A 55,432-nucleotide genomic window follows, 5' to 3' on the forward strand; every position below is an offset into this window, starting at 1 on the left:
ATTGCGCGCCCACGCGCCCCGCGGGCCCCCCCGCCCCCCCCTCCCCCCCCCCCCCGGCGGGGGGGGGGGCCCGCCCGCCCCCGCGCCCCCCCCCTCCTGCCGTTCGACCCCGCGGCGCGCCTCCGTGGAAACCAGGTGACGAGGTGTGATGATGACAACACCATCCGGCCCCGCGTGGGACGACCCGCAGCTCAACGCCCTGGCCCGGAGGCTGCGCGAGGCGCACACGAGGGTGGCCGGCCTTCCGGGCGCGCACAAACCCCGTCTGACCAGGCAACTCCTGCTCATAACCGATCTTGCCAAGCGGGATCCGACGCTTGCCGTCAAGCGGCTCGAATCCTTCATGATCGAGCTCGATGACGATGAAAACGCATCCTGAATGGCGCTTCTGCCTGCGACACAGGCGCAAACACCGGCCATGGGTGATTGTATAGATGCCCTGAGGTCCCCTAGTTTCGAGCGAGCAAGGGGGAAGAGGAGCAAACCCATGAACAAGCGCGAACTCGTCGACGCGATCGCCGATCGAGTCGGCAGCAAGAAAGCGGCGACCGAGGCGGTCGACGCCATCCTGGACACCATTCAGGAGACGGTGGCCAAGGGTGAGAAGGTGGCCATCACCGGTTTTGGATCCTTCGAGAAGGCCGATCGGCCGGCTCGCGAGGCCCGGAACCCGGCGACGGGCGCCACGATCAATGTCCCCGCGACCTCGGTCCCGAGGTTCAAGGCAGGATCGGATTTCAAGAACCTGGTGGCCGGCGCCAAGAAGAAATAACGGCGTGCCGACGGCGCCCGGCGAGACGAGAGTCCGCCGGGCGCCGTCGTCGTCTCCGAGCCGTTCGGTCGGCGGGACGGCGGGTCCGGTCACGGGGCGGGCGTCCCGCGAGCGGCGATCCCGGAGGCCGGAACGCGGCCGGGGGCGGCTCAGATCCTGGGGGCCGAGGCCGGGACGGCTCAGGGCAGCGGGAACGTCGAGAGCGTGATCACCGTGATGCGGTCGTCCTCGACCGCGAGGTTGACCCGCTGCCCGAACCTCAGCAGCCGCAGGCCGCCGGCGTCGAACGCCGCCGTGTCGAAGGCCATCTCGCTCCCGTCGTCCAGCAGCACGCTGCCGGTCCGCGTCTCGGCGTCGTACGCCTTCACCGTGCCCTGCATGCCGCACAGACTAGAGCGTCCGGGAAGAACGCCCGACGGCGAGCCGACCGCCCGTGCGCCCGGTCAGTCCGGCGGGGCGGAGGAGCAGGGCACCGGCAGCAGCGGAGCCACGGACGCCGTCCGCGGCCCCACCCCGAGGACGAGCGCGGCCCGCAGGTCGTCGATCGTGTCGACGTCCTGGCGCACGCTGCGGACCTCGTCCAGCGCGATCTCCCGCACGCCCAGGCCGCGGTGCCGGGCACGGGAGTCCGTCCCGAACGCCGGCGCGAACACCGCCCCGGGCCGTGCCGTGTACAGCGTGGTGCCGAACCCCGCGAGGTCGGGCAGGAAGGCGTTCGGCGCCTCCTCCGCGGCTTCCAGGACGAGGCCCAGCTCGGCGGGCCGCAGGGCCGGCAGGTCGGCGGACATCGCGCCGACCCCGGCGTCCGGCGCGAGCGACCGCGCCCACTCGACGCCGTGGACCAGTGCCGGGTTCAGCCCGGCGTCCGGCTCGTCGGGGACGATGTGGGCGCCCAGCGCCGCGAGTTCGGGCGCCGCGACCGGGTCGTCGGTGACCACCACGACCCCCCGGACCCGTGGACACCGCAGCGCGGCGGATACGGTGTCGGTCGCGATGGCCAGCGCCAACCGCTCGCGATGGGGGCCGGCGGCGCCGGACAGCCGTGACTTCGCGCGGGCCAGCGGTTTGACCGGCACGACGAGCATCCATGTGAGGCGATGGGTACCAGACATCGTGGGTCGACACTACGCGGAAACACCCGCGACACTTGACGACACCCCCGGCTCGACCGGGACGAAGTGAGGAGGAGGGCATGGGTCATTCGCCCGTCTGGCGCGCGATCGTCGTGGGGATTCTGCGCCCGCTGCTGCACACGCTGTTGAAGCGGGACTGGAAGGGGCAGGACAACATCCCCCGCAAGGGCGGAGTGATCATCGCCGTCAACCACCTGTCGTGGTCCGACCCCCTCGCCATGGCCCACTTCATCTACAAGGCGGGCCGCTTCCCCGTCTACCTCGCCAAGGCCGGTGTGTTCAAGACGCCGGTGATCGGCCGCATCATCCGCCGGACCGGGCAGATCCCGGTGTACCGCGAGCGGGCGGACGCGGCGCTGGCCCTCCGCGACGCGGAGAAGGGCCTGCGCGGAGGCGAGTGCGTGATCTTCTACCCGGAGGGCACCTGCACCCGGGACCCGGACCTGTGGCCGATGACCGGCAAGACGGGCGCGGCCCGGATGGCGCTGACCACCGGCGTCCCGGTGATCCCCGTGGCGCACTGGGGGGCGCACATCCTCTGGCCGTACGGCACGAAGAAATTCCGCCCGTTCCCGCGCAAGACGATGCACGTCGTCGCCGGGCCGCCGGTCGACCTGTCCAAGTACGAGGGCCGTCCCCTGGACGCGGAGACGCTGAACGCCGCGACCGCCGACATCATGCGGGCCATCGCCGACCTGCTCGCCGAGCTGCGCGGCGAGCCCGCCCCGGAGAAGCTGTACGACCCGCGCGAGGCCGCCCGGGCCCGCCGCGCCGACAAGGCGAGCGACACGGCCGCCGAGACGCCGAGCACGGCCGCCGCCGAGACGCCGGGCACGGCCGGCGCCACGAGCGATGCGGCCGACGCCGAGGAGACCGACGCCGAGGAGACCGACGCCGAGGCGACCGGTGCGGCGGACGCCGAGGAGACCGACACGGGCAAGGAGGCCAAGGCCTCTTGAAGATCGCGGTGCTCGGGGCAGGGTCATGGGGGACCGTCTTCGCCAAGGTGCTGGCCGACGCGGGCGGCGACGTCACGGTGTGGGGGCGTCGCGCCGAGCTGGTCGAGGCGATCAACGACCGGCATGAGAATCCCGACTATCTGCCGGACGTACGGCTGCCCGACCGGCTGACGGCCACCACCGACGTCGCCGCGGCGCTCGCCGACGCGTCGTACGTCATGCTGGCCGTGCCCGCCCAGACGCTCCGGTCGGGGCTGGCGGAGTGGCGGCCGCTGCTGCCCCCCGACGCGGTGCTGGTGAGCCTCATGAAGGGCATCGAGCTGGGCACCTGCAAGCGGATGAGCGAGGTGATCCGTGAGGTGGCCGACGTGCCCGAGGAGCGCGTCGCGGTGATCACCGGCCCGAACCTCGCCCGCGAGATCGCCGCGGAGCAGCCGTCGGCCGCGGCCGTCGCGTGCGTCGACGAGGCGACCGCGCAGAAGCTGCAGCTCGCCTGCATGACGCCGTACTTCCGCGCCTACACGAACGCCGACGTCATCGGCTGCGAGCTCGGCGGCGCGGTGAAGAACGTCATCGCCCTGGCCGTCGGCATCGGGGTCGGCATGGGCATGGGCGACAACGTACGGGCGCTGGTGATGACGCGCGGGCTGGCCGAGATCGCCCGCCTGGGGGCGGCGCTCGGCGCCGACCAGCACACGTTCGCGGGCCTGGCGGGTATGGGCGACCTCGTCGCCACCTGCAGCTCACCGCTCTCCCGGAACCGCACCTTCGGCGAGAACCTCGGGCGGGGGATGAGTCTGGAGGAGGTCGTCAAGGCCACCCGGCAGACGGCGGAGGGCGTCAAGTCCTGCGACGCGATCCTCGAGCTGGCCCGGCAGCACCACGTCGAGATGCCGATCACCGAGGCCATCGTCGCGGTCATGCACGGCGGGCTCAGCCCGGCCGACGCGGGGCGGCTCCTCATGTCGCGGACTCCGAAGCCCGAACGCTACGGCGTCTGATCCCAGGACACCTCTTTCCCTCCGAACGGGGAAGAACGTCACGAGGCGAAATGACGTGTAATGTCGGTGCCCGCGACTGTCGGTGCAGGTGGGAAGAGGTGGATCGATGAGCAGGATCCGGGTCGCCGTCGTCTTCGGCGGACGCAGTTCGGAGCACGCGATCTCCTGTCTCACCGCGGGCAGCGTGATGGCCGCGATCGACCAGGACCGGTACGAGGTCATCCCCGTCGGCATCGCGCGCGACGGACGCTGGGTCCTCGCCTCCGGGCAGCGGCTCTCGATCGAGGACGGCCGGCTGCCGGAGGTCGCCGAGGACGGGCTGCCGCTGGCGCTGCCGTTCGACCCGGACAGCCGTGGCCTGGTCGTCGTGGAGCCGGGCCAGGTGCCACGGGCCCTCGGCGACGTGGACGTCGTGCTCCCGCTGCTGCACGGCCCGTACGGCGAGGACGGAACGATCCAGGGCCTCCTCGAACTGGCGGGTGTGCGCTACGTCGGCGCGGGAGTGCTCGCCAGCGCCGCGAGCATGGACAAGGCGTACATGAAGCTGGTCTGGCAGGGCTGCGGGCTGCCAATCGGCCCTTACGTCGTCGTCAAGGACCGGCAGTGGCGGCGGGAGCGCAAGCAGGTCGTCGACGAGATCAAGGAGCTGGGCTGGCCGGTGTTCGTCAAGCCGGCGCGGGCGGGCTCGAGCATGGGCATCTCCAAGGTCGAGTCGGAGGACGCGCTGGAGGCCGCGGTCGAGGCCGCGCGCGAGCACGACCCGAAGGTGATCGTCGAGGCGGCCATCGAGGGCCGGGAGATCGAGTGCGGCGTGCTCGAGGGGCTCGGCGACGAACCGGCCGAGGCCAGCCTGCCCGCCGAGGTGCGCGTGGGCTCCGGTCACGACTACTACGACTTCGAGGCCAAGTACCTCGACGACGGCCTCGCGCTGGACATCCCGCCGCAACTCCCGGCGACCGTGATCGAAGAGGTCCGCCGGCTGTCGGTGCAGGCCTTCGACGCGCTGGGCTGCGAAGGGCTCGCCCGGGTGGACTTCTTCCACACCCCGGACGGCCGGCTGATCCTCAATGAGATCAACACGATGCCCGGCTGCACCCCCGCCTCGGCGTTCCCCAAGATGTGGGCGGCCACGGGCCTGGACTACCCGGCCCTGGTCGACCGCTGGATCCGCACCGCCCTGGCCCGCCCGCTCGGCCTGCGTTAGCGGGTCAGCGCGTAGTACCGGGCTCGACCGTCGACGGGAGGGCCACGGCGATGCAGTCGAGGACGCGCTCCAGCCCGTACCGGAACTGCTCGTCGCGGCCCAGGTGCGGCTGGCGCGCCTCCATGACGATCTTGGTGAAGATCGGGTACTCCCCGCTCTCCACGAGCTGCTGGACGTGCGGGGAGCTCCGCTCCATCCACTCCGACTCGCTGAGCCCGCTGCGGCGGACCTCCTCGGCCCCGCTGATCTCCCCGCGGACGGTGCTCTCGACGTAGCCGTTCAGGATGGCCATGAGGCCGAAATTCTCGTCGATGGAGACGTAGGCGTCGAGCACCCCCATCACCCGTTCGATGAGCAGCAGCTGGTTGGGGCCGAAGCCGGGAAGTGACCGGTTCACGGTGGCGATCCACGGGTGCCGCAGCCACATGGCCCGCAGCTCCTGGGCGTAGCGCGTCAGGTCCGCGCGCCAGTCGCCGGAGGGCATTCCCTCGACGTCGATCTCACCCATCAGCCGGTCGGCCACGAGCACGATGAGGTCGTCGCGGCTCGGGACGTACCGGTAGAGCGACATCGCGCCGGCCCCGATCTCGGCCGCGATCCGACGCATGGTGGCGGCCTCCAGCCCCTCGGCGTCGGCGATCCGGACCGCCGCTTCGGTGATCTGCGCGCGGCTGTAGGCCGGCTTCGGTCCGCGGGCCGGGCGCTCGGGCCGCATCCAGATGCTCACGTACTCGGCGTCGGGCACCGTTCCCCCCCTTCTACTTGCGTACATCGTACCCAGTAACTTAGCCTGACCGCACAACCGCGTACAACGTACCCAGTGGAGGGGTTCATGACGGATCCGATCGTGGTCGCCGAAGGGCTGCACAAGTCCTTCGGCGACACCCATGCGCTGCGGGGGCTGGACCTGAGCGTCCCGAGGGGAACGGTCTGTGGTGTGCTGGGGCCGAACGGCGCGGGGAAGACGACCGCGGTGCGGATCCTCGCGACCTTGTCCGACCCTGATGCCGGGCATGCCCGCATCGCCGGATACGACGTCGTCCGTGAGGCCGGCAGGGTGCGCGAGCGGATCGGGCTCGCGGGCCAGCACGCCGCCGTGGACGAGAAGCTCACCGGCCGCGGCAACCTGCGCATGTTCGGGCGCCTGTCCCACCTGTCCCGGCGCGAGGCGCATCGGCGGGCCGACGAGCTGCTCGAACGCTTCGGGCTGATGGACGCCGCCGACCGTCAGGTCGCCGGCTACTCCGGCGGCATGCGGCGCCGCCTCGACCTGATCACCAGCCTCATCCTGCGCCCCGAGGTGCTCTTCCTGGACGAGCCGACCACCGGCCTGGACCCGCGCAGCCGCGGCGAGATCTGGGAGAGCGTCCGCGAGCTGGTGGCGGACGGCACCACGGTGCTGCTCACCACGCAGTACCTGGACGAGGCCGACCGGCTGGCCGACGACATCGCGGTCATCGACCACGGGCGGGTGATCGCGACCGGCACTCCCGACGAGCTGAAGGCCACGATCGGGGACCGCCTCGACGTCGTCCTCGAGGACCCCGACGCACTGGGCCCGGCGGCGACCGTGCTGAACGCCCTGGCCGGGACCGATCCCACCATCACGGACGCCGACCGGCTCAGCGTCGCCCTGCCCGGCGGCGACTTCCGGCTCGCCGACATCGTGCGCGAACTCGATCGCGTCGGGGTCGCCGCGGCCGACGTGAGCCTGCGCCGTCCCACCCTCGACGAGGTGTTCCTGCGCCTCACCGACCGGAAGGAGTCCGTCCGATGACCGCCCTCACCTCGCCGATGAGCCGCCGCCTGCGCTGGACGTTCACCGACGGGCTGACCCTGGTCGGCCGTGAGCTGGGAGGGCTGCGCCAAAACCCCGGGGAACTCGTCGGCGCACTGGTCTTCCCGGCCATCATGGTCGTGCTGTTCGGGTACGTCTTCGGCAGCGCGATCCAGGTGCCGGGCGGCGGGAACTACCGCGAGTACCTCATGCCCGGGCTGTTCTCGATGGTGACCTTCTCGTCGGTGATGGGAGTCATGGTGCGGGTCGCCACCGACGCCTCCCGCGGCGTGATGGACCGGTTCCGCTCCATGCCGATGGCGCGGTCGGCGGTGCCGTTCGGGCAGACCGGCGCCGACTCCCTGACCGGTCTGCTGTCGCTGGCCATCATGGTGGGGGCGGGCCTGCTGGTGGGATGGCAGCCGCACCGCGGCCTGATTCCCACGGCCGAGGCGTTCCTGCTGCTGATGGTGCTGCGGTACGCGCTGAGCTGGGCGGGCGTCTACGTGGGCCTGGTGGTGAAGAACGACCAGGTCGCCGACCAGCTGGTGCCGCTGTTCTTTCCGGTCACGATGCTGTCCAACTCCTACGTCCCGACGGGCGGGATGCCCGGGTGGCTGCGGTTCATCGCCGACTGGAACCCGGTCAGCGCGCTCACCGCCGCCTGCCGGGAGCTGTTCGGCAACCCGGGTGCCCCGTCCGGGCACGTGGCCTGGCCGCTCGCACATCCGGTGGCCGCCGTACTGCTCTGGTCGGCCGCGCTGCTGGTGGTGTTCGTCCCGTTGTCGGCTCGCACCTACACCCGCTGGGGGCGGTGAAGGCTCGGGCCGGTGGGCCGGACCACCCGCCGTACGGCTCCGGGCACGGGTCCGGAGCCGTACGGCGCCGGCTCAGCAGGTGTTCAGCATGCTGGTCAGCGCGGACTTCTCCGCGCTCTGCAGGGTCAGCTTGTAGTACCACTTGACCTGGATCCAGGCGCGCGCGTAGGTACACCAGAACGACGTCAGCGACGGCTTCCAGGTGGTCGGGTCCTGGTCGCCCTTGGCCTGGTTGACGTTGTCGGTGACGGCCCAGAGCTGGGGCTCGTTCAGGTCGTTGGCGAACGCCTGGCGCTGGGCGGTTGTCCACGCCCACGCGCCGGACCGCCATGCCTCGGCGAGCGGGACCAGGTGGTCGATGTCCACGTCCGACGCCGCGGTCCAGGTCGCCCCGTCGTACGGGCTGTACCAGCGCCCGGAGGTGGCGGCGCAGCTCGCGTCGGTGACGACGTTCGTGCCGTCCCGCTTGAGCACCTCCTCGCGGGTGTTGCACGTCCCGCTGATGGTGATCCAGTGCGGGAACAGCGAGCGGTCGTAGGTGGACTGGTGGCTCTCGGCGGCGACGGTGAGCGTGGCCAGCCGGGACGCCGCGGTGCTCGCGGAGGGGATGTTCGGCGGGGTGGCGTTCCCGGTTCCGGCCGTGACGGCCGTCAGGGCGACGACGAGCGACAGCGTTCCGGTGACGGCGGCGAAGGCTCGCTTCACGAGCGTTCTCCTCCTGTCCGCTGCTCCGGCCAGGCGGGGGACTGGACGGGTACGGAGCAGTCGACACACGGAGAGTCGCCGAACGTGACAGGTGACGAAATGTCACCTGTTGATCCTCAATACTCCTTAATTCGTCGTAAATCGCCCATGACGCCCCATGAGCTGGGTGAAGAGCCGCGGACCGCCTTCCGTGCCGCGACAAGGTTCAGCGCCGGCCCTCGCCGCGTACGGCGCCCTGCCGCTCACCGGCCACGGAGCGTTCATCTCCGGTGGGAGGGTGGGGGCGATCAAAGAATGCCCTGGTCATCCGAGCTTTGCCCGTAGCTTTGCCGTGACCTGACGCGACACCTGAGCCTGCTCTGTAAGCATGACGAAAGAGGCACCGACGATAGAGATTGATCATTCCGGGACCATGGAATGGCCAGGCCTTGCGGTGGCGGATCGGATCTGACACCGCTGACACGTACAGGCCGGCCTCGACCGTCTTGGCGGCGGTCGCGGCAGAAGGTCCGGCTTGCCGCCGTTCTCGCGGTCGTGGTCGCCGTTGTCATCGCGATGACGGGTGTTCATGGGCAGGCAGCTGCCGCCGGATACCGGCCGCCCGTCCAGGGCGGGAATCCGTCCGCCGACCAAAAGGTGCTGATGGCCGCGTACGGGCCACCTCCCTTCTTCACGACGATCTTCTCTGCTGCTCCGGGCGGCGGCCTGGAGCGTAAGGAGCTCTGGTCTTACCCGGCCAATGGCGTGTCCTACACGTTCACCGATGGCGTGTTCTCCTACAGCAACGTCACCAAACCGCGATCGGCTTCGGGTGCGGGATCATCGCCGTTCACGCCATGGCAGATCCACCAGGGAATGTCCGTCCGAGACGTTGCCGCCCTGGCAAATTCGCAGCCGCAATACGTGAGGACGGCGGTCCCGGGCCTGGACGGTCTTCGCGTTTACTACCTCGGTGGGGGCGTCATCGTGCTGGCGAAGGGAGACCAGGCCGCCGCCGTCGAGGTGCTGCCTACGGTGTCACGCCTCACGCCGCAGGGAATGGCCCCGCCTGAGCGGACGGCCGGCATGTTCGACTCGCGGCTCGCCGCAGGTGCGTTCTTGCAGGACGAGGTCGGACGCGGTGCCGTCGGTGGCCGATCGGGTAGCGATCCTGGCCGACTGGGCGGGCCTGCGGCGGCGAACCATGCCGCCGTGCTCCTGCCCGCCGCCGGAGTCGTAGTGGCAGTCGTCGCGGCGGCAGCCACGCTCTATACGATCTGGGGTCTCCTTCAGGTGGCGAAGACGGCTAAAGATCGAATCACATTGGCGTACCAGCTGAAGCGGATCGTTCCCGAGTACGAAAGTAAGATGGAGGAGCTCAAAACTCGTGCCCAACAGAAGATCGATGAGTCCAGAGGATTTTCTATCGGTCTCGCCCAAGCGGTTCGCCTGCGTTCCGATGCGGCCATACTGCAGCAGATGTACCAGAATCTGAAGCAGAATCTTGAGCAAGTCAAGCAGGCGCAACAGCAGTTCGCCAAGAACGGTGGTTACCTTACGGCAATGGACTGGCTCCAGGCATTCCTGCCCTCAAAGATCTCGCAGGCGCTTTCCCTTGCCCCCGTGGACGAGCAGTTCCCGCTTCCGCCCACCCCTGGCAACGAGCCGATCGCCAAGGCCGACGAGGTGCTACAGCGAGAAGATGTTTCCTTGGACAGCATCTCTGCTGACGAGAAGAAGTCGATTGCCGCGACCATCGTCGCGGACCTGCTCAAGAAGTGTGAGGGAGAGGCCGACTATTGGGTCTGCAGAAACAGGGAGATGAGCAACCTCAGGCAGAGGATGGAGACGGGGAGCGTCGAATCGGAGATCATCGGCAAGGCGATCGATGAGCTGGAGGGCCGGGCGCCGCCGGGACAGCAGCCGAACGAGCCCCCGCCTGGCCAGAATCAGCCCCCTCCGGGCCAGAATCCTCCAGAACCGAACAAGCCAGGCCCAGGGCAGAAACCTCCACCGGCAAAGAAGCCCTGTCAGGGGTGTCCGAACCAGCCTCCGCCGAACCAGCCGCCGAACCCGCCCGGCCCGCCGCAGCCGCCACCCGCGCCGCCGCAGCCGCCACCCCCTCCTGCCCCGCCACCGCCCGCGCCGCCGCCGGCTCCACCGCCGCCGCCCGCCCCACCCCCCGCGCCACCGCCTGCGCCGCCGAACCCGCCTGCCCCGCCGCACCCGGTGATCTGAACGCGTGAGGACCCGTTGACGAGGGTTTAAGCGCCGTGAAACCACCCTGAAACAGCACCAAGTGCAGGATTGAGGTGTTCGAGAGCCAGCGCGAGAAGGGACCGAAACGTTGCTGTTCACGCCCGCCGCCCCGGTCCCGACCGTGCATCACCTGCCCGGTCACGACCGCTGGCATCCGGAGATCCCGCCCGTCGCCGAACTGATCGCGGGTGGCTCCGTTCGGATGCGGTGTCAGGGCGGCGAGCTGCTGTGCGGCCCGGTCGGAGTGGTCGGCGCGGAGCCCGGCGACCTTCTCATGGTCGAGGTGCTCGGCATCGGCCGTACGGACGGCCGCCCCGCGACCGGCGCGCATCCGGGCGTCCTCGGTCTCGCCCCGTCGCACGCGATGCTCCGGGACCCCGCCGGTGATCCGACCGGAGCGGTCCTCGGCCGCGTCGCGCCGACCACGGCCGGACACGCCCACGTCGCCGCGTACCGGGACCGGGCCTCCTGCCGGGCCCTCACGTCACGGTCGCAGATCCTGCTGCCCGTGCACGTGGCCGGCGCCCGCATCTCCGTGGGAGACCTGCACTTTCTCGAGCGGGGTCGCTGCCGGACCGCCGACGGCTGGATCGACCTGCGACTGCATCTGACCAAGCGGGGAGTCGAACGGTTCCGGATCACCGAACCGGTGCTCATGCCGCTCACGACCAGCTCTCTCGACGCGACCGTCGCCGGTTTGACCGCCGACGTCGCCTGAAGGCTCGCGCGGGTGCGCGAAGGAGGAGGTGAGTGCCTAGCGGATAGCGTTCGGATACCGTCAGGAGGCACCGACGCCGGGGGGAGCGAATCGTCTCCCGCGCCCCCCGGCGTTTCCTGTGCGCGTAGACGTCAGGGCTTGTAGAAGCAGGCGTAGGCGACGTTTCCCTTGATCCCGCTCTTGGGGCTGAAGGCGCCGTGCACGTGTCGTTGCGGGATGGTGCGGATGCGCTTCCAGTTCGAGTTGAGGAGCTGCACCTTGTACGTGGTCCGGTTCTGGTAGGACACGGCCGGGGCGTTAACGATCCACGGCTTGACCCCATTGCACTTGTAGGGGTGTTTCGTCGTCGGCTTGTTGTACACCATCCCCCACCGGTAATACGTGTGATCGTAAAGGCAGAGGTAGCCGCGCGGGCAGTCGATCTCTCCGGTCCTGGCCGGAGAAACACGCGACTTGGCGGCGGAGGCGCCGGACGCCGTCGTGGTCTGTGCCCACGTGGCCCCGCCGCCCGTCGCGATGGTCGCTCCCGCCAGCGCGGCCGCCGTGAGGATCCTGATGCCGTGCCTGGTCCTGTTGATCAAGGGTGTCCCTCCCTCGCGGGGAATCGCACTGTGCCATGACCCAGCCGTCCCCGGGGTTCCTGAGCATGCTCACTCTGCCTGCGCCGGCCATGCCGGTAACAGGGCCCCAGGTCCTCATCCTGGGCGCCCGATTGAGGCACCGGACCCATGGATCGTCGACGCCGGGGGAGCGGCTCGTCTCCCGCGCCCCCGGCGTTTTACTCGTGTGACACTTTGGCCGGCGGACCGTCAGCCGGACGCCTGGTCGCTATCCCGGAAGCTGCCCCAGCCGTGCCAGCGGTCGATCTCGATCCAGGCGCTGACCCGGCCGCGGTCCCGCTGCGGGTACGGCCTGCCCCCGTAGTGCTTGGACAGCCGGTCGATGTCGGCGAGGTCCTCGTCGTCGCGGATCTCGGTCACGTGGCCGATGAGGGACACGTGGGTGTACCAGTTGTCGGCGTCGAGGACCGTCAGCGTGACCCGGGCGTCGTTGCGGAGATGGTCGAGCCGCTTGCGGCCCTCATCCATGTTGATCAGCACCCGGCCGTCGTCCCAGAGGTACCAGGTGGCCGTGGACACCGGCTGCCCGTCGGCTCGTACGGTGGCGATGACGGCGGGGTTGGGCTTCTTCAGCATGGCGATCGCGTCCTCCGGGAGCGGCGGCTTCGACATGACGCGTCCTCCTTCATGTGATGCGCGGCCCCATCGGGGCGGCCACGCCGGGTGATCAACGGGATGCATTCCCACGCTGCCACACCCGTCCGCGCCATCGCGCAGCGCCCCTCTCAGGGCGCCGGCGGCAGGTCGTCGTCGAGGGCGGCGAGGTGCGCGGTGAGGTCGTCGGCGAAGCGCCCGAGGAGACGGCCGAAGGACTGCCGATCCTGGGGGGACCAGGCGGCGAGGGCGTCGGTGAACCAGCCGAGGATGGTCCGCAGGTAGCGATCGGCCACCGCCGCCCCTTCGGAGGTCAACTCGATCAGGCGTGCCCGCTGATCCTGCGGATCGACGACCCGGCGCGCCAGGTCCCGCCGCTCCAGCTCGTTCATCTGCCGTGTGACGTGCGGCCCCACGACCTGCATGCGTTCGGCGATCTCGCCGATGCGGAGCGGCCGGTCGGACATGCGGAGGGTGACCAGGATCGACATCCCCGGTCGATCGATCGCGATACCGACACGCTCCATGGCCCGCTCCATCAGGCCGCTGCGGTGCAGTACCTGGCCGAGCTGTGTCAGCCGCGGAAGCAACGTCAGTAGATCGAGCTCGACGCCACGGTCGTCGTCGGCGGGTCGTCTGTCGTCCATGAATCCTTCTTTGGATACCTAAGTTAGGTATATAGTCTGGTTCGGCGGCGCAGCGGTCGGAGGTCCGCTGCGCCGTCGAAAAGGATACCTAAGGTAGCTAAACAGTCGCTCGTTCCGGCGGTGCGACTGGAGGGAGCAGCGATGAGCGGTTCGACGAGAGGCACCGTCCTGATCTCCGGCGCCAGCATCGCCGGTCCGGCCCTGGCCTTCTGGCTCGGCCGGTACGGCTTCGACGTCACGGTCGTGGAGAAGGCGCCGGCGCTGCGCGGCGGCGGTTACCCCATCGACATCCGGGGCACCGCGCTCGAGGTCGTCCGGCGCATGGGAGTGCACTCCCAACTGCGGGAGGTCCATGTCGACACCCGCCGACTCACCTTCCTGAACCCCGACGGCAGTCCGGTCACCTCGCTCCGGCCCGCCGCCCTGGTCGGCGGGGCCGAGGACAGCGATCTGGAGGTGCGCCGCGGCGATCTCGCCGAGGTCCTCTACGGTGCGGTCCGCGACGACACCGAGTTCCTCTTCGACGACTCCATCGCGGCCCTCGACGACCACGAAGGGGCAGTGGACGTGACGTTCCGCAGCGGGGCGCGGCGCACGTTCGACCTCGTCGTCGGCGCCGACGGCCTGCACTCCAACACCAGGCGTCTCGTCCTCGGCCCGGAGGAGCCGTTCCACCGTTACCTCGGGTACTGCTTCGCCGGGTTCACCATGCGCAACGACTTCGGGCTCTCCCACGAAGGCGTCGTGTGGAACACCCCCGGCAGGGCGGCCGCCCTCTACGCCGTCGGCGACGGCGACGAGCTGTTCGGCTTCCTGAACTTCACCCGTCCCGAGCCGCCCGTCGCGGCCTTCCGGAATCCGGACGCGCAGCGCGACCTCGTCGCGTCCGTCTTCGCCGGCGACCAGTGGGAGATCCCGCGCCTGACCGCGGCCATGCGGGCCGCCGACGACCTCTTCTTCGACGTCGTCAGCCAGATCCACCTGCCCCGGTGGTCCGCCGGGCGGGTCGCCCTCGTCGGAGACGCCGCGTACGCGCCGTCGTTCCTCACCGGGCAGGGGACGAGCCTCGCGCTGGTCGGCGCGTACATGCTCGCCGGTGAACTGGCCACCGCGCCGGACCACACGGCGGCGTTCACCGCGTACGAACGGTCCACGCGCGCGTTCGTCGAGCTGAACCAGGCGCTCGTCACCGAGGGGAACGCCGCCCTCTTCCCCAGCACCCCGGAGGCCCTGGCCCAGCGCAACGACGCACTGCGCCGGCTCACCACCCTGCCCGGCGAGACCGAACGCCCCGAGCACTCGGCGCTCGCCCTTCCCGCCTTCGCCCCCGCGAACTGACGGAGGGGCACGTTCTCGCCGGAAGTGAGAGCTCGCCCGGCACGGGCCTGGCCGCACCTGGCCACCGGGCGTAAGAGAACGGTCCGGCCGCTGATCGCGGACCGGACCGTTCGTCGACTCGTCGGGTCGACCGCGTCACGCGGCCAGGGGCACGTCCATGCGCTGGGCCATCTCCCGCATGCGGCGCAGGGCGGCCAGCTCCATCTGCCGAACCCGCTCGGCGGACACGCCGAGGCGGCTGGCGATCTCCCGGCGGCTGTGCTCGGTGCCGTCCTCCAGGCCGAACCGGGCCCGCAGCACGGTCGCCTCGCGCGGCTCCAGGCGCTCCAGCATGTCGTCGATGATCTCGAGCTGGACGCCGGCCATGGCCTCGTCCTCGGGGGAGGGGGTGCTCTCGTCCGCCAGCAGGTCGCCGAGCGAGGTCTCCTCGTCCTCGCCGACCACCGCGTCCAGGCTCGCCGGGGTGCGGTCCCAGCGGTCCAGCTCGCCGATGCGCTCGACCGGCAGGTCCAGTTCGGCGGCCAGCTCCTCGTTGGTCGGCTCTGAACCGGTCAGCAGCACGAGCTCACGGCGGGCCTTGCGCAGCCGGTTCACGTCGGTGTGCACCGCGCCCGGCAGCCGTACGGACCGCGACGAGTTGGCCAGCGCCCGGCCGATCGCCTGCCGGATCCACCAGGTCGCATAGGTGGAGAACTTGAAACCACGCCGCGGGTCGAAGCCCTCGACCGCCCGGATCAGGCCGATCGTGCCCTCCTGGATCAGGTCGAGCAGGCTCAGGCCGTCCGTGGGGTACCGCCGGGCGACGCTGACGACGAGACGGAGATTGGCCAGGATGAAGCGGTCCTTCGCGGCGTCGCCGCGGGCCGCGAGCTCATCCAGCTCCTCGCGGGTCGCGCCGTCCGGCAGCGTGTCCTCGTCGAGGTGGTTGTGGGCCAGCAGCCCCGCCTCCATCGCCAGCGCGAGCTCGATCTCCTCTTCGGCGCTCAACAGCGGCGTGGCGGCGATCTCGTCGAGATAGGCCCCCAGCAGATCGCCGTCGGCCGCCCGTCCCGGCCGCCTGACGCGCCTGCCGTCATTCGTGGTCGCCGCCATGGCCACCTCGCTCTCACATCGAATCCCAACCGGATCAACGCGGATGTGTCCTCTGCTGTTCCGCGATACCCGATTGCGGGCGCCCTCAACACGACAGAGAGCACCCGAGGCGTTGCCGCGGGTGCTCTCTGCCATGGTGCGTCATGGCGACCGTGATGCGAGAGGTGTCAGGCGCGAACGGCCTGGATCTCCAGGGAGATGTCGACCTTGTCGCCGAGGAGGGCCTTGTCGCCGGACAGCGGCACGTTGAACTCGATGCCGTACTCCTTGCGGGAGAGCGAGCCGGTGGCGGTGAAGCCGGCGCGGGTGCCGCCCCACGGGTCCTCGCCGACGCCGTTGAACTCGACCTCGAGGGTGATCGGGCGGGAGACGCCGCGGATCGTGAGCTCGCCGTCGAGGAGGTTCTTGTCGCCCTCGGTCCGGACGCCCTTCGTCACGAACTTCATCGTCGGGTGGTTCTCGACGTCGAGGATGTCGGCGGACCGGATGTGCGCGTCCCGGTCGGCGTTGCGGGTGTCGATCGAGGTGATCTCGATCTCGGCGGTGGCGGTGGAGGCCAGCACGTCGTCGGCGATCTCAACGGAGCCGCTGAACGCGGTGAACGAGCCGCGCACCTTGGACATGAGGTGGCGGATGGTGAAGGTGACCTCGGAGTGAGCCGGGTCGATGTTCCAGGTGCCGGCGGTCAGGCCCAGCTCGGCGGCGGTTACGCTCATGGTCGCTCCTGTGCTTGAATCTTCAACGATCGGAACGACGCCGAGTTTAGTTGAAACTTCAACCGAACACAACTCCGTACCGCACTTTTCGAACGGGCGCCGCCCGCCCCTCATTCCGCCCCGGGCTGAGGTGTCCCTAACGCTCGGTGATCGCGACGGTGGAGCGGGATGACCGTGGCATAGCGCCACGGTCATCCCGCTCCACCCGAGCGTTCCGCTCGGCGCCGCCCTCGCGGGCGGAGCGCCATGGTCACTCCGGCGGTCGTTCTCAGGTGCTCAGAGCCCGGTTCGTATGCTCTCGGCTGTGACGGTGACGCGGGCGAGCGCGCCGATCTCGAGTGCGGTCCACAGCGAGCCGTCCGGGCCGAGGGTGATGCCGTGGGGTTCTGAATTCGGGGTGGGCAGATCGTGCATCTGGATCGTGCCGTCCGGGGTGATCGAGCCGACGCGGTTGCGGCCCCACTCGGTGAACCACTGCCGGCCGTCGTCGCCGGGGGTGATGGCGTGCGGGCGGCCGGACCGGTCGGGAAGCGGAAACTCGGTGATGTGGCCGTCGGTGGTGATCCGGCCGATCTGGCCGGCGGCGATCTCCACGAACCACAGCGCGCCGTCCGTGCCCGTGGCGATGCCCACCGGCGCGGCGGCCTCGGTCGGCAGCGGGTGGATGGTGGTCTGCCCGTCCATGCCGATGCGGCCGACCGCGTTGGCCTGGTTGAGGGTGAACCACATGCCGCCGTCGGCGCCGGCGGTGACCGCGGAGGGGAAGGCGCCGGTGGCCGGGAGCGGGAACTCCGTGACCTGGCCGTCGGTGGTGATCCTGCCGATCCGGTCGGCGGTGGTCTCGGTGAACCACAGCGCCCCGTCCGGCCCGACGGCGATGCCGAACGGTCCGCAGTCCGGGGTCGGCAGCGGGAACTCGGTGATCATGCCGTCGGTCGTGATCCGTCCGATCCGGTGTGCCTGGTATTCGGTGAACCAGAGCGCGCCGTCCGGCCCGGCAGCGATGATCATCGGCTGGCACTCCGGATCGAGTCGGTGGCTCGTGGGCTTACCGCCGGGGACCAGACGGCCGATCTCGCCGCTGTGGACCAGGGTGAACCACAGCGCGCCGTCCGGCCCGGTCGTGATCGCGTACGGTCCCGCGCCCGGGTCGGCGACGACCTGTTCGACGATGGACACGGATGTCATCGGCTCTCCTTTCGGTGGTGTTCGGCGGCGACGCGTTCGATGCTCAGGCCGAACAGTTCTTCGCTCGCGGCCTGGGCCTGGAGGGCGTCGAAGGCGTCCACGAGTCTTCTCTCCTCCCACCGGAAGTGGGATTCGAGGATTGCGGTCAGGCCGTCGAGCTCCCGCCCTACCTGTTCGGCGTTGTCCGGGGTCAGCGTCGTGAGGAGCCCGTGCAGCCTGCGCAGGATGTCGGCGACCAGTTCGTGATCGCGCCGTAGTTCTTCCAGCACCGGAACAAACTCGGGGAACCGCTCACCGAGAACCCGGAACGCGGTGGTGTCCTCGCTGGAATGATGCCGGGTCAGCGCCTCGCAGAAGGCCGTACAGTGCGCCCGCAGCGGTGCCGGAGCCTGTGGGGCCGCGCCGCCGACGTAGCCGGCGACCTCATCGCGGAGCCTCGCCAATTCGGTGCGGAGCCATCGATGAACCTCGACCAGTTGGCCGCCGAGCGCCCGTGCCCGGTCACCCGGACCGCTCGATGGAGCCGGAACCCGCTCATGGCCGGTCATCGGCGTCCTCGTCTTCGGCCGGTACGAGCGCGACGACGGGGATCCGCCGCTCCACCCGGGACTGGTAGTCGGCATATCCGGGGGCCAGGGCCGTGATCATCGAGAACAGCGCGTCACGTTCGGCGCCCTCGGTGATGACGGAACGGACGGCGAGCGTCCGGTCCGCGATCTCCACATCGGCCACCGGGTGCGCGCGCAGGTTGTGGCACCAGGCGGGGTGACGGGGCGATCCGCTGGCCGAGCCGACGACCAGCAACCGGTCCCGGTCGCGGAAGTAGGCCAGCGGACTGGTCGCCGGGTGCCCGGAGCGCGCTCCGATCGTGGTCAGCAGGAGCAGGTCGGCGCCGGCGAACGGGCCGCCGACCCGCCCGTGGTTCGCGTGGAACTCCGCGACGATCGGCCGGTTGACCGGGTGTACGTACGGCTCGGGAGAAGGCGGGGTGGACTCGGAGCGCGAGAAGGGCATGAGACAGCTTTCGACCAAGGAGAACAGACGGAAAGGATCGCCGGAACCGGCTGCGCGGCCGGCGGCGGCGATGATGGGTCTGGCTGGGACCGCGGACGGGGCCTACGCGAGCCCCGGCGTCGTTCAGTGGGAGAGAAGACGTGGACGCATGGCGGTCTCCTTGATCACGATGCCTCCATGCCGACGCCGTCCACCTGGCGCCGACACGCGGCACGTGGAACTGCCTATCACGGCACCGCGACGAAGATCAACTCTCCACCTCGGTGTCGACGGTCTCGCCGGGTGGCCCAGGCCGCCCGGCGCCGGACCTCCCAGAACGTCGGGATGCTTCAACCGGTGGCCTGCCGCGCCGAATGCTCGGAGAACGGGGTCGCGAAGCGGGACGAAGGCCACGGAAACCAGGCCGCGATCCGGCTTTACCGAGCCTTCAGATCAAAGGGGCCCGGCGCAATGGCCGGGCCCCTGCGTGCAGCATGGCGGTGGATCACCGCCGGCCGACCCTTAGGGCCAGAGGTCGTCGGCGACCTCCAGGAATGTCGTCGTCGGTTCGTAGGCCGATGTCGGACGGCGCACGACAGCGGTCGGACAGTCCGTGATCGAGCTCAATCGACGGCCGGGCCGCCTGCCGGAATGGACGATCCCCCGCCCTTGGCTCCGGTGGGCAAGGACGGGGGACGCTCCGGGGTGCGCGCTACGCGCTTCGGTCGATCGTGGTGATCTCGACGCACTCGCCCGACCAGGTGGGCGCCGCACGTACGTTCGTGAGTGAGTTGTTCGCCGACGCTCCGTTCGCCGCGAACGCGGCCTGGATCACCGGCGAACTGGCCACCAACGCCATCCGCCACTCCGCGTCCGGGCGTCCCGGTGGGACGTTCACCGTCGCGCTGTGCCGCTGGCCCACCTTCGGCGAGATTCACGTCATCGACGCGGGCGGGCCGAAGGAGCCCCGGCTTCCGGGACGGGACCCGGTCGGCGCCGCCATCGAGGAAGGCGACGACCTGCCGGAGAGCGGCCTGGGCCTGTACGGCATCGGTGCCCTGGCCGACCACTACGGCACCTACCGGCATCGAGACGGCAGCCGTGTGGTCTGGGCGCGACTGCGGTTCGACCGATCCGGCTAAAACGCGGCGGGCGGAATTCGCGGCAAGGTCGCTGCGGCGGGCCGATCCCAAGGCCGGATCGGCTTCCGGCCGCTTTCGGGCACGCGGCCTGTCGGGCGAGCCATGGTCGGCCACGTTGACGTCGTCGTTGCCATGCCGGACCCGGCAAAACGGACGGCGGACCGTCGGCAACGGCGGCAAGGTGGCAACAACGGCGGCAGAGTGACGGCCGGGTGGCGGCAACGGCGGCCAGGCTGCGGTGTTCGCCTCGTTGGCTCGGCCCCGCGGTGTACCGAATGCTCGGTTACTGCGGTCGCGATTCGGGCGAAAAGGTGCAGGCTTATTGAGCCGGCGTCGCTTCTACCGAGTCTTCCGCTCGGCGAGCACCTGGGATACGACCGTTCCGGACGCCCAGGGGCGCCGCTCGCGAACCTCGGTGGTCGATGCGGTCCGCGGCATGTGAGTCCGCGCCATGTGGGCCCACCCGAACGATCGCGTCCGTGGCTCGGCGGTCCGGGCCGGCGGCCGGCTGGGACTCTAGGGTGAGTGGTCATGACGACTGAGCGGTGGGCGCTGGGCGGCGATCTGAGCGTCGCGAGGATCGGGTACGGCACGATGAAGCTGACCGGTTGGCCGCGCGGCGACCGGCCAAGCCGGGATGACGCACTGGCCGTCCTGCGCCGGGCGGTCGAGCTTGGCGTGAACCACCTCGACACCTCGAACTACTACGCCCGCGACGGCGTGGCGGCCAACGAGCTGATCCGGGAGGCGCTGTACCCCTACCCGGACGACCTGGTGATCGTGACCAAGGTCGGGGCGCTGGTCGAGGGGTCGGACATCGCGCTGCCCGCCGAGGAGAAGACCGGGCTCACGCCCGACAACCTGCGCCGCGGCGTGGAGGCGAACCTGCGCTCGCTCGGCGTGGACCGCCTGGACGTGGTGAACCTGCGGATGGGTGACCTCGACCGCTCCCAGACCTCTCTGGCCGAGCCGCTGGAAGCGCTGCTCGCGCTGCGCGAAGAGGGCCTGATCCGGCACCTCGGCGTCTCCAACGTGACGGCCGCCGAGTTCGAGCAGGCCCGCGCGATCGCGCCGATCGCCTGCGTCCAGAACCTCTACAACCTCGCGCAGCGCGACGACGACCCGCTCGTCGACGTCTGCGCGGAGGCGGGCATCGCCTACGTGCCCTTCTTCCCGGTCGGCGGTTTCCGGCCCATCACGGCCGAGCGCCTGGAGGCCGTCGCCGCACGCCATGAGGCGACCGTGCCGCAGGTGGCCCTGGCCTGGCTGCTGGCCCGGTCCCCGAACATCCTGCCGATCCCCGGCACCGGCTCCCTGCGGCACCTGGAGGAGAACGTCGCCGCCGGCTCGCTGACCCTGAGCGCCGAGGACATGGCGGAGCTCGGGTAGGGGCGCTCGCACGTCGTCCGCGCCGGCACCGGTGGGCCGTCGTCCACGGTGCCGACGGTGGTCAGCGGACGAAAGGCGTGGCCGGGTCGGGGACCTCGGACAGCAGGCGGCGGGTGGTGGCCAGGCCCCAGTCGTCGAGGTCGGCGATCCGGTCCGAGGACGCCCGCAGGCCGCCGTACCGCTCGACCGTGCGGGCCCACTCCTCACGGCGTTCGACCGCCGGCCGGGCGATGAGGCAGTCCGGGTCGTTGACCCAGAACCGGCCGTGCTGCCAGGCGCGGCCGACCGTCGTGGTCGTGGCGGCCCGCTGCGACGGGCGGGACATGTCGCCGCCCGCCGGCTCGTACGCGGGATCGACGTCGGGGGAGACCCGCATCGCGTCGACCAGGCCGACGCTCGGCAGGATCGGCGCGCCGCAGCCCAGCACGTACGCGTCCGGGCCGACCGTCTCCCGGATGACCGTCAGCCCGTGCCGGTAGGCGTCCAGACCGCCGAGCGCCCCGGCGTAAAGGAAGTCGAGCTTGAAATAGTCGAAGCCGCACGACCGCAGGGTCCCGAAGATCTCGCGGAGGTGGCCCTCCGCGCGAGCCACGTCGAGACCCCGCAGGTCCTGGTCCCAGTTGTGGCCCGCGTCGCCGGTCAGCCAGTCGGGGTGCGCGCGGGCGAGGTCGCTGCGCGCGCCGACCAGGAACGGCGCGACCCAGATGCCGGGCCGCCGTCCCGCCGCGCGGATGCGGTCGGCCAGGCGTTCGAGCGAGGAGAACCGCCCGGAGTAGGTGAGCCAGTCGCCGATTTCCGCCTGCCAGCCGTCGTCGATCTGGATCACCTCGATCGGCAGGTCGTGCTCGCCGACGGCGTCGAGGTTCTCCAGGACGTCGTCCTCGGTGACCGCGCCGAAGTAGTGGTACCAGGAGCACCAGGCCGTCGGCGGGCGGCGGGGGGCGCGCGTGCCGACGCGGGCCGCGAAGTCGTCGGCCCACGCTGCGAGCGCCGCCTCGAGAGGCCCTTCGAAGGCCGTCTCCTCGATCTCGCCGTCCGCCTCGACGGCGAACGCGCCGTCGGCGTAGGCCGCCCGGATCGAGGGGACCTCCCTGGTGCCGTCGGGTGCGGCGTACACCCGGACCGGGCCGCCGTCGCCGGGATCGACGGCGAGCAGGCCCTCGCCCTGGAACCCGTGTTCCGGGCCGGGGCGGCCGGGGCGCCAGCACATGGTCTGCATCACCGGTTCCACCGGGCGGTGGCTCGTCGCGGTGACGGGGTACGTCGTCGAGGGGCTCCAGCTCTGCCAGCCGTGCTCGTACACCCGGCCCTTCTCGGGGTCAACCCTTGGTCGCGCCACCGGTGAGACCCTTCACGAAGTGCTTCTGCAGTGCCAGGTAGAAGATCAGTACCGGCAGCGTGGCCAGGAACATCAGCGCGAAGACCGTGCCGAAGTCGGCCTGGTACTGCCCGATGGCCCGGTAGATGCCGGTGGTGATCGTGGTGCCCTGGCCCGGCCCGAGGATGACCAGGGGGTCGATGAAGTCGTTCCAGATCCACACGCCGAGGAAGATGAGCACGCTGGCGGTGGCCGGGCGCAGCAGCGGAAAGACGATGCGCCAGAAGATCTGGAACCGCCCGGCGCCGTCGATCGCGGCGGCCTCCTCCAGGTCCACCGGGATCGAGCGGGTGAAGCCGGTGAAGACGAAGACCCCGAACGGCACGTAGTAGCCGACGTTGAACAGCACCAGGCCCTGGATCGTCGTCATCAGGTGCGCGAACCGAAGCACCTGCGTGATCGGGATCAGGATGACCTGCGGCGGGATCATCAGGCCGCACAGGAGCAGCAGCGTGAGCCACCGCCCCCACCGGCTTCTGGTGCGGGCCAGGTAGTGCCCGAGCATCGACGACAGCACCGTCAGGATGACGATGGACAGCGCGGTGACGACGACGCTGTTGGTCAGGCTGACCCAGAACAGCCGGTCCGGGCGGGTCAGCACCGCCGTGATGTTGTGCAGCGTCGGCGGGATCGGCAGCGACGCGGGCGAACCGGCGATCTTCGAGCCGGGCTTGATGACGTTGACGCACACGACGTACAGCGGCACGAAGAAGATCGCGGCGACCGCGGTGGCCACCAACGGCCGGATCGAGCGCCTCACATCGACACCTCGCGTTTCTGAAGGACGCGCAGCGCGACGGCGGAGGCGACGGCGACGATCAGGAGCATGACCACGGCCATCGCGGAGGCGTAGCCCTGGCGGTCGGCGTTGAAGCCGGTCTGCAGCACGTTGAAGGCGATCGTCGCGGTCGTGCCGGTGCCGGGACCGCCGTTCGTGATCACCTGGATGTGGTCGAACGCCTTGAACCCGGTGATCAGCATGACGATCGTGTTGATCGTCAGGGCGGGCGCCAGCAGCGGCCAGGTGATCTTCCGGAAGCGCTGCACCGCCCCGGCGCCGTCGATCTGCGCGGCCTCGTGCAGTTCCTGCGGGATGCCCTGCAGCCCGGCCAGGTAGACGACCACGCAGAAGCCGAGCATCTGCCAGGACAGGATCGCGCCGACGGAGTACAGGGCGTACGACGGGTCGGACAGCCAGCCGGGCGGGTGCGCGATGCCCACCCCGCGCAGCGCCTGGTCGACCAGGCCGTCGTCGGCCAGCAGGCGGGTCCAGATGATGCTGACGACGACCGAGCTGAGCACGACCGGCGTGAAGAACACGCTGCGCAGCGCGTTGTAGAGCCAGCCCCGGCGGTCGAGCAGCAGCGCGACGGCCAGCCCCAGGACGTTCGGGACGATCACCACGATGAGGGTGAGGATCGTCGTGACCTTCAGCGAGGTGAGGAACTCCGAGTCGGTGAACAGCTCCTTGTAGTTGCTCAACCCGACGAACCTCGTCTTCGGGCCGAACGGGTTGTAGTTGGTCAGGCTGTAGCCGACGCTGAGGACGATCGGCGCGAGGACGAAGCAGACGTAGACCAGCACGCCCGGTGCGCCGAAGGACAGGAAGTGCCGGACACGCGGCCAGACCGGCCGCCGGCGGCGGGGGACCGCCGGCGAGCCGGTCCGCGTGGGCGGACGCGCCACATCGACCGCCACGTCAGGAGGCCTTCTGCCATTCGGAGTCGAGGAACTTCCCCACCTCGGTCGCGCTCTTGCGTCCCGTCACCAGGTCGCCCATCGACGTGCTCCACTTGTCGGCGACACCGGGCAGCATGCCGTCGTCACCGGCCTCGAAGCCGAACGCCGGGACCACGGCGTTCTGGGACTCGGCCTGCTCGAGCAGGTCATAACCCTCCTTGAAGACGGGCCGGGAGTCGGCCGGCGGCGTGTACCCCTTGATCGCCGGGACGAGGCCGTCGTTCTTGGTCGAGGCGTCCAGGTTCGTCTTGTCGAGCTGGTAGGCGAGCGCGAACCTCTTCGCCGCGTCCAGGTTCTTGGACTTGGCGTTGACCAACAGGCCGCCGCCGGTGAAGACCGGGACGGAGAGCCTGCCGTCGTCGGAGGGCCAGAAGAACTGCCCGATGTCGAAGGACGGCTTGGTCTTCGGGTCGTCCGCGGCGGTGGCGAACCAGTTGCCCATCGGGTACATCGCGCCCTTGCCCGCGAGGAACGCCGCCTGCGTCGCGGCGTAGTCCTGCGACAGCATCCGCTTGTCGATGTAGCCCTTCGAGGCCAGGTCGGCGAGCTTGCCCGCGGCCTTCACATAGTCCGGGTCGGCGAATTTCACCTTGCCGGCGCGGCGGTCGTGCATCCAGTTCGGGTTCTTGGCGTAGACGTCCGTGCCGAGGATGCCGGCGAACGTCGGGCCGAGCGCGTCGTGGATGTCCTTGCCGCCGCCGACGACGAACGGTGTGACGCCCTCGTCCTTGAGCTTCTGCGCGTCGGACAGCAGCTCGCCGTAGGACTTGGGCGGTGCGGTGATGCCGGCCTTCCGGAACAGGCTCTTGTTGTAGTAGACCATCGGGATGGTCTGGCTGTTGGCCGGAAGCTGGTAGACCTTGCCGTTCACCGCGCCGTTGTTCGGGTGGGCGAAGTCGGTCAGCTCGTTCGGCTGCCAGGCGTAGAGGTTGCCGGACTCGGCGAACCCGGCGGGCGAGACGGCGATCATCACGTCCGGGAACTGCCCAGAGGTGAGCAACTGCTTGGCGTACGCGGTGCGGTCCTGGGTCGGCGAGACGAGCTTCTTCACCGAGATGTCGGGGTACTTGTCGGTCACCCGCTTGATCGCCGCGTCCCAGACCTGCGGCGTCATGTTCGGCGTCTCGAAGACCAGGAACGTGATCTGCTTCTTGCCCTTGCCCTTGCCCCCGCCGCCGCCGGAGCCGTCCTTGACCGAGCATCCGGTCATCGCGGCGAGGGCGAGCATCGCCGCCGCCCCCAGGGCGATGAGTCTCTTCACGTGTGTCACCCTTCTCCGCCAGGCGGTCAGAAGGTCTAGACATCCGACCATTTGCCGCTCAAGAGTCGAAAGACCGTCAAAAGAGCGCTAATACGCGCTCATTGGTAGGATCACTTGATACTTGTGGCCTGGGTCACTGTCAAGGCCTGGGAAAAGGTATCCCTGCGGATCGATGCGCGATCGTCACCTGATCGGGGCGGTCGTCACCCGATGGTCAGGCGTCGTCCCCGGGTCGTACGGGGCCGGCCTCGACGACGGCCAGCTCGCCGACCGTCTCGGACAGGGCCTTGCGGGCGTCGTCGTCGATGCCGGAGTCGGTGATCAGCACGTCGGCGTCGCCCAGTCGCGCGATCGTGGACAGGCCGACGGTGCCCCACTTGGTGTGGTCGGCGAGGACCGCGAGGCGGCGGGCCGCGGTGACCATGGCCCGGTCGGTCTCGGCCTCCATGAGGTTGGGCGTGGTGAACCCGGCGCGGGTGCTCATGCCGTGCACGCCCAGCAGCAGCAGGTCGACGTTGAGCGACCGGATGGCGCTGAGCGCGACCGGGCCGACGAGCGCGTCCGAGGGCGTGCGGATGCCGCCGGTCAGGACGATCGTCTGGTCCGCGCGGGCGGCCCGGTAGAAGACGTCGGCGATCCGTACGGAGTTCGTGACCACCGTGAGGTCGGGCACGTCCGTCAGGTGATGGGCGAGGGTCCACGTGGTGGTGCCCGCGGACACGGCGATCGCCGTGCCGGGGCGGACGAACTGCGCGGCGCGCCGGGCGATGGCCTCCTTCTCCTGCCGCTGGCGCACCGACTTGGCCGCGAAGCCGGGCTCCTCGGTGGACGCGGTGCCGACCGTGGTCGCGCCCCCGTGCACCTTCGTGACGAGCCCGCGCTCGGACAGCACCTCCAGGTCGCGGCGGATCGTCATGTCCGAGACGCCGAACGCCCGGACGAGGTCGGCCACGCGGACGCCGCCGCGCTGCTGGACCAGCTCAAGGATCGCCTGCTGCCGCTGCTGAGCGAGCATCGTCCCCCCTCCACGCGTCGGGGCACCGGGGGCAGCGTCCCCTTTGAAACCACAGATGTCAACGCTGTCCAACAGGTCACGTATTTGGGTCTTGTTGGTTCCTGTTGACGGAGGTACGAATGCGGCGATCGTCGGATCACTCGACGGGAGCCTCGGGGGCAGCCGGACCGGACCAGCATCGGAAGGAAGGCAGAGCATGCGGACACGCGCACTCGGCGGCGCCTCCATCGCGGTCGCCGTCGTCCTCGGCCTTGCCGCCTGTTCGTCAGGCAAGGAGAGCACCTCCACCAACGCGAGCAAGAAGGTCTCCGGAAAGATCTCCATCGCCTACCTGCAGAAACAGGGGGACCAGCAGTACTTCATCGACGAGGCCCAGGGCGCCCGGGCCAAGGCCGGACAGCTCGGCGGCGTGGACGTCAAGGTCGTCAACCTCGGCAACGACACGAACAAGGCCGTCTCGGAGACCCAGGCCGCGATCGCCCAGAAGGTCAACGGCGTGATCATCGTGCCGCCGGACCCGGCCGTCGGCCCGCAGATCGTGCAGACCGCCGCGGCCGCCAAGGTGGCCCTCCTGTCCAGCGACGACCAGATCTGCAAGAACGGCACCGACCCGTCGAAGTGCGCCAAGGAGCAGCTCGTGCCGCGCGTCGGCTTCTCCGGCACCCAGATGGGCACCCAGGTCGGGCAGCGCGCCGGCGAGGAGTTCAAGAAGGCGGGGTGGAAGGCCGCCGACACCGCGATCATCGCCGCCTGGAAGCAGGACGTCACCGTCTGCACCGACCGGGTCGTCGCCGCGCAGTCCGCGTTCGAGCAGGCCGCCGGGGTCAAGGTCCGCGTCGTCAAGGTCGGCACCGACAACACCCCGTCCGACGCCCAGTCCAAGACCGCGGCGGCCGTCTCCGGGAACCACTCGGTCAAGCACTGGGTCGTCTGGGGCTGCAACGACGAGAACGTCTCCGGCGCCGTCAACGCCATCCAGAACGCCGGGTACAAGGCCGCAGACATCGACGGCGTCGGCCTCGGCGCGTACCTCGCCTGCAAGGACTGGGGCTCCGGCAAGCAGACCGGGATGCGGGCCGCGCTGTTCATCAACGGCTACGACGTCGGCGGCCTCGCCGTCCAGACGATGGTCGACTACCTCCGCCAGGGCAAGGCCATGCCGCAGGAGGCGTTCGCCCCGACCAAGATGGTCGACTCCACGAACTGGCGGCAGTCCGGCGTGAAGTGCACCTGACCCCTTGATGTCACCGGCGTCCGCCGGTCGATCGGGGCGGTGCGGCGCCGCCACGCCACGCCGCCTCACCGTGCGCAACCCCAGAGGAGACGATTGCATGCGCACAGTCCGTTCCCTCACCTCCGCTCTCACCGCACTCGCGGTGGGGGCCGCGTCCGCCGCCGCGCTCGCTCTCACCTCCGCCGCGCCGGCGGCGGCACTCGACAACGGCCTGGCCCTGACCCCGCAGATGGGTTTCAACAACTGGAACGCCACCCACTGCGGCGCGGACTTCAACGAGGACATGGTGAAGGGCATCGCCGACCTGTTCGTGTCCTCAGGACTGAAGGACGCCGGCTACGAGTACGTCAACCTCGATGACTGCTGGGCCGAGCACGATCGCGACGCGAACGGCGACCTGGTCCCGAACAGGACGCGCTTCCCGAGTGGGATCCGGGCGCTCGCCGACTACGTGCACTCCAAGGGCCTCAAACTGGGCATCTACAGCAGCGCGGGGACCATGACCTGCGCCAACACCATGCCCGGCGCGCTCGGTCACGAGGAGCAGGACGCCAGGTCCTGGGCGTCCTGGGGCGTCGACTACCTCAAGTACGACAACTGCAACAACCAGGGTGTGGACGCCGTCCAGCGCTACACCAAGATGCGCGACGCGCTGAAGGCGACCGGGCGGCCGATCCTCTACTCCCTCTGCGAGTGGGGTTCCAACAAGCCCTGGCTGTGGGGCAAGGACGTCGGCGACTCCTGGCGCACCACGGGGGACATCTCCGACAGCTACGGATCCATGCTGTCGATCGTCCACCAGAACATGGCCCTCGCGCAGTACGCCGGGCCGGGGCACTGGAACGACCCCGACATGCTCGAGGTCGGCAACGGCGGCATGACCGACACCGAGTACCGCTCGCACTTCAGCCTCTGGTCGATCATGGCGGCCCCGTTGCTCATCGGCACCGACCTGCGCAAGGCGTCCGCCACGACGATGTCGATCCTCGAGAATAAAGAGGTCATCGCCGTCGACCAGGACAAGCTGGGCGTCCAGGGCGCACCGATCAGCACCGAGGGCGGCCGTGACGTGTTCGTCAAACGACTGGCGAACGGTGACCGCGCGGTGGCGCTGTTCAACGAGGCGGACCCCCCGCAGCGGATCGTCACCTCGGCGAGCGACATCGGCCTGCCCGCCGGGGCCGCGTACACGGTGCGCGACCTGTGGACGCACAGGACCCACGAGACCGCCGGCGTGATCGCCGCGACCGTTCCCGCGCACGGCACCGTGATGTACCGCGTCGCCGCGGACCGGTCGTGGGCGAAGTATCCGCCGGCGGTGGACCTCGGCATCGGCCTGCCGACGGCCTACCCGGGCGCGCTGCCCATCGCTCAGCCCGGTGAGGACGCCACAGTGACCACCACCGTCGCGAACGCCGGCCGTCGGCCGGCGCTCCGCGTGAGGGCCACGCTGACCGGCCCTGACGGCTGGACGGTCGAGGCCGCCTCCGCGCGGACCCGCCCGGCGCTGCCGACCGGGAGATCGCTGACGACGAACTGGACGGTACGGCCCCCGGCCGACGCCACGCCCGGCACCTACACGCTGACCGCCCGGGCCGAGACCGCCGATGAGACCCTGACGAGCACCGCGCAGGTGACGGTGCTGACGCTGGCCGCGCCGCCGTCCGGCACGTCCTACCTCAGCGACCTGACGTGGGTTCGCTCGGCGAACGGCTGGGGCCCGGTCGAGAAGGACCGGAGCAACGGCGAGACCGGGGCCGCCGACGGCCACCCGATCACCATCAACGGCGTCGTGTACCAGAAGGGACTGGGCGCGCACGCCCCGAGCACCATCGAGTACTACGTCGCCAAGCGCTGCACGGCGGTGTCCGCCGACGTCGGCGTGGACGATGAGAAGACCCAGAACGGCTCGGTCACCTTCGAGATCTGGGCCGACGGCGCCAAGGTCGCCGACAGCGGCCTGCTCACGACGGCCGACCCGGCCGAGCACCTGACCGCGGACGTCTCCGGCGCCCAGTTCGTCCGGCTGATCGTCACCGACGGCGGTAACGGAACCGACAGCGACCATGCCGACTGGGCCGACGCGAAGGTCACCTGCGCCTGATCCTCACGCGGGGCGGCCCCCGGGCCGCCCCGCCCTCGCACGTCGTCCGGCCGCGCGCCGGGAGAGGAGGAGCCACATGACGGAGCCGCGGGCCGGGGGAGGAGGAGCCACATGACGGAGCCGCGGGCCGGGGGAGGAGGCCGGACAACGGAACTGCGGGCCGTGGGCGTCTCCAAGCGGTTCGCCGGGGTACGCGCCCTCGACGACGTCACGCTGGACTTTCCCGGCGGCGCCGTCACCGCCCTCATGGGCGAGAACGGCGCCGGGAAGTCCACCCTCATCAAGATCATTAACGGTGACCACCTGCCGGACGGCGGGCGGATCCTTCTCGACGGCGCGCCGCTCGCCCTGCACGCCCCCGCCGACGCCCGGCGCGCCGGCATCCGGGTGATCCCCCAGGAGCCCGAGATCGTGCCGCACGTCTCGGTCGCCGAGAACGTCTACCTGGGCGCGCTGCCCCGCAGGGCGGGCCGGACGTTCGACCGGGCCGGGCTGCGCGCCCGCGTCCGCGCGGACCTGCGGCGGCTCGGCTTCGAACGCGTCCTCGACCCCGACACCCTCGGCTCGCGCCTGACGGCCGCGCAGCGGCAGCTCGTGGAGATCCTCCGCGCCCTGACCACCGACGCGAAGGTGATCGCGTTCGACGAGCCGACCTCGTCGCTGTCGGAGAACGAGGTCGAGGCGTTGTTCGCGCTGATCGGGCGGCTGCGCGACCAGGGCCTGGCGGTGATCTACGTCTCCCACCGGTTGCAGGAGATCTTCCGGCTCGCCGACCGCATCGCCGTGCTCCGCGACGGCGGGCTGGTCGGCGTCCGCGACGTCGACCGGACCGACGAGGCCGAGATCGTCCGGATGATGGTCGGCCGCGACCTGTCCGACATGTTCGCCCGGGGGCACAGCGCCACGGATGAGGTGGTCCTCGAGGTCGACACCGTGACCACCGACGACGTCCGCGACATCAGCCTCACCGTACGGGCGGGCGAGGTCGTGGCGCTGGCCGGGCTGGTCGGCGCGGGCCGGTCCGAGCTGGCCGGGGCGATCGTCGGCGACCTGCCGATCCGCTCCGGGCAGGTCCGCGTCGGCGGCCGGCCGGTGCGCCTGCGCCAGCCCCGCGACGCCGTACGGGCCGGCATGGGGTACGCGCCGGAGGAGCGCAAGGCCCAGGCCCTCCTCCTGGAGCGGTCGGTCCGCGACAACACCTCCCTCGTCGTGCTGGACCGGCTGCGCCGGTTCCGGTTCGTCCGGCGCGCCGAGGAACGCCGTCTGACCAGGGAGTACGTCGACCGGCTCAAGGTCCGTACCCCCGGCATCGAGCACGAGGTGCGCAAACTCTCGGGCGGCAACCAGCAGAAGGTCGTCCTGGCGCGCTGGCTGGCCCGCAAGCCGAAGGTGCTCATTCTCGACGAGCCGACGCGCGGCATCGACGTCGGCGCCAAGGCCGAGATCTACCACCTCATCGACGACCTCGCCCGGTCGGGTGTGGCCATCCTCGTCATCTCCTCGGAACTGCCTGAGGTGCTGGGGCTGGCCGACCGCGTCGTCGTCATGCAGAACGGCCACGTCACCGGAGAACTCGCCCGCGCCGACGCCACCGAGGAGGCCATCCTCGGGCTCGCCATGGCCGAGGACCTGTCCACGACCGTGCAGGAGGGAACCCAATGACGAGGACGACCGCCGCACGCGAGCCGGTGGACGCCGAGAGCCGGGAGAGCGCGCCCCGCCGGATCCTGACCGCGATCGGGCCGCAGAACATCAGCCTGGTCGCCGCCCTGGTCGTCGTGGTCGCCATCTTCACGTTCCTCAACTCCGGCTACCTGACGTGGTCGAACATCCAGGTCATCGGGGAGGCCGCCACCGTGGCCGGGCTGCTGGCGGTGGTGCAGACCGTCGTCATCATCTGCGGCGCGATGGACATCTCCGTCGGCTCCCAGGCCGGCGTCGCCTCCGTCATCTCCGCGATGGCGTTCATGTCGACCGGGCACGACCCGTTCCTGGGCATCGCCGCCGCAGTCGGCGTCGGCGTCGTGGCCGGGCTCCTCAACGGCCTGGTCATCGTGTACGGGCGGGTCAACCCGGTGATCGCGACGCTGGCCACCCTCGCGGCGTACAAGGGCGTCGCCCAGCTGATCTCCGGCGGCCGCGCGCAGGGCTTCGTCCTCGGCGACGACCTGTTCATCTTCATCGCCCGCGGCCGGATCGCCGGACTGCCGGTGCAGGTCTGCGTCCTGCTGGTGGTCGCGCTGGCGATCCACCTGATGCTCAAGTACACCGACGTCGGGCGGAACGTCTACGCCATCGGCGGCAACGACACGGCGGCGCGGCTGGCCGGCATCAACATCAACAAGTACCTGATCTCGGTGTACGTGCTGGCCGGGATCATCGCCGCGCTGGCCGGGATCATCCTCACCGCCCGGACGGGCTCCGGGCAGCCGACGAGCGGCAGCGAGGGCCTGGAGCTGCAGTCCATCACGGCGGCCGCGCTGGGCGGCGCGGCGCTCAAGGGCGGCAAGGGCGGGGTGGCCGGCACGCTGCTGGCCGTCCTGCTGCTCGGCGCCCTGAACAACGGCCTCAACGTCGTCGGCGTCAACACGTTCTGGCAGAACGTCGCGCAGGGCGCCCTCCTCGTCATCGCGGTGATCATCCAGCAGCGCCGTACGGGCGAGCGGGCGGTCGGCCTGCCCACCTGACCCGGTTCCCGCACGCTTATCCCGATGCGGTGGGGTAGGCATGTGTCATCGGCGATCTCGGGGAGGAGACACATGCTCGGACTGCCGGACGGGGTCACGGCCTGCCTGTTCGACATGGACGGAGTGCTGACCCGCACCGCGACGGTGCACGCGGCGGCGTGGAAGGCGATGTTCGACGAGTTCCTGCGGCAGCGTGAGGGGCCGTCGTTCCGGCCGTTCGACGCGGTCGAGGAGTACGACGAGTACGTCGACGGCAAGCGCAGGGAGGACGGGACGCGCTCGTTCCTGGAGTCGCGCGGCATCACCCTGCCGGAGGGCTCGCCCGACGACCCGCCGGGCGCCCCGACGATCGAGGGACTGAGCAAGCGGAAGAACGAGCTCGTGCTGCGCAAGCTCGAGGAGGACGGCGTCGAGGTGTACCCCGGGTCGGTGGACTACGTACGCGCCGCCCGCGCGGCCGGCCTGGCCACCGCGGTGGTGTCGTCGAGCGCCAACACCGCGCAGGTCCTGGACGCCGCCGGCATCGCGGACCTGTTCGACGCGCGGATCGACGGGCTGACGGCCAAGGAGCGGAACCTGGCGGGCAAGCCCGCGCCCGACATGTTCCTGGCCGGGGCCGAGGCGCTCGGCGTTCCGCCGTCGCGGGCGGTGGTCTTCGAGGACGCGCTGGCCGGCGTGGCGGCCGGACGCGCGGGCGGCTTCGGGTGCGTCGTCGGCGTCGACCGGATCGGCCAGGCCGCGGCGCTGAAGGAACACGGCGCCGACATCGTCGTGGCGGACCTGTCGGAGCTGCTGGCAGGCGACGGCGACAGCGACCGCGACGGTAACCGCGACGGCGACGGTAACCGCGACGGAGGCCGCGACGGCGAAGGGGGCCGCGACGGCGGCGGCGAAGGGGAGCGCGCATGATCCGGCAGGCCGCGTACACGGTCGAACCCTGGTGCGTCCGCGAGCAGACCCTGGACCTGGACACCCTGGCGCAGAGCGAGTCGGTGTTCGCGCTGTCCAACGGCCACATCGGGCTGCGCGGGAACCTGGAGGAGGGCGAGCCGCACGGGCTGCCCGGCACCTACCTGAACTCGGTGTTCGAGCTGCGGCCACTGCCCTACGCCGAGGCCGGCTACGGCTACCCCGAGTCCGGGCAGACCGTCATCAACGTCACCAACGGCAAGCTGATCCGGCTGCTCGTCGAGGACGAGCCGTTCGACGTCCGCTACGGCGAACTGCACTCGCACGAGCGGGAGCTCGACTTCCGCGCGGGCACGCTGACGCGGAAGGTGGAGTGGACGTCCCCGGCGGGGGACTCGGTGCGGGTCCGCACGGTCCGGCTGGTCTCGCTCGTGCAGCGGGGCGTCGCGGCGATCCACTACGAGGTCGAGGCCGTGGACCGGCCCGTACGCATCGTCGTGCAGTCCGAGCTGGTCGCCAACGAGTCCCTGCCCGACCTCGGCAAGGACCCGAGAGTGGCCGGGCGGCTGGAGTCTCCGCTGGTCGGCGAGGAGTCGGTGGCCGACAAGGACACCGCCGTCCTGGTGCACCGCACCCGCAACAGCGGGCTGCGAGTCGCCGCGGCGATGGGCCACGAGGTCGAGGGTCCCGACTGCGACATCTCCACGAGCAGCTTCGAGGACGTCTGCCGCTACACGATCGCCACCCGCCTCCAGCCGGGACAGCGGCTGAGCGTGGTCAAGTACCTCGCCTACGGCTGGTCCAGCCGCCGGTCCCGGCCCGCCGTTCACGATCAGGTGATCGCCGCGCTGGCCGCGGCCAAGATGACCGGCTGGGACGGACTCGTCCGCGAACAGCGCGAGTTCCTCGACGACTTCTGGGCGGGCGCCGACGTCGAGGTGGAGGGCGACGCCGAGGTCCAGCAGGCCGTACGGTTCGGGCTGTTCCACACCCTGCAGGCCGGTGCCCGCGCCGAGCGCCGTCCCATCCCGGCGAAGGGCCTGACCGGTCCCGGCTACGACGGCCACACGTTCTGGGACACCGAGACGTTCGTGCTCCCGCTGCTGACCTACACCCGGCCGGAGGCCGCGGCGGACGCCCTGCGCTGGCGGCACTCGACGCTCGACCTCGCCCAGGAACGGGCCGAACAGCTCGGGCTGGCGGGCGCCGCCTTCCCATGGCGGACGATCGCCGGGCAGGAGTGCTCCGGGTACTGGCCGGCCGGCACGGCGGCGTTCCACATCAACGCGGACATCGCCGACGCCGTCATCCGCTACACCGACGCCACGGACGACGAGGACTTCTCCCGCGACGTCGGCCTCGACATCCTCGTGGAGACCGCCCGGCTGTGGCGCAGCCTCGGCCACCACAACGCCAAGGGCGCGTTCCGCATCGACGGCGTGACCGGCCCGGACGAGTACAGCGCGCTGGCGGACAACAACATCTACACGAACCTCATGGCCCAGCGGAACCTCCTGGCCGCCGCCGACCTCGCCGAGGACTACCCCGAGCAGGCGCGCCGGATGGGCGTCACCGAGGAGGAGACCGCGGGCTGGCGGGACGCCGCGAACGCCATCGTCATCCCCTACGACAAGCGGCTCGAGGTGCATCCGCAGAGCGAGGGCTTCACCCACCACGCGCGCTGGGACTTCGAGGAGACCCCGCCAGACAACTATCCGCTGCTGCTGAGCTACCCATACTTCGACATCTACCGCAAGCAGGTCGTCAAGCAGGCCGACCTCGTGCTGGCCCTGCACCTGCGCGGCGACGCCTTCACCGCCGACGAGAAGTTCCGCGACTTCGTCTACTACGAGGGCCTGACCGTACGCGACTCCTCGCTGTCGGCCTGCACCCAGGCCGTGATCGCGGCCGAGACCGGACACATCGAGCTCGCCCACGACTACCTCGGCGAGGCCGCGCTGATGGACCTGCGCGACCTGGAGCACAACACGCGCGACGGCCTGCACATCGCCTCCCTCGCCGGGACGTGGACCGCGCTCGTCGCCGGGCTCGGCGGGATGCGGCAGTACACCACGCGGCTGAGCTTCGCGCCCCGGCTGCCTCCGGGGATCGCGCGGCTCTCCTTCCGGATGCGGTTCCGAGGGCGGCGGCTGAAGGTCACCATCGGCCACGGCGAGGCGGTGTACGAGTTGCTGGGCGGCGAACCACTGGAGATCGACCACTACGGGCGGCCGGTCCGGCTCGACGGCGGCGCCGTGCGGGTGGACGTACCGGCGGTCCCGTCCCGGCCCAGCCCCGCGCAGCCGCCCGGCCGCGAGCCCGTCCGCCGCGAGGGGACCGCCCGGTAGGGTCGCGGGTGTCCTCCCGATGCGAACGGGGATGATCTATGTGATCATCCCCACAGGCGGCGGAGGGAGGATCGCGTGGACGTACGCCAGATGCGCTACATCCTCGCCGTCGCCCAGACCGGGAGCGTGCGCCGGGCGGCCCAGCTGCTGAGCGTCGCGCAGCCGACGCTCTCGCAGCAGCTCGGCATCGTCGAGCGGGAGGTGGGCGCGCCGCTGTTCGAGCGGACGGCGCGCGGCATGCGCCTGACGCCGGTCGGCGAGGTCTTCGCGGCCCACGCGGAGGCGGTCCTCGGCGTCTTCGACCAGGCGCTCACGGCCGTGTCCGAGGCGGTGGCGGGCGACCTGGGCGGGCTACGGCTCGCGGTCGCCGACGGGCTGTCCGACGTCGTGCGCGCGATCCTCGGCACGCTGCGCGGCCTCGCGCCCGGCGTGAGCGTGCGGCTGACCCGGATGCGCACCGCCGAGCAGGTCACGCAGATCGTCCGGGGGGACGTGCAGGCGGGCCTGGGATACCGTCCGGTGCCCGCCGCCGAGGGCGTCTCCCGCCTGGTCGTCCACCGGGCCCAGGTCCGCGCGCTGCTGCCGCGCGGCCACGCGCTCGCCGCCCGGGCGGCCATCTCCCTGGCGGACCTCGCCGAAGAACCGCTGATCCTGCCGAGGACGGCCGAGGCGGCGCGCTTCGTCGACCAGTTCGTCGGGCGCGGCCTGCATCCGAGGTTCGGCCCGGCCGCCTTCGGCCACGACCTGGTCCCCCTGCTGGTCGCGGCGGGGGAGGGCTACACGCTCTGCGTACGGGAGGCGGCGCCGATCCCGGCGGGCCTGGTGTTCCGGCCGATCCTGGAGCCCATGCCGCCGATCGAGGTCGTGCTGCTGTGGCGGCGTGAGGCCGGCGGCGCCCTTCCCGCGCTGGTCGCGGCCGCTCGGCACATCACCCACTGAGGGGCGCACTCACAGGGTGGCGTCCGAGTTGGCGGGGACCGTGGCCTTGATCGCGCCGGTGAGCTCGTTCAGCACGTCGCCGGGCGGGGTGTACTTGGGCGGCACGGTCACCTCGACGTACGCGTGCCGGCCGACGGCGGTGAACGTGACCGGGCGGTCCGGCGGCACCGGCAGCCAGGACACCCCGTTGATCACGGCGAGCTGGGACGTGAGGTGCAGCCCCGTCGGGCGCGGCACGCCGCAGCGCACCACGATGGCGGGGGATCCCCACGCGGTGACGAGGTCCGAGCGCGGACTGGTCGACCGGCGCCTCAGGCCGTGCAGGCGCTGCGGCAGCCGGTCGTGGAAGGCACGGCACAACGACACGGCCGACGCCGACGGGTGCGGCACCGGAACCTCGACCTCGCTCGCGCCGCATCCGGCCGCGACCACCGCGAGCGCCGCCACGACCGGCGTCACCCGCCGGAGCGGCGCCGGGGCTCCACCCCTCGCCACCGGAGGGCGTCCGGTGGTGCAGACTGGCGGTGGTGCGGACAACGGTCTCAGATGTGGACGATGGGGCAGGTCAGGGTGCGCGTGATCCCCTCGACCGACTGGATCTGGGCGACGACGAGCTTGCCGAGCTCATCGACGTTGTTGGCGGTGGCGCGGACGATGACGTCGTACGGCCCGGTGACGTCCTCGGCGAGCGTGACCCCGTGGATGCCGGAGATCTCGCGGGCCACCTCGGCCGCCTTGCCGACCTCGGTCTGGATGAGGATGTAGGCCTGCACCATCACGTCCTCCCTTAAAACGGCCATCAGCGGCAACCGTACCGCGTCTTGATCGGAGGTGGGTCATCAGCATCGGGGAACTCGGCGAGTTCGGGCTGATCGCTCGAATCACCGGACGTCTGGGCCAGGGGCCCGAAGTGGAACTCGGGCCCGGCGACGACGCCGCCATCGTGCGCGCCCCCGGCGGACGCGTCGTCGCGACGACGGACCTGCTCGTCGAGGGCCGGCACTTCCGCCGTGACTGGTCCCCGCCGTACGACATCGGGCGCAAGGCCGCCGCGCAGAACCTCGCGGACGTCGTGGCGATGGGCGCCCGGCCGACCGCCCTGCTCATCGGGTTCGGCGCTCCGCCCGGTACGGCGGTCGACTGGGTCGACGCGCTGTGCGACGGGCTGCGCGACGAGTGCGCGCAGGTGGGAGCCGGGGTCGCCGGAGGCGACATCGTGCGCGCCGAGGCCGTGGTGCTCGCCGTCACCGCGCTCGGCGCCCTGGACGGCCCGGCGATCACCCGCTCCGGGGCCCGGCCCGGTGACGTCGTCGCGGTGGCCGGCCGGCTCGGCCACGCCGAAGCAGGCGTGGAACTGCTGTCGGCGGGACTGCGGGAGCCGGCCGACCTGATCGACGCGCATCGGCGTCCCCGGCCGCCGTACGCCGCCGCGCTGCGCGCCCGGGAGTTCGGGGCGACCGCGATGCTGGACGTCAGCGACGGCCTCGTCCAGGACCTCGGGCACATCGCGGAGTCGGCCGGTGTGCGGATCGAGATCGACGGAGCGGCCGTGCCCGTGCCGCCCGTGCCGGACGGACTGCGGCTGGCCCTCACGGGCGGTGAGGACCACGCGTTCGCGGCGACGTTCCCGGAGGGGGCGGCGCTGCCCGCGGAGTGGCGGACGATCGGCAGAGTGGCCGAGGGGCCCGCCGAGGTTCTCGTGGACGGAAGGCCATACCGGGGTGGCGGATGGGACCATTTCCGCCTGCCGTAGCGGTGAGTTGTCGCAGTTCGCATCGGCGGTCTGGTAGGCATGGGCTGTGTGCTTTTGGTATACATCCCGAGACCGGAGAGGGACGGGATGGGACGACACACCAGGAAGCCGGAGGACGGCTCGCGGGCGGATCCGGAGGATGACCGTCCAGGCCGGAACCGGAGGTTCGGCAAGGTGCCGCTCCTGCCGACGGTCGCCGGTGTCCTGGCGATCGGTGCGATCATCTCCGCCGTCAGCACGCAGCAGATCTCACTGAACTTCGCGGGCGGTACGCCGTCCGGCGGAGCGTCACCGATCGTGACCATCTCCGGCCCGGCGAACCCGCGCACCGCCCGGAACGACGCCTCGCAGAGCGGCCGGGTCAGCCGGGGCACGGGACGCTCCGGCGTCGCCGTGACCGTGCGGACCACCTCCGCGTCGGCGCGCGGCTTCCAGGGCGAGGCGACGATCGCCAACCACGGCGCCACCTCCGTGCGGAGCTGGACCCTCGTCCTGCGGTACGCCCAGGCGAGGATCACCGGCGTGACGGGCGGCAGCGCGGTCCGCACCGGCACGGTGCTGGTCGTCCGCAACCCGGCGGCCCGGCCCGCCATCGCTCCGGGCCGGACCGTCACCGTGCGGTTCACCGCCACGGGGACGGGGACGGCGCCGTCCGGCTGCACTTTCAACGGGAAGTCCTGCCGACCGTAGAGTGGTCGCCATGACGACTCCGCCCCGGGTCCTGACGATCGCCGGCTCCGATTCCGGAGGCGGCGCGGGCATCCAGGCCGACCTCAAGACGATGCTCGCCCTCGGCGTGCACGGCATGAGCGTGATCGCCGCCGTCACCGCGCAGAACTCCCTCGGCGTCCAGGGCTACTGGGAGCTGCCTCCCGAGGCCGTGCGCGCCCAGCTCGACTCGGTCCTGTCCGACATCGGGGCGCAGGCGATCAAGACCGGGATGCTCGCCTCCTCGGTGCTCGTGGAGACCGTCGCCGAGGCGCTGGCCGACGTGGACGCCCCGATCGTCGTGGACCCCGTGGGGGTCTCCAAGCACGGAGACGCGCTGCTGGCCCCGGAGGCGGTCGGCGCGGTCCGGTCCGCGCTGCTCCCGCTGGCCACCGTCGTCACCCCGAACCTCTGGGAGGTCGAGCAGCTCACCGGCGTCAAGGTCGAGGACGAGAGCGGGATGCGCCGGGCCGCCGAGGCCGTCAAGGCCCTCGGCCCGCGGTGGGTGCTGATCAAGGGCGGTCACCTGCCCGGCGACCCGGTCGACCTGCTCTTCGACGGCACGGCGGAGCACCGGTTCCCCGGACGGCGGCTCGACAACATGCACACGCACGGCACCGGATGCACGCTCGCGTCGGCCATCGCCTCCCACCTCGCACGCGGCGAGGACGTCGTCGCGGCGGTCGGCCGGGCGAAGGAGTACATCACCGGCGCCATCGAGCACGGCTTCCCGCTGGGCGGCGGCATCGGGCCGGTCGACCACGCGTGGGAGTTCCACCGCGTCCGGCCGGACGCCCGCCCCTGACCCGGGGTGGGGCCCCGCGCGTCACACGTGGCCCCGGTGCGACCCGGTCTCGATCTCGGCGAGGCGACGGTCGTCAGCAGTAGCCGCAGCCCCAGCCGCCGCCGTAACCGTAGCCGCCGTAACCGTAGCCGCCGTAATCCCAGCCGCCGTAATCCCAGCCCCAGCCGCCGTCGTCATAGCCCCAGCCCCAGCCGTCGGTGCGGATCTGGCCGACGAGATGGCCGGTGGCGGCGTGGTGAGGTGCGGCGGCGACGGTGTGGTGCGGTGCCACGGTGACGGCCTGTGCGCCGGCGGCCGGGGCGGCACCCAGCGCCAGAGCGGTGGCTCCGGCGACGGCCGCTCCTGAGATGGCGAGCGCCATCCGCTTCGGAATGCTCATGGAAGACACCTCTTTGCTTGATCGACGGATAGGGGTGGTTGCTCGCTGTCGGTAATTGGCCGATATGCGGTGCTATCCACTGTCCACCCGACCTCGGGCCACCCCCGAAATCAACCCATGAATAGCTAAAAGTTGAAATTTCACCCTTGCTTGGTGATGGGGCGGCGCGTGCCTTAGCGGTCCCGGAGCGGCGGAGCTCCGGGACCGGCTCGCGACCGTCGCCCCGGCCCCCGTGGCCGGGGATTCTCCGAGGTCGGCCCGGTGTGTCAAGGTGGTGAAGATCGTGATTAAAGGGTGTCGCGAAATATGCCCGATGTCGGTCAAGTAGCGCATCGCGAAGGTTTCGCCAGTTGATTCCGATGGGCGGACGTTGTGCAGTTGAACTCGGAGGAACAACTACGAAAGCGACCAATTGCCTGAGCGCCTTCGAGGGCGGCCGGGCGAAGGGCGCGGCGTCACGTGGGACGAGAGGAGGTGTCCTTCATGCGTGGAGCGAAGAAGCCGGCGGTCGCCATGGCGGGACTGGCCCTTGCCGGAGCCATCGCGTTCGCCTTCGGAGCGCCCGGAGCGCCCTCCACCGCGACCGCGTCGCATCACGTCGCCGTCGGCCATGGCGGAGACGGTTGCGACAACTGGGGAGACTGCTGGGACACCTGGGGCGCCCGCGGCTACTGACGAGCCCACCTGCCCGCGCCGCGTACGGGCGACGGGCCGGGTCGGCGTGCGGACCCGTACCGGACGCCGTTCGACGGCTCCGGCGTGAGGCTCCCGCGTGAACGCGATCAGGTCACCGGCACGATCCGCGCGTCGAGGAGACGGCCCTCGTCGATGTCCAGCAGGCCGATCGTGCCGTGCGGCTGGCGCCGGCGGTCGGTCGGAGAGCCGGGGTTGAAGATGCGCAGCCCCTCGCCGCTCTCGTCCAGCGGGATGTGCGAGTGGCCGAAGACGACCAACCGCGCCTCCGGGAAGCGGCGGCGCATCCGGCGCAGCCGGCCCTTGGCGGGGCCGCTGTCGTGGATCACCCCCACCGGGAGTCCGGCCAACTCCAGCTCCAAAACCTCCGGAGCGCCCCACTCCGCGACGTCCAGGCCGTCATTGTTGCCGCGCACGACGCGTACGGGCGCGTAGCCGGAGAGCTCGTCGAGCACCGAGGGCACACAGACGTCCCCGGCGTGCAGGATGAGATCGGCGTCCCGGAGGTGCGCCGCCACCGAGGGCGGGCAGCCCCGCCACCGACGGGGAGCGTGCGTGTCGGCGAGCGCCACCACTCTCATGCGCCGCATGATGCCCGGCCGTGACCGCTGCATGCCGCCCGCGCGCGACGGCCGCACGCCGTACGGCGGCGTCTGGGTCGAAGCGGCGGGCCGGGGCACGGCCTCCGGGCGGGGAAGCCGCTGCTCAAGGCCGCCTGAGCGGGGAGGACGGCGCTCGGAGGGGAGGACGGCGCTCGGAGGGGAGGACGGCGCTCGGGAGGGAAGCCGGCGTCCGGGCGCGGGAGCCGGCGTACGGCGGCGGGGAACGCCCCCATGACAAGGCGAACGGCCGGTCCGTGTGGAGCGGACCGGCCGTTCAGTGTGCCCGGTGAGAGCACAGTCCAGGGGCGCCTCGCGGCGCTCGGGGAGGCGGCGTCAGCGGGCGGCGGGCCGGATGACCTTGCCGGCCTTGATGCACGACGTGCAGACGTTGATCCGCTTGGTGGTGCGGCCGACGACCGCTCGCACCCGCTGGATGTTCGGGTTCCAGCGGCGAGGGGTGCGGCGGTGCGAGTGAGAGACGCGCATGCCGAACCCCGGCCCCTTGCCGCAGATCTCGCAGACGGAAGCCATGGGATGCGCTCCAAAGTGTTTGGAAGGGTGGAAGCCCGGAGTTCGGGCGCTCGTCAAAAGGGTCCCCGACGGGACCCAGAGGTCAAGACTAGCCGACACCCGCCCAGAGACGCGAATCGAGCAGCCCTCACGTGCGGTAAGTCTAAAGTTATTCCCCTGGGAGGTGGCGTGGGCGACGTTCTCGACGCCGCGGCGGTACGACGCTGGTGCCGGTTGGCGGCGGACGCGCTGGGCCGCACGCGCGCGGGGATCGACGCGCTGAACGTCTTCCCCGTGCCCGACGGCGACACCGGGACCAACCTCCACCTCACCCTGCTCGCGGCGGCCGAACGCCTCGACGGGCTGCCCGGCGACGCGGACGCCGCGGCCGCCTGGCGGACCCTCGCCGAGGGCGCGCTCCTGGGCGCCCGCGGCAACTCCGGAGTCATCCTCAGCCAGATGCTGCGCGGCATGGCCGACGTGCTGGGCGCGGGCGGCGGCCTGGACGCCGCCCTGGGGAACGCCGCCGACCTCGCGTACCGGGCCGTCGCCCATCCGGTCGAGGGAACGATGCTCAGCGTCCTGCGCGAGGTCGCGGGAGCGACCCTCCTCGCCGCCGATCCCGGCGTCACCGCGTGGACGGCGGCGGAGCGGGCACGCGCCGCGCTGCGGCGGACGCCCGACCACCTCGACGTGCTCGCCCGCAACGGTGTGGTCGACGCGGGCGCGGCCGGGCTGTGCGTCGTCCTGGAGACGCTCGCCGCCGTGGTGAGCGGGGAGTACCCCGAGACGTACGACGTGCCGCGCCGCAGCCAGGAGCACCCGCCGGAGGACCCGCCGCGGCCCGGAGGCGGCGGAGCGTACGAGGTGATGTACCTCCTCGACGCCGACGACGGCCCGGTGACGGAGCTGCGCGCGGAACTGGACGCCCTCGGCGACTCCCTCGTCGTGGTCGGCGGCGAGGGGCTGTGGAACGTCCACGTGCACACCGACGACGCCGGCGCGGCCATCGAGGCCGGGCTGCGCGCCGGCCGCCCGTACCGCGTCCGGGTGACCTATCTGGACGCCGCGCAGGACCGTCCCGCCCGGCGTACCGGCCGGGGCGTCGTCGCGGTGGCCACCGGCGACGGCCTCGCGGCGCTGCTGGAGGAGCACGGCGCCCGGGTCGTGCGCCGCGCCTCCGGGCACGTTCCCGGCCTGACCGAGCTGATCGAGGCGATCACCGAGGCGGGGAACGAGGTCGTCGTGCTGCCGGACGACGGGACGGTGCTGGCCGTCGCCGAGTCCGCCGCCCGGCAGGCGAGGGAGGACGGCGTGCACGCGGCGGTCGTCCCCGCGAGGGCGTCGGTGCAGAGTCTGGCGGCGCTCGCGGTCCACGACCCGCTGCGCCGGTTCGAGGACGACGTGATCGCCATGACCCGCGCGGCGGGCGCGACGCGGTCCGGCCGGCTCGAGACCGCCGGGAGCGAGGCGGTGACGAGCGTCGGGATGTGCCGGCCCGGAGACGTCCTCGGCCTCGTCGACGGCGATGTCGCGGTCATCGGCGCGGACGCGTCCCTCCTGGCGGCGGGCGTCCTCGACCGCATGCTGTCCCCGGGCAGCGAACTGGTCACGCTGATCGTCGGTGACGGCGCTCCGGACGGTCTGGCCGACCGGGTGTGCGAGCGCCTGTACGCCGTCCGGCCCGACGTCGAGGTCGCCGTCTACCACGGCGGGCAGGATCGCCACCTGCTGCTCATCGGGGTCGAATAGGACGGTTCGGGTGGCCGCCGGGACGGGTCCCCCGTCTCCTGTCCGGCCGAGCCGGTAGAACAGAGGAAGCCAGGCTGCTCAGAGGAAGGTGCCGTGACGACTCTCGACGCGCCGCTGGTGAAGGTGGTGGGCCCGAAGGCGGCCAAGAAGCTGGCCGCGCTCGACCTGCACACCGCCGGCGATCTGCTCCGCCACTATCCGCGCCGCTACGCCCAGCGAGGCGAGCTCACGGACCTGGTCGGCCTGGTCGAGGGCGAATACGTCACGGTCATGGCGGAGGTCGAGAAGGTCCAGGGCCGGAAGATCACCAGACGGCCGGGCTACCTCCTCGAAGTGGTCGTGACGGACGGCCGGGGGCGCCTGACGCTCACCTTCTTCGGCACCGGCGCGCGCGTCCCCGAGCGGGAGCTGCCGCCCGGCACGCGCGGCCTGTTCGCCGGGAAGGTGTCCTTCTACCGGTCCGGCAACGGGATCAAGCGGCAGCTCGTCCATCCGGAGTACAAGGCGGTCGACTCGCGGGAGGGCACGGACGCGGCGCGGGAGTTCGCCGAGGAGCTGATCCCCGTCTATCCCGCCACCAAGGGCCTGACGTCGTGGCAGATCGGCGACTGCGTCCGGATGGCCCTCGACACCGTCGACGTGGGCCCCGACTCCCTGCCGGAGACCGTACGCCGGCGGCACCGGCTCCTCGGGCTCGCCGAGGCGTACCAGGGCATCCACCGGCCCGCGGACATGGCCGAGGCCGGCCGCGCCCGCAAGCGGCTGAAGTGGGACGAGGCGTTCGTCCTGCAGACCGCCCTCGCCCGGCGCCGGCGGGACGCAGCCGCGCTGCGGGCGACACCGCGGCCGCCGTCGAAGGACGGGCTGCTCGCCGAGTTCGACGGGCGGCTGCCGTTCGAGCTGACGGCGGGCCAGCGAGACGTGGGGGAGGAGATCGCCGCGGACCTGGCGCGCGAGCATCCCATGCACCGCCTGCTGCAGGGCGACGTCGGCGCCGGCAAGACGATCGTCGGCCTGCGCGCGATGCTGCAGGTCGTCGACGCGGGCGGGCAGGCCGCGCTGCTCGCGCCGACCGAGGTCCTGGCGCAGCAGCACCACCGGTCGATCGTGAACATGCTCGGACCGCTCGCCGAGGCGGGCCGGCTCGGCGGCGCCGAGCACGGCACCCGGGTCGCCCTGCTGACCGGCTCGCAGGGCGCCAAGGCGCGGCGCGCGGGCCTGCTCGACGCGGCCTCGGGCACGGCTGGCATCGTCGTCGGCACCCACGCGCTGCTGCAGGAGCACGTCCAGTTCGCCGACCTGGGCCTCGTCGTGATCGACGAGCAGCACCGGTTCGGCGTCGAGCAGCGCGACGCGCTGCGGGAGAAGGCGACCGGTGGCCGCCCGCACGTCCTCGTCATGACCGCCACCCCGATCCCGCGCACCGTCGCCATGACCGTGTACGGCGATCTGGACACCTCGTCGCTCACCCAGCTGCCCGCCGGGCGGTCCCCGATCGCGACCCACGTCGTCCCCTCGGCCAACCGGGCGTACTGGAACCGCGCCTGGGAGCGCATCCGGGAGGAGGTCGCCCAGGGCCGGCAGGCGTACGTCGTCTGTCCCCGCATCGGCGAGGCGGAGGGCGAGGAGAGCGACCTGAGCGCCGAAGAGGCGGAGACGGAGGGCCGCCGGCCGCCCCTCGCCGTGCTCGACGTCGCCCCGAAGCTCTCCGAGGGTCCGCTGCACGACCTGCGGATCGGGGTGCTGCACGGCCGCCTGCACCCGGACGACAAGGACGCCGTCATGCGGCGGTTCGCCGCCGGGGAGATCGACGTCCTCGTCGCCACGACGGTCATCGAGGTCGGCGTGGACGTGCCCAACGCCACCGTCATGGTGATCCTGGACGCCGACCGGTTCGGGGTCTCCCAGCTGCACCAGTTGCGCGGCCGGGTCGGCCGGGGCCGGTACGCCGGGCTGTGCCTGCTCGTCACGGACGCCGACGAGGGTTCCAAGGCCCGGGAGCGTCTCGACGCGGTCGCCTCCACCCTCGACGGGTTCGAGCTGTCCCGCCTCGACCTCGAGCAGCGTCGCGAGGGCGACGTCCTGGGCGAGACCCAGTCCGGGCGGCGCTCCAGCCTCCGGCTGCTGACCCTCCTGCGGGACGAGGAGATCATCAAGGCGGCGCGCGCGGAGGCCGGGGCGCTCGTCGAGCAGGACCCGGAGCTGGCGGAGCATCCGGCGCTCGCCGCGGAGTTGGCGGCCCTGATCGACGAGGAACGCGCCGAGTACCTCGAGAAGACCTGAGCCGTAGGCCCCTACCGGCGGGCGGCCCGCACGCCGCCGGCCGCTGATCGCGAAGCTTCGGCGCCCGATCTCATTTCCATACCATCTCGGTTGACAAAATAGGGAAGCGAGTTCAGGCTGGATACGTGCACCGGAGAGCTCCGCTGATCGTGCGGCTCCACGTCGACCTGCGGCGACAGGCCAGCGCCCTGTGTCGCCGGGGCTGAGCCCTCGTCCCAGGGGCCGCGCCCGTCGCGGCCGCGCCGCGCGTGGAGAGGCCGTGTCCTCCGACGCGTCCCGGCGTCCATCAGACGACTCTCCGGAGGAACACATGACCGTCATCGACCTGCCGCTGCCGCCGACGCGGCGCGTGGAGGAACAGGCCGGCAACAGGCTCGCCCGCGCCCTCGGCGACCGGGACGCCCGCGTCCGCCGGGCCGCGGCCGGCGCCCTCATCGACGAACAGGAGGTGCTGGTCGGCGAGGAGGGCGTGCGCGACCTCGTCCAGGCCGCCGCCACCGGCGCCGACTCCTACGTGCGCGCGGTGGCGGCGGAGCTGGTGCGCGCCATGCGGGCCGCCGCCTGGGACATCTACGCCCTGGCCCTGCGCCGCGACGACCCCGGCCGCGCAGAGACGATCCGCGGGCTGGCTCTGCTCAGGGCCGCCGCCGACCTCGGCGAGATCGCCCTGACCGATCCGTCCTGGCGCATCCGGGAGAGCGCGGTGGCCGCCCTCGCGGCGCTGGGCCCGCGCGCCGCGATCGGCCCGCTGACCAGCGCGCTCGACGACGAGGTCGTCGCCGTCCGCCTGGCGGCCGTACGGGCGCTGGCCCGCTGGGCGGCCGACCGGCACTACGCCCGGTCGGCGCTGACGGCCGCGCTGGCGGACCCGGACCCGGGCATCCGCGCCGAGGCCCGCTGGGCCCTGGCCGCCCCGACCTCCCGTCCCTGACGAAGCGGTCCACTGGTCCGCGGAAGGCTCGGCGAAGCACGCCCGGAATTGGGAGGAATCGGACTCGATGCCGCCCTGCGGGCCGGTTCGCCGAGCCTCGCGTCCGGCCCGGACGCCTCGATGTCGATCACGGTCTCCCGACGCGCCGGGAAGGTCGTGGCCGCGATTCTCCGTCTGTGGTTACGCTCCCGCAGTGGAGCAGAAGCGCGACTTTCCGGTCCCCGTCGCCGCCGCACCCGCCTACCTGATCGCCACCCTGGCCGCCGTCTCGGGCGTCGGTGCGCTTCTCGTGCTCGTCCTCGTGGGATACCTGCTGCTCACCATGCGAGGGCTGTCGGAACAGGCCGCGGCCGGTCCCGTGTTCGTGATCTTCCCAGCTCTCGGACTGGGCCTGCTGGCCTCCGCCGTCGGGATGGCGTTCCTCGCCCGCTCGGAGTTCCGGCTGCTGCGCACCCCGCCCGTCTTCACGACCGAGGGCGTCCGGCTGCGGGTGTTCGCGCGGCGCGGCTACGACGTGTTCGTGCCCTGGGAGCGGGTCTCGCGGCTGCGGGTCGCGGAGAAGGGCGCCCGGCCGTACCTCCTGGTGGACGTCGCCGACGCCGATGAACTGACGCGCGGCGACCCGGGCCGGGCCGAGCGGCTGCGCCGGACCGCCGAACGCTTCGAGGGCGCGGCGGTCGTGTACGGGCTACGCGGCGCCCTCATCCGCGCCCCGGACCTGGGCGCGGTCGTCGACCGCCTCAGCGCCGGAACCATCGCCCTCGATTACTGATCGCGCCGGGCCGGGGCAGCGTGGCGGCCGGCGGCTCGGCAGGTTGGGGGAGCGGGGGTGACCTGACTCGTCGTGGGGAGGGGCGGGGCTCGGCGGGTTGGGGGAGCGGGGGAGTGACCCGACTCGTCGTGGGGAGGGGCGGGGCTCGGCGGGTTGGGGGAGCGGGGGAGTGACCCGACTCGTCGCGGGCAGGGGCGGGGCTCGGCAGACTGGGGGAGTGACCCGACTCATCGCAGGAGCGGCCGGTGGCCGGCGCATCTCCGTCCCCTCCGGCCGCGACACCAGGCCGACCAGCGACCGGGCCCGCGAGGGACTGTTCGCCACGGTCCACTCGCTGCTCGGCGACCTCACCGGGCTGCGGGCGGCCGACCTGTTCGCCGGGTCCGGGGCGGTCGGGCTGGAGGCGCTGTCGCGCGGCGCGGCCCACGTCCTGCTCGTCGAGTCGGCGCCGCGCGCGGCCAAAGTGATCAAGGCGAACATCGCCGCCCTCGGCCTGCCCGGCGCCGAACTGCGGACCGACCGCGTCGAGCGCGTGCTGCGGAACCCGCCCGAGGAGCCGTACGACCTCGTCTTCGCGGACCCCCCGTACGCCGTGACCGGCGAGGTCGTCACCCGGATGCTGGAGGATCTGCGCGACAACGGCTGGCTGGCCCCGGACGCCCTGGTCGCGGTCGAACGCGCGACCCGCGACGAGCCGGTGCGCTGGCCGGCCGGGTACGAGGAGGGCAGGGCCCGTCGATACGGGGAAGGGACCCTTTGGTACGGTCACGCCGCAGGTCACTGACGGCTTCCTCAGCGAAGGGTGCTCACCTAGTGCGCCGTGTTGTCTGTCCGGGCTCGTACGACCCCGTCACCAACGGCCACCTCGACATCATCAGCCGCGCGTCGCGGCTGTATGACGAGGTCGTCGTCGCGGTCCTGATCAACATCTCCAAGAAAAGCCTCTTCACCGTCGACGAACGCGCCGAGATGATCGCCGAGGTGACGAAGCAGTACGGCAACGTGGTCGTCGAGAAGTTCCACGGGCTCACCGTCGACTTCTGCCGCGAGCGCGACATCCCCGTCATCGTGCGCGGCCTGCGGGCGGTCAGCGACTTCGACTACGAGCTGCAGATCGCGCAGATGAACCATCAGCTCGCGGGCGTCGAGACGATGTTCATGGCCACCAACCCGCTGTACTCCTTCCTGTCCTCCAGTCTGGTCAAGGAGGTCGCGCAGTACGGCGGGGACGTGTCCGGGCTGGTGCCCGAGTCGGTTCAGCAACGCCTCATCCGGCGGTTCTCCCAGTCCTGAGCGCCTCCAGGCCACGCCGGAGCGCGCCTCGAGTGGTCGCGACGTACCCCGGAACGCCCGGTCCGCCGGGTCCTGAGGGGCCTCCGAGTTGGGAGAACGCCCGCACGTTGGTAACCTTGCCAATCGACCTTGTACGACGGCGGTGATGCGCCATGCCTCACGGAAGCAGGAAACACCTGACCCGCATCGATCCCCGAGCCCCCTTCGTGATCGACACGACCACGCTGGGCCGCAGACCGGGATCGATGCGCGAGGACTCCAGGACCGTGCCGGCTCCGGCGGATCTCGGCGTCGAGATGGTCGGTGTACCCGAGGGCGCCGACATCGAGCTGGACTTCCGGCTCGAGGCGGTGATGGAGGGCGTGCTCATCTCGGGCACGGCACGGGCACCTCTCACGGGAGAGTGCGCGCGCTGCCTGGAGCCGGTCACCTCGTCGATCGAGGTGGACTTCCAGGAGCTCTACGTCTACTCCGACACTCGCTCCGGCGAGAGCGCGGGGGAGGACGAGCGCCGTCTCGAGGGAGATCTCATCGATCTCGAGCCGGTGGTCCGGGACGCGATGGTGCTCGCACTGCCGCTGTCCCCGCTGTGCCAGGACGACTGTCCCGGCCTGTGCTCGGAGTGCGGGGTGCGGCTGGCCGACGCCGAGCCGGACCACCACCATGAGGCCGTCGACCCCCGGTGGGCGGCATTGCAGGGCATGTTGGATCAACGACAAGAAGACCAGGAGGGCTGACGTGGCCGTTCCCAAGCGTAAGAAGTCGCGCAGCAACACGCGGCACCGTCGCTCGCAGTGGAAGACCCAGGCGCCGACGCTCGTGCGCTGCCCGCAGTGCCGCGACGAGAAGCTGCCGCACACCGCGTGCCCGACCTGCGGCACCTACAACCGCCGACAGGTCGTCGACGTGGCCTGAGCGACGTTCTCCGGGGGCGGCCTGCGCCGCCCCCGATCGTCTCGCGATGAAGACTCGCCCGAGGCCGTGGCGGACGCCGGAGACACCCGGCGTGCGCCTCGCCCTCGCGGAACCTTCCTCGGAGGAAGAACCGTGAGTTACCCGCCCGCCGTGGCCCTGGTCGTGGGGGCCGCATGAGATCCGACAACTCGGCGGCCGACCGGCGTCCTCTCGAGGAGGCCCTCGGAGTCAGCCCCGACCCGGCCCTCCTCGAACGCGCCCTCACTCATCGCTCCTACGCCTACGAGAACGGCGGCCTGCCGACCAACGAGCGGCTGGAGTTCCTGGGCGACTCGGTGCTCGGCCTGATCGTCACCGACACGCTGTTCCGCAACCACCCCGACCTGCCCGAGGGCCAGCTGGCCAAGCTGCGGGCCGCGGTGGTCAACATGCGGGCGCTCGCCGGGGTGGCGCGCGCGCTCGGCCTGGGCGCCTACATCCGCCTCGGCCGCGGCGAGGAGGGCACCGGGGGACGCGACAAGTCCTCGATCCTGGCCGACACGCTCGAGGCGCTGATCGGAGCCGTCTACCTCGACCTGGGCCTGAAGGCCGCGGACGAGCTGGTCCACCGGCTGTTCGACGCGCTCATCACCCGCTCGGCAAGCCTGGGCGCGGGGCTGGACTGGAAGACGTCCCTGCAGGAGCTGACCGCCACGGAGGAGCTCGGCGTGCCCGAGTACCATGTGGAGGAGAGCGGCCCGGACCATCAGAAGACGTTCCGCGCCGTGGTCATCGTCGGCGGGACGGAGTACGGCCGCGGCGAGGGGCGCAGCAAGAAGGAGGCCGAGCAGCAGGCGGCCGAGACCGCGTGGCGGGCGATCCGCGAGGGCTCCGGGGGAGACCCGCGGCAGTGACCCGCGCCTCCGCCGGCCCTCCGGTCGGCGGGGCCCGGCGCCGCAGGCCCGTTGACGCTGATGGAGGAGGTCCACCGTGCCCGAGCTACCGGAGGTCGAGGTCGTCCGGCGGGGCGTCGAGCGCTGGGTCGTCGGCCGTACGGTCCGGACGGCCGAGGTGCTGCACCCCAGGTCGGCGCGCCGCCACACCGAGGGCCCTGCGGACCTGGCCGCGCGGATGACCGGGCGGACCGTCGCCGGAGCGCGGCGACGCGGGAAGTACCTCTGGCTGCCGGTCGGCGACGACGAGGCGCTGCTGGCCCATCTCGGCATGAGCGGGCAGTTGCTCGTCGATGATCCGGACCGGCCGCCGGAGAAGCACCTGCGCGCCCGGTTCACCTTCACCGACGGGGGACGCGACCTGCGGTTCGTCGACCAGCGCACCTTCGGCCACCTGATGCTCACCGGCACCGAGGACGGCGTCCCGGAACCGATCACGCACATCGCCCCGGACCCGCTGGAGGACGCCTTCGACGAGGACGCGTTCTACCGGGCGCTGCGGCGCCGGCGTACGGGCATCAAGCGGGCGCTGCTCGACCAGTCCCTGATCAGCGGCGTCGGGAACATCTACGCCGACGAGGCGCTGTGGCGGGCACGGCTGCACTGGGCGCGGCCGACCGAGACGCTGACGCGGACCGAGGTGTCGAGCCTGGTGGCGGGAGTCCGCGAGGTCATGGCCGCCGCGCTGAAGGCGGGCGGTACCTCCTTCGACAGCCTGTACGTCAACGTGAACGGCGAGAGCGGCTACTTCGAGCGGTCGCTCAACGTCTACGGCCGGCGCGACGAGCCGTGCGCGAGGTGCGGCAGCCCCATCCGGCGCGACGCCTTCATGAACCGCTCCTCCTTCACCTGCCCCACCTGCCAGCCCCGGCCCCGGCGGGCGCACTACTGAGGTCCCGGCGCGGCCTACGATCGGGGGATGGACGAGCACGTACGGCTGACGGCCTGGGCGCGCGGGCGGGTGCAGGGGGTCGGCTTCCGGTGGTGGGTGCGGTCCCGCGCTCTGGAGCTGGGGCTGAGCGGTTCGGCGAGCAACCTGGTGGACGGCCGCGTCGAGGTGATCGCCGAAGGGCCGCGGAAGGACTGCGAGGAACTCCTGGACCTCCTCCGAGGCGGCACGACGCCGGGACGGGTGACCGGCGTATCCGAGCGTTGGACGGAGCCGCGAGGCGGGCTTCACGGCTTCGTCGAACGGTGATCGGTCTGAGAGGTCTGCTAAACTTGTACGGACAGGTTGTTACGGGTCTGTGACATCTGTCTTGACCGGCTCTCCGGCCGGTGCGACCCTAGTTGTTACGCGCACCTCAGGAAGCTTTCCGTGCGCGACCATTCCTGCTGGTCACTCAGCGTGGAGGACCCTTAATCATGGCGAAGGCTCTACTCGGCCACGTCGGCGGTCCCGACCCCCGCATGGTTGCGGAGATGCGGCGCCTGCAGCAACGTGTCCGTGACCTGGAGGCCGAGCTCGTACGGCTCCAGTCCGAAAACGACGCGCTTGCCGCTGTTGCTGACAACGAAGTCATGGCGCTCGCTACCAAGGACCGCGAACCGGCGCTGACCTGAGGTCAGTGTCGACGCGTAAAAGGGACGTCGATCCGACGTCCCTTTTTGTTGGCCGCAAAGCACGCGTTTCCGAGGTTTGAGAATTCCCGCCGCGGCCCGCTCCTGGTTCGGGCCGCATCGGGCCCGGAGCGGGGATCGCCGGGAGAGGCGCCACGCGCGACGTCCGACCATGGCACATCGGTGAAAGTCGGATACCCGATCTCGAAGGGGCCCGGCCGGTATCGTGCTGAGATGGCCGGGGCGTCGGTGGCGTGCGGCGCGGGACGGTCCACCCGTCCGCGGGCGCAGAAAGGATCGGTGGGCGCTTGTACTTGAAGAGCCTCACGTTGCGGGGTTTCAAGTCCTTCGCGTCCTCGACCACGCTGCGCCTCGAGCCCGGTATCACCTGTGTCGTCGGACCCAACGGCTCCGGCAAGTCGAACGTCGTCGACGCGCTCGCCTGGGTGATGGGAGAGCAGGGCGCCAAGTCGCTGCGCGGCGGGAAGATGGAGGACGTGATCTTCGCGGGCACGTCCTCGCGCCCGCCGCTCGGCCGCGCCGAGGTCGTCCTGACGATCGACAACTCCGACGGCGCGCTGCCCATCGACTACTCCGAGGTCACGATCAGCCGGCTGATGTTCCGGTCGGGGCAGAGCGAGTACTCCATCAACGGCGATCCCTGCCGGCTGCTGGACGTCCAGGAGCTGCTGTCCGACTCCGGCATCGGCCGCGAGATGCACGTCATCATCGGGCAGGGCCAGCTCGACCGGGTCCTGCACTCTGGCCCCGAGGGGCGGCGGGCGGTGATCGAGGAGGCCGCGGGCGTCCTCAAGCACCGCAAGCGCAAGGAGAAGGCCCTGCGCAAGCTCAACGCGATGCAGGCCAACCTGACGCGCGTGCAGGACCTCACGACCGAGCTGCGCCGCCAGCTCAAGCCGCTGGGCCGGCAGGCCGAGATCGCCCGGCGGGCGGCGGTCATCCAGTCCGAGCTGCGCGACGCGCGGCTGCGGCTCCTCGCCGACGACCTGGTCACCCTCACGGCCAAACTGGAGCAGGAGGCGGCCGACGAGGCGACGATCCGCGAGCGCCGCGCGGCCGTCGAGCAGGCACTGGCGCAGGCCCAGCAGCGGGAGACCGCCCTGGAGGCCGAGGCCGCCGAGCAGGCGCCGATCCTCGCCCGCGTCCAGGACACCTGGTACCAGCTGTCGTCGCTGCGCGAGCGCCTGCGCGGTGTCGGCGAGCTCGCCGCCGAGCGTCACCGCAACGCCGTGGAGGCTCAGGCGGAGGAGCGCCGGGGCCGTGACCCGGAGGACATGGAGCGCGAGGCGGCGGAGATCCGGGCGCAGGAGGAGGTCCTCGGCGCCCGGCTCGAGGCGGCGCAGGACCTCCTCGCCGAGGCCGTCGACCAGCGCGCCGTCGCGGAGGCCGCGCTGAAACAGGAGGAGTACCGCCTGCAGGACGCGGCCCGCGCGGCCGCCGACCGCCGCGAGGGGCTGGCCCGGCTGCGCGGCCGGGTCGAGGCGCTGGGCAGCAAGGTCCAGGCCACCGAGGCGGAGATCGGCCGGCTCGCCGAGGCCCTCACCGACGCGCGGGAGCGCGCGGCGGTGGCCCAGGCCGAGTACGAATCGCAGGACGCCGAGGCCGCCGAGGACCCGGCGCTGGCCGCCGAGCACGAGCGCGCCCAGGAGGTCCTCGAACAGGCGAAGGATGCCGTCGAGCACGCCCGCGAGGCCGTGGAGGAGCCTCGGCGGCTCGTGAAGGAGGCGCGCGACCGCGTGGCCGCGGCGCGCGGCGCCGACCAGGCGGCGCAGAAGGAGCTCACCGCGCTGCAGGCGCGCGTGGAGGCCCTGGACCAGACGATGGGCAGCGCGGCGGACGGCGGGGAGATCCTCCTGTCGGCCGACCTCGACGGCGTGCTCGGCACGATGGCGTCCCTGCTGTCGGTGGAGCCGGGCGCCGAGATCGCGGTGGCGGCGGCGCTGGGCGCGGCCGCCGAGGCCGTCGCGGTCGCCTCGCTCGACACCGCCGAGGCCGCACTGACCCTGCTGCGCGCCGAGGACGCCGGGCAGGCCGGGGTCGTGGTCGGCGCCGGACCCGATGAGCGGCAGGAGCACCTCGCCCTTCCGGACGGCGCCCGTCCCGCCGCGGACCTCGTGACGGCCCCGGAGCCGTTGCGGGCCGCGATCCGTCACCTGCTGACCGGCGTCGTGGTCGTCGAGGACCTGCCCGCCGCGGCCGCGCTCGTACGGGCCAGGCCCGAGCTGCGCGCGGTGACGCGCGACGGGGACCTGCTCGGCGCGCACTGGGCGCTCGGCGGTGGCGGCAAGCGGCAGAGCCTGCTGCAGATGCGCTCCGCCCGCGACGAGGCCGCCGAGCGGCTCGCCGCCGCGGAGGCCAGGGCCGAGGGCACCGCGGTCGCCCTCGATGAGGCCGTCGCGGCCGAGCAGCGGGCCCAGTCCGTGCTGGAGGCGGCCCAGGCGGCCGTGGGCGAGGCGCAGAGCGGGGTGAACCGCGCGCAGGGCGGCCTGGACAAGGTGCGCGCCCGCATGCGGGAGGCGGCGGCCGAGGCAGCCCAGGAGGCCAAGCACGTGGCCCGGCTCCAGGCCGCCGCCCAGGCCGCCCGGCAGGAGGCCGAGCGCCTGGCCCGGTCCCTCACCACGGCCGAGGAGGCGCGGGACCGCGACCTCGCGGCGGCGGCGGAGCTGCGGGAGCGCCTGGAGATCGCCGAGGAGGAGCCGCTCGACGACGACGATCAGGACACCACCCGCCGCGACGAGCTGAACGACCGGTGCCAGGAGCTGCGGTCCGCCGAGATGGAGGCGCGGCTGAACGTCCGCACCGCCGAGGAGCGCGTCTCGGCCATCGCGGGCCGGGCCGACGAGCTGGAGCGGGCGGCCGACCGC

Annotated in this window: 58 protein-coding genes (1 of these 58 only partly in view); 36 read left to right on the forward strand and 22 right to left on the reverse strand. The window is 71.5% G+C overall.

What is annotated here, in order from left to right; genetic code table 11:
* Window positions 1-151 precede the first annotated feature (151 nt).
* Together AB0K82_RS31855 and AB0K82_RS31860 are read left to right on the forward strand one after the other, a co-directional pair.
* Complete coding sequence (locus AB0K82_RS31855) at window positions 152-379, forward strand: hypothetical protein (RefSeq protein ID WP_364404177.1); 228 nt, start codon at window positions 152-154, stop codon at window positions 377-379.
* 108 nt (window positions 380-487) lie between these two features.
* Window positions 488-772 (forward strand): HU family DNA-binding protein, encoded by a 285-nt coding sequence (locus AB0K82_RS31860; protein WP_364404179.1) that lies wholly within the window; start codon window positions 488-490, stop codon window positions 770-772.
* A gap of 179 nt (window positions 773-951) precedes the next feature.
* On the opposite strand, the gene AB0K82_RS31865 is transcribed toward AB0K82_RS31860, so the two are convergent.
* Window positions 952-1,152 (reverse strand): hypothetical protein, encoded by a 201-nt coding sequence (locus AB0K82_RS31865; protein ID WP_252847685.1) that lies wholly within the window; start codon window positions 1,150-1,152, stop codon window positions 952-954.
* Between the two features lie 63 nt (window positions 1,153-1,215).
* The gene (gene cofC, locus AB0K82_RS31870) at window positions 1,216-1,857 is read right to left on the reverse strand and encodes a 2-phospho-L-lactate guanylyltransferase (RefSeq protein WP_364404181.1); all 642 of its coding nucleotides are present in this window, start codon (window positions 1,855-1,857) and stop codon (window positions 1,216-1,218) included.
* Between the two features lie 107 nt (window positions 1,858-1,964).
* Between cofC and AB0K82_RS31875 the strand changes: the two genes are divergently transcribed.
* The 3 genes from AB0K82_RS31875 to AB0K82_RS31885 all read left to right on the forward strand — a co-directional run bounded on the left by AB0K82_RS31875 (window position 1,965) and on the right by AB0K82_RS31885 (window position 5,069).
* Entirely contained in the window at window positions 1,965-2,864 is a 900-nt protein-coding gene (locus AB0K82_RS31875) for a 1-acyl-sn-glycerol-3-phosphate acyltransferase (protein WP_364404183.1), read from the forward strand.
* A complete protein-coding gene (locus AB0K82_RS31880) occupies window positions 2,861-3,865 on the forward strand; it encodes an NAD(P)H-dependent glycerol-3-phosphate dehydrogenase (RefSeq protein ID WP_364404184.1) in 1,005 nt (334 codons plus the stop codon). Before AB0K82_RS31875 ends, AB0K82_RS31880 begins: the two co-directional genes overlap by 4 nt.
* 106 nt (window positions 3,866-3,971) lie before the next feature.
* The gene (locus AB0K82_RS31885; protein WP_364404186.1) at window positions 3,972-5,069 is read left to right on the forward strand and encodes a D-alanine--D-alanine ligase family protein; all 1,098 of its coding nucleotides are present in this window, start codon (window positions 3,972-3,974) and stop codon (window positions 5,067-5,069) included.
* A 4-nt stretch (window positions 5,070-5,073) separates the two neighbouring features.
* Here AB0K82_RS31885 and AB0K82_RS31890 read toward each other — a convergent pair whose 3' ends face one another.
* On the reverse strand, window positions 5,074-5,814 hold the full coding sequence (locus tag AB0K82_RS31890) for a TetR/AcrR family transcriptional regulator (RefSeq protein ID WP_364404187.1): 741 nt from the start codon (window positions 5,812-5,814) through the stop codon (window positions 5,074-5,076).
* A gap of 87 nt (window positions 5,815-5,901) precedes the next feature.
* Between AB0K82_RS31890 and AB0K82_RS31895 the strand changes: the two genes are divergently transcribed.
* The gene (locus AB0K82_RS31895) at window positions 5,902-6,846 is read left to right on the forward strand and encodes an ATP-binding cassette domain-containing protein (RefSeq protein WP_364404189.1); all 945 of its coding nucleotides are present in this window, start codon (window positions 5,902-5,904) and stop codon (window positions 6,844-6,846) included.
* Window positions 6,843-7,664 carry an ABC transporter permease gene (locus AB0K82_RS31900; protein WP_364404190.1) on the forward strand — a complete coding sequence of 274 codons (822 nt, stop codon included), beginning with the start codon at window positions 6,843-6,845 and terminating at the stop codon, window positions 7,662-7,664. Before AB0K82_RS31895 ends, AB0K82_RS31900 begins: the two co-directional genes overlap by 4 nt.
* Before the next feature lie 72 nt (window positions 7,665-7,736).
* On the opposite strand, the gene AB0K82_RS31905 is transcribed toward AB0K82_RS31900, so the two are convergent.
* Window positions 7,737-8,369 carry a DUF1524 domain-containing protein gene (locus AB0K82_RS31905; RefSeq protein ID WP_364404192.1) on the reverse strand — a complete coding sequence of 211 codons (633 nt, stop codon included), beginning with the start codon at window positions 8,367-8,369 and terminating at the stop codon, window positions 7,737-7,739.
* Window positions 8,370-8,903: 534 nt separating this feature from the next.
* Between AB0K82_RS31905 and AB0K82_RS31910 the strand changes: the two genes are divergently transcribed.
* Together AB0K82_RS31910 and AB0K82_RS31915 are read left to right on the forward strand one after the other, a co-directional pair.
* Complete coding sequence (locus AB0K82_RS31910; protein WP_364404193.1) at window positions 8,904-10,586, forward strand: hypothetical protein; 1,683 nt, start codon at window positions 8,904-8,906, stop codon at window positions 10,584-10,586.
* A gap of 109 nt (window positions 10,587-10,695) precedes the next feature.
* Window positions 10,696-11,325, forward strand: a complete 630-nt coding sequence (locus AB0K82_RS31915) for an acetamidase/formamidase family protein (RefSeq protein WP_364404195.1) — start codon at window positions 10,696-10,698, stop codon at window positions 11,323-11,325.
* Between the two features lie 131 nt (window positions 11,326-11,456).
* Here the strand turns inward: AB0K82_RS31915 and AB0K82_RS31920 are convergent, their stop codons facing one another.
* The 3 genes from AB0K82_RS31920 to AB0K82_RS31930 all read right to left on the reverse strand — a co-directional run bounded on the left by AB0K82_RS31920 (window position 11,457) and on the right by AB0K82_RS31930 (window position 13,186).
* The gene (locus tag AB0K82_RS31920; RefSeq protein ID WP_364404197.1) at window positions 11,457-11,906 is read right to left on the reverse strand and encodes a peptidase inhibitor family I36 protein; all 450 of its coding nucleotides are present in this window, start codon (window positions 11,904-11,906) and stop codon (window positions 11,457-11,459) included.
* A gap of 228 nt (window positions 11,907-12,134) precedes the next feature.
* Window positions 12,135-12,557 carry a PPOX class F420-dependent oxidoreductase gene (locus AB0K82_RS31925; protein WP_364404199.1) on the reverse strand — a complete coding sequence of 141 codons (423 nt, stop codon included), beginning with the start codon at window positions 12,555-12,557 and terminating at the stop codon, window positions 12,135-12,137.
* A gap of 113 nt (window positions 12,558-12,670) precedes the next feature.
* A complete protein-coding gene (locus tag AB0K82_RS31930) occupies window positions 12,671-13,186 on the reverse strand; it encodes a MarR family transcriptional regulator (protein WP_364404200.1) in 516 nt (171 codons plus the stop codon).
* A 141-nt stretch (window positions 13,187-13,327) separates the two neighbouring features.
* Here AB0K82_RS31930 and AB0K82_RS31935 point away from each other — a divergent pair, with 141 nt between their 5' ends.
* Window positions 13,328-14,524, forward strand: a complete 1,197-nt coding sequence (locus AB0K82_RS31935; RefSeq protein WP_364404202.1) for an FAD-dependent monooxygenase — start codon at window positions 13,328-13,330, stop codon at window positions 14,522-14,524.
* Between the two features lie 135 nt (window positions 14,525-14,659).
* On the opposite strand, the gene AB0K82_RS31940 is transcribed toward AB0K82_RS31935, so the two are convergent.
* From AB0K82_RS31940 to AB0K82_RS31960, 5 genes are all read right to left on the reverse strand, one after another.
* Window positions 14,660-15,616, reverse strand: a complete 957-nt coding sequence (locus AB0K82_RS31940) for a sigma-70 family RNA polymerase sigma factor (RefSeq protein WP_364404204.1) — start codon at window positions 15,614-15,616, stop codon at window positions 14,660-14,662.
* Window positions 15,617-15,783: 167 nt separating this feature from the next.
* Window positions 15,784-16,332, reverse strand: coding sequence for a YceI family protein (locus AB0K82_RS31945; protein ID WP_364404206.1), 549 nt, complete (start codon window positions 16,330-16,332; stop codon window positions 15,784-15,786).
* A gap of 276 nt (window positions 16,333-16,608) precedes the next feature.
* A complete protein-coding gene (locus AB0K82_RS31950) occupies window positions 16,609-17,520 on the reverse strand; it encodes a virginiamycin B lyase (RefSeq protein WP_364404208.1) in 912 nt (303 codons plus the stop codon).
* A complete protein-coding gene (locus AB0K82_RS31955) occupies window positions 17,517-18,068 on the reverse strand; it encodes a hemerythrin domain-containing protein (RefSeq protein WP_364404210.1) in 552 nt (183 codons plus the stop codon). The genes AB0K82_RS31950 and AB0K82_RS31955 overlap by 4 nt, the downstream gene beginning before the upstream one ends.
* Window positions 18,055-18,534: a nitroreductase family deazaflavin-dependent oxidoreductase gene (locus AB0K82_RS31960; RefSeq protein ID WP_364404212.1), complete on the reverse strand. Its 480-nt coding sequence runs from the start codon at window positions 18,532-18,534 to the stop codon at window positions 18,055-18,057. Before AB0K82_RS31960 ends, AB0K82_RS31955 begins: the two co-directional genes overlap by 14 nt.
* Window positions 18,535-19,274: 740 nt before the next feature.
* Here AB0K82_RS31960 and AB0K82_RS31965 point away from each other — a divergent pair.
* Together AB0K82_RS31965 and AB0K82_RS31970 are read left to right on the forward strand one after the other, a co-directional pair.
* On the forward strand, window positions 19,275-19,655 hold the full coding sequence (locus AB0K82_RS31965; protein ID WP_364404289.1) for an ATP-binding protein: 381 nt from the start codon (window positions 19,275-19,277) through the stop codon (window positions 19,653-19,655).
* 531 nt (window positions 19,656-20,186) lie between these two features.
* A complete protein-coding gene (locus AB0K82_RS31970) occupies window positions 20,187-21,044 on the forward strand; it encodes an oxidoreductase (RefSeq protein WP_364404214.1) in 858 nt (285 codons plus the stop codon).
* Between the two features lie 61 nt (window positions 21,045-21,105).
* Here AB0K82_RS31970 and AB0K82_RS31975 read toward each other — a convergent pair whose 3' ends face one another.
* The 5 genes from AB0K82_RS31975 to AB0K82_RS31995 form a co-directional block, all read right to left on the reverse strand.
* The gene (locus AB0K82_RS31975) at window positions 21,106-22,383 is read right to left on the reverse strand and encodes a glycoside hydrolase family 36 protein (RefSeq protein WP_364404216.1); all 1,278 of its coding nucleotides are present in this window, start codon (window positions 22,381-22,383) and stop codon (window positions 21,106-21,108) included.
* Complete coding sequence (locus tag AB0K82_RS31980; RefSeq protein WP_364404218.1) at window positions 22,364-23,182, reverse strand: carbohydrate ABC transporter permease; 819 nt, start codon at window positions 23,180-23,182, stop codon at window positions 22,364-22,366. The genes AB0K82_RS31975 and AB0K82_RS31980 overlap by 20 nt, the downstream gene beginning before the upstream one ends.
* Window positions 23,179-24,120 (reverse strand): sugar ABC transporter permease, encoded by a 942-nt coding sequence (locus AB0K82_RS31985; protein ID WP_364404220.1) that lies wholly within the window; start codon window positions 24,118-24,120, stop codon window positions 23,179-23,181. Before AB0K82_RS31985 ends, AB0K82_RS31980 begins: the two co-directional genes overlap by 4 nt.
* Window position 24,121: 1 nt before the next feature.
* Window positions 24,122-25,423: an extracellular solute-binding protein gene (locus tag AB0K82_RS31990; RefSeq protein ID WP_364404222.1), complete on the reverse strand. Its 1,302-nt coding sequence runs from the start codon at window positions 25,421-25,423 to the stop codon at window positions 24,122-24,124.
* 214 nt (window positions 25,424-25,637) lie between these two features.
* A complete protein-coding gene (locus AB0K82_RS31995) occupies window positions 25,638-26,438 on the reverse strand; it encodes a DeoR/GlpR family DNA-binding transcription regulator (RefSeq protein WP_364404224.1) in 801 nt (266 codons plus the stop codon).
* 196 nt (window positions 26,439-26,634) lie between these two features.
* Between AB0K82_RS31995 and AB0K82_RS32000 the strand changes: the two genes are divergently transcribed.
* The 7 genes from AB0K82_RS32000 to AB0K82_RS32030 all read left to right on the forward strand — a co-directional run bounded on the left by AB0K82_RS32000 (window position 26,635) and on the right by AB0K82_RS32030 (window position 36,659).
* On the forward strand, window positions 26,635-27,672 hold the full coding sequence (locus AB0K82_RS32000) for a substrate-binding domain-containing protein (protein ID WP_364404226.1): 1,038 nt from the start codon (window positions 26,635-26,637) through the stop codon (window positions 27,670-27,672).
* A gap of 97 nt (window positions 27,673-27,769) precedes the next feature.
* Window positions 27,770-29,776 carry an NPCBM/NEW2 domain-containing protein gene (locus AB0K82_RS32005; RefSeq protein WP_364404228.1) on the forward strand — a complete coding sequence of 669 codons (2,007 nt, stop codon included), beginning with the start codon at window positions 27,770-27,772 and terminating at the stop codon, window positions 29,774-29,776.
* Between the two features lie 111 nt (window positions 29,777-29,887).
* Window positions 29,888-31,438 (forward strand): sugar ABC transporter ATP-binding protein, encoded by a 1,551-nt coding sequence (locus AB0K82_RS32010; RefSeq protein WP_364404230.1) that lies wholly within the window; start codon window positions 29,888-29,890, stop codon window positions 31,436-31,438.
* Window positions 31,435-32,463, forward strand: coding sequence for an ABC transporter permease (locus AB0K82_RS32015; RefSeq protein WP_364404231.1), 1,029 nt, complete (start codon window positions 31,435-31,437; stop codon window positions 32,461-32,463). The genes AB0K82_RS32010 and AB0K82_RS32015 overlap by 4 nt, the downstream gene beginning before the upstream one ends.
* Window positions 32,464-32,535: 72 nt before the next feature.
* On the forward strand, window positions 32,536-33,372 hold the full coding sequence (locus AB0K82_RS32020) for a beta-phosphoglucomutase family hydrolase (protein WP_364404233.1): 837 nt from the start codon (window positions 32,536-32,538) through the stop codon (window positions 33,370-33,372).
* The gene (locus AB0K82_RS32025; protein WP_364404235.1) at window positions 33,369-35,720 is read left to right on the forward strand and encodes a glycoside hydrolase family 65 protein; all 2,352 of its coding nucleotides are present in this window, start codon (window positions 33,369-33,371) and stop codon (window positions 35,718-35,720) included. Before AB0K82_RS32020 ends, AB0K82_RS32025 begins: the two co-directional genes overlap by 4 nt.
* A 75-nt stretch (window positions 35,721-35,795) precedes the next feature.
* Entirely contained in the window at window positions 35,796-36,659 is an 864-nt protein-coding gene (locus tag AB0K82_RS32030; RefSeq protein ID WP_364404237.1) for a LysR family transcriptional regulator, read from the forward strand.
* Between the two features lie 9 nt (window positions 36,660-36,668).
* On the opposite strand, the gene AB0K82_RS32035 is transcribed toward AB0K82_RS32030, so the two are convergent.
* Both AB0K82_RS32035 and AB0K82_RS32040 read right to left on the reverse strand, forming a co-directional pair.
* Window positions 36,669-37,118, reverse strand: coding sequence for a DUF3515 domain-containing protein (locus tag AB0K82_RS32035; RefSeq protein ID WP_364404239.1), 450 nt, complete (start codon window positions 37,116-37,118; stop codon window positions 36,669-36,671).
* 83 nt (window positions 37,119-37,201) lie between these two features.
* A complete protein-coding gene (locus AB0K82_RS32040) occupies window positions 37,202-37,435 on the reverse strand; it encodes an Lrp/AsnC family transcriptional regulator (RefSeq protein WP_364404241.1) in 234 nt (77 codons plus the stop codon).
* Window positions 37,436-37,497: 62 nt separating this feature from the next.
* Here AB0K82_RS32040 and AB0K82_RS32045 point away from each other — a divergent pair, with 62 nt between their 5' ends.
* The 3 genes from AB0K82_RS32045 (at window position 37,498) to thiD (ending at window position 39,925) form a co-directional block, all read left to right on the forward strand.
* On the forward strand, window positions 37,498-38,412 hold the full coding sequence (locus AB0K82_RS32045; protein WP_364404291.1) for a thiamine-phosphate kinase: 915 nt from the start codon (window positions 37,498-37,500) through the stop codon (window positions 38,410-38,412).
* 174 nt (window positions 38,413-38,586) lie between these two features.
* Window positions 38,587-39,102 carry a cellulose binding domain-containing protein gene (locus tag AB0K82_RS32050; RefSeq protein ID WP_364404243.1) on the forward strand — a complete coding sequence of 172 codons (516 nt, stop codon included), beginning with the start codon at window positions 38,587-38,589 and terminating at the stop codon, window positions 39,100-39,102.
* 10 nt (window positions 39,103-39,112) lie between these two features.
* Window positions 39,113-39,925 (forward strand): bifunctional hydroxymethylpyrimidine kinase/phosphomethylpyrimidine kinase, encoded by an 813-nt coding sequence (gene thiD / locus AB0K82_RS32055; protein ID WP_364404244.1) that lies wholly within the window; start codon window positions 39,113-39,115, stop codon window positions 39,923-39,925.
* A 73-nt stretch (window positions 39,926-39,998) separates the two neighbouring features.
* Here thiD and AB0K82_RS32060 read toward each other — a convergent pair whose 3' ends face one another.
* Window positions 39,999-40,304, reverse strand: coding sequence for a hypothetical protein (locus AB0K82_RS32060; RefSeq protein WP_364404246.1), 306 nt, complete (start codon window positions 40,302-40,304; stop codon window positions 39,999-40,001).
* Window positions 40,305-40,787: 483 nt separating this feature from the next.
* On the opposite strand from AB0K82_RS32060, the gene AB0K82_RS32065 reads away from it, so the two are divergent.
* Window positions 40,788-40,979, forward strand: a complete 192-nt coding sequence (locus AB0K82_RS32065; protein WP_364404248.1) for a hypothetical protein — start codon at window positions 40,788-40,790, stop codon at window positions 40,977-40,979.
* Window positions 40,980-41,086: 107 nt separating this feature from the next.
* Here AB0K82_RS32065 and AB0K82_RS32070 read toward each other — a convergent pair whose 3' ends face one another.
* On the reverse strand, window positions 41,087-41,578 hold the full coding sequence (locus AB0K82_RS32070) for a metallophosphoesterase family protein (protein WP_364404250.1): 492 nt from the start codon (window positions 41,576-41,578) through the stop codon (window positions 41,087-41,089).
* Window positions 41,579-41,932: 354 nt separating this feature from the next.
* A complete protein-coding gene (rpmB, locus tag AB0K82_RS32075; RefSeq protein WP_364404251.1) occupies window positions 41,933-42,130 on the reverse strand; it encodes a 50S ribosomal protein L28 in 198 nt (65 codons plus the stop codon).
* 168 nt (window positions 42,131-42,298) lie between these two features.
* Between rpmB and AB0K82_RS32080 the strand changes: the two genes are divergently transcribed.
* The 13 genes from AB0K82_RS32080 to smc all read left to right on the forward strand — a co-directional run.
* Window positions 42,299-43,861: a DAK2 domain-containing protein gene (locus tag AB0K82_RS32080; RefSeq protein WP_364404253.1), complete on the forward strand. Its 1,563-nt coding sequence runs from the start codon at window positions 42,299-42,301 to the stop codon at window positions 43,859-43,861.
* A 93-nt stretch (window positions 43,862-43,954) separates the two neighbouring features.
* Window positions 43,955-46,144, forward strand: coding sequence for an ATP-dependent DNA helicase RecG (gene recG / locus AB0K82_RS32085; RefSeq protein ID WP_364404255.1), 2,190 nt, complete (start codon window positions 43,955-43,957; stop codon window positions 46,142-46,144).
* A 310-nt stretch (window positions 46,145-46,454) separates the two neighbouring features.
* On the forward strand, window positions 46,455-47,075 hold the full coding sequence (locus AB0K82_RS32090; protein ID WP_364404257.1) for a HEAT repeat domain-containing protein: 621 nt from the start codon (window positions 46,455-46,457) through the stop codon (window positions 47,073-47,075).
* Between the two features lie 193 nt (window positions 47,076-47,268).
* A complete protein-coding gene (locus AB0K82_RS32095) occupies window positions 47,269-47,847 on the forward strand; it encodes a hypothetical protein (RefSeq protein WP_364404259.1) in 579 nt (192 codons plus the stop codon).
* A 217-nt stretch (window positions 47,848-48,064) separates the two neighbouring features.
* Complete coding sequence (gene rsmD / locus AB0K82_RS32100; RefSeq protein WP_364404261.1) at window positions 48,065-48,631, forward strand: 16S rRNA (guanine(966)-N(2))-methyltransferase RsmD; 567 nt, start codon at window positions 48,065-48,067, stop codon at window positions 48,629-48,631.
* Between the two features lie 29 nt (window positions 48,632-48,660).
* A complete protein-coding gene (coaD, locus tag AB0K82_RS32105; protein WP_364404263.1) occupies window positions 48,661-49,140 on the forward strand; it encodes a pantetheine-phosphate adenylyltransferase in 480 nt (159 codons plus the stop codon).
* Window positions 49,141-49,292: 152 nt separating this feature from the next.
* Complete coding sequence (locus AB0K82_RS32110) at window positions 49,293-49,877, forward strand: DUF177 domain-containing protein (protein ID WP_364404265.1); 585 nt, start codon at window positions 49,293-49,295, stop codon at window positions 49,875-49,877.
* A 1-nt stretch (window position 49,878) separates the two neighbouring features.
* Window positions 49,879-50,055, forward strand: coding sequence for a 50S ribosomal protein L32 (gene rpmF / locus AB0K82_RS32115; protein ID WP_252776286.1), 177 nt, complete (start codon window positions 49,879-49,881; stop codon window positions 50,053-50,055).
* A gap of 173 nt (window positions 50,056-50,228) precedes the next feature.
* The gene (rnc, locus tag AB0K82_RS32120; RefSeq protein WP_364404267.1) at window positions 50,229-50,948 is read left to right on the forward strand and encodes a ribonuclease III; all 720 of its coding nucleotides are present in this window, start codon (window positions 50,229-50,231) and stop codon (window positions 50,946-50,948) included.
* A gap of 76 nt (window positions 50,949-51,024) precedes the next feature.
* On the forward strand, window positions 51,025-51,879 hold the full coding sequence (gene mutM / locus AB0K82_RS32125; protein WP_364404269.1) for a bifunctional DNA-formamidopyrimidine glycosylase/DNA-(apurinic or apyrimidinic site) lyase: 855 nt from the start codon (window positions 51,025-51,027) through the stop codon (window positions 51,877-51,879).
* Window positions 51,880-51,906: 27 nt separating this feature from the next.
* A complete protein-coding gene (locus tag AB0K82_RS32130) occupies window positions 51,907-52,185 on the forward strand; it encodes an acylphosphatase (RefSeq protein WP_364404271.1) in 279 nt (92 codons plus the stop codon).
* 167 nt (window positions 52,186-52,352) lie between these two features.
* Window positions 52,353-52,550, forward strand: coding sequence for a hypothetical protein (locus tag AB0K82_RS32135; protein WP_252776295.1), 198 nt, complete (start codon window positions 52,353-52,355; stop codon window positions 52,548-52,550).
* Window positions 52,551-52,855: 305 nt separating this feature from the next.
* On the forward strand, window positions 52,856-55,432 hold the 5' portion of the coding sequence (gene smc, locus AB0K82_RS32140; protein ID WP_364404273.1) for a chromosome segregation protein SMC. The gene runs 1,080 nt beyond the window's last position; the window shows 2,577 of its 3,657 coding nt (coding positions 1-2,577); it begins with the start codon at window positions 52,856-52,858; its stop codon lies beyond the right edge, outside the window.

It is taken from the genome of Actinoallomurus sp. NPDC052274, from assembly GCF_040679475.1.
GTDB lineage: Bacteria > Actinomycetota > Actinomycetes > Streptosporangiales > Streptosporangiaceae > Actinoallomurus > Actinoallomurus liliacearum.

Excerpts from the sequence above, each read along its gene's own strand:
- AB0K82_RS31855 (WP_364404177.1), top strand. The coding sequence starts at position 152 with ATGACAACACCATCCGGCCCCGCGTGGGACGACCCGCAGCTCAACGCC.
- AB0K82_RS31860 (WP_364404179.1), top strand. The coding sequence starts at position 488 with ATGAACAAGCGCGAACTCGTCGACGCGATCGCCGATCGAGTCGGCAGC.
- AB0K82_RS31865 (WP_252847685.1), bottom strand. The coding sequence starts at position 1,152 with ATGCAGGGCACGGTGAAGGCGTACGACGCCGAGACGCGGACCGGCAGC.
- cofC (WP_364404181.1), bottom strand. The coding sequence starts at position 1,857 with ATGCTCGTCGTGCCGGTCAAACCGCTGGCCCGCGCGAAGTCACGGCTG.
- AB0K82_RS31875 (WP_364404183.1), top strand. The coding sequence starts at position 1,965 with ATGGGTCATTCGCCCGTCTGGCGCGCGATCGTCGTGGGGATTCTGCGC.
- AB0K82_RS31885 (WP_364404186.1), top strand. The coding sequence starts at position 3,972 with ATGAGCAGGATCCGGGTCGCCGTCGTCTTCGGCGGACGCAGTTCGGAG.
- AB0K82_RS31895 (WP_364404189.1), top strand. The coding sequence starts at position 5,902 with ATGACGGATCCGATCGTGGTCGCCGAAGGGCTGCACAAGTCCTTCGGC.
- AB0K82_RS31900 (WP_364404190.1), top strand. The coding sequence starts at position 6,843 with ATGACCGCCCTCACCTCGCCGATGAGCCGCCGCCTGCGCTGGACGTTC.
- AB0K82_RS31925 (WP_364404199.1), bottom strand. The coding sequence starts at position 12,557 with ATGTCGAAGCCGCCGCTCCCGGAGGACGCGATCGCCATGCTGAAGAAG.
- AB0K82_RS31930 (WP_364404200.1), bottom strand. The coding sequence starts at position 13,186 with ATGGACGACAGACGACCCGCCGACGACGACCGTGGCGTCGAGCTCGAT.
- AB0K82_RS31935 (WP_364404202.1), top strand. The coding sequence starts at position 13,328 with ATGAGCGGTTCGACGAGAGGCACCGTCCTGATCTCCGGCGCCAGCATC.
- AB0K82_RS31940 (WP_364404204.1), bottom strand. The coding sequence starts at position 15,616 with ATGGCGGCGACCACGAATGACGGCAGGCGCGTCAGGCGGCCGGGACGG.
- AB0K82_RS31945 (WP_364404206.1), bottom strand. The coding sequence starts at position 16,332 with ATGAGCGTAACCGCCGCCGAGCTGGGCCTGACCGCCGGCACCTGGAAC.
- AB0K82_RS31950 (WP_364404208.1), bottom strand. The coding sequence starts at position 17,520 with ATGACATCCGTGTCCATCGTCGAACAGGTCGTCGCCGACCCGGGCGCG.
- AB0K82_RS31955 (WP_364404210.1), bottom strand. The coding sequence starts at position 18,068 with ATGACCGGCCATGAGCGGGTTCCGGCTCCATCGAGCGGTCCGGGTGAC.
- AB0K82_RS31960 (WP_364404212.1), bottom strand. The coding sequence starts at position 18,534 with ATGCCCTTCTCGCGCTCCGAGTCCACCCCGCCTTCTCCCGAGCCGTAC.
- AB0K82_RS31970 (WP_364404214.1), top strand. The coding sequence starts at position 20,187 with ATGACGACTGAGCGGTGGGCGCTGGGCGGCGATCTGAGCGTCGCGAGG.
- AB0K82_RS31995 (WP_364404224.1), bottom strand. The coding sequence starts at position 26,438 with ATGCTCGCTCAGCAGCGGCAGCAGGCGATCCTTGAGCTGGTCCAGCAG.
- AB0K82_RS32000 (WP_364404226.1), top strand. The coding sequence starts at position 26,635 with ATGCGGACACGCGCACTCGGCGGCGCCTCCATCGCGGTCGCCGTCGTC.
- AB0K82_RS32005 (WP_364404228.1), top strand. The coding sequence starts at position 27,770 with ATGCGCACAGTCCGTTCCCTCACCTCCGCTCTCACCGCACTCGCGGTG.
- AB0K82_RS32010 (WP_364404230.1), top strand. The coding sequence starts at position 29,888 with ATGACGGAGCCGCGGGCCGGGGGAGGAGGCCGGACAACGGAACTGCGG.
- AB0K82_RS32015 (WP_364404231.1), top strand. The coding sequence starts at position 31,435 with ATGACGAGGACGACCGCCGCACGCGAGCCGGTGGACGCCGAGAGCCGG.
- AB0K82_RS32020 (WP_364404233.1), top strand. The coding sequence starts at position 32,536 with ATGCTCGGACTGCCGGACGGGGTCACGGCCTGCCTGTTCGACATGGAC.
- AB0K82_RS32025 (WP_364404235.1), top strand. The coding sequence starts at position 33,369 with ATGATCCGGCAGGCCGCGTACACGGTCGAACCCTGGTGCGTCCGCGAG.
- AB0K82_RS32040 (WP_364404241.1), bottom strand. The coding sequence starts at position 37,435 with ATGGTGCAGGCCTACATCCTCATCCAGACCGAGGTCGGCAAGGCGGCC.
- thiD (WP_364404244.1), top strand. The coding sequence starts at position 39,113 with ATGACGACTCCGCCCCGGGTCCTGACGATCGCCGGCTCCGATTCCGGA.
- AB0K82_RS32060 (WP_364404246.1), bottom strand. The coding sequence starts at position 40,304 with ATGAGCATTCCGAAGCGGATGGCGCTCGCCATCTCAGGAGCGGCCGTC.
- AB0K82_RS32065 (WP_364404248.1), top strand. The coding sequence starts at position 40,788 with ATGCGTGGAGCGAAGAAGCCGGCGGTCGCCATGGCGGGACTGGCCCTT.
- AB0K82_RS32070 (WP_364404250.1), bottom strand. The coding sequence starts at position 41,578 with ATGAGAGTGGTGGCGCTCGCCGACACGCACGCTCCCCGTCGGTGGCGG.
- rpmB (WP_364404251.1), bottom strand. The coding sequence starts at position 42,130 with ATGGCTTCCGTCTGCGAGATCTGCGGCAAGGGGCCGGGGTTCGGCATG.
- AB0K82_RS32090 (WP_364404257.1), top strand. The coding sequence starts at position 46,455 with ATGACCGTCATCGACCTGCCGCTGCCGCCGACGCGGCGCGTGGAGGAA.
- AB0K82_RS32110 (WP_364404265.1), top strand. The coding sequence starts at position 49,293 with ATGCCTCACGGAAGCAGGAAACACCTGACCCGCATCGATCCCCGAGCC.
- rnc (WP_364404267.1), top strand. The coding sequence starts at position 50,229 with ATGAGATCCGACAACTCGGCGGCCGACCGGCGTCCTCTCGAGGAGGCC.
- AB0K82_RS32130 (WP_364404271.1), top strand. The coding sequence starts at position 51,907 with ATGGACGAGCACGTACGGCTGACGGCCTGGGCGCGCGGGCGGGTGCAG.
- AB0K82_RS32135 (WP_252776295.1), top strand. The coding sequence starts at position 52,353 with ATGGCGAAGGCTCTACTCGGCCACGTCGGCGGTCCCGACCCCCGCATG.